Annotated in this window: 52 protein-coding genes and 1 pseudogene (1 of these 53 running past the window's edge); 27 read left to right on the forward strand and 26 right to left on the reverse strand. The window is 74.0% G+C overall.

The window, feature by feature from the left end:
• Window positions 1-30: 30 nt before the first annotated feature.
• On the reverse strand, window positions 31-648 hold the full coding sequence (locus AW16_RS0108835) for an FMN reductase (protein ID WP_029289723.1): 618 nt from the start codon (window positions 646-648) through the stop codon (window positions 31-33).
• Between the two features lie 31 nt (window positions 649-679).
• Window positions 680-1,855 carry an LLM class flavin-dependent oxidoreductase gene (locus tag AW16_RS0108840; RefSeq protein WP_029289724.1) on the reverse strand — a complete coding sequence of 392 codons (1,176 nt, stop codon included), beginning with the start codon at window positions 1,853-1,855 and terminating at the stop codon, window positions 680-682.
• A 202-nt stretch (window positions 1,856-2,057) separates the two neighbouring features.
• On the opposite strand from AW16_RS0108840, the gene AW16_RS0108845 reads away from it, so the two are divergent.
• The 7 genes from AW16_RS0108845 to AW16_RS0108875 all read left to right on the forward strand — a co-directional run bounded on the left by AW16_RS0108845 (window position 2,058) and on the right by AW16_RS0108875 (window position 9,933).
• On the forward strand, window positions 2,058-3,116 hold the full coding sequence (locus AW16_RS0108845; protein WP_029289725.1) for a response regulator: 1,059 nt from the start codon (window positions 2,058-2,060) through the stop codon (window positions 3,114-3,116).
• Window positions 3,113-4,081, forward strand: a complete 969-nt coding sequence (locus AW16_RS0108850; protein ID WP_029289726.1) for an ATP-grasp domain-containing protein — start codon at window positions 3,113-3,115, stop codon at window positions 4,079-4,081. The genes AW16_RS0108845 and AW16_RS0108850 overlap by 4 nt, the downstream gene beginning before the upstream one ends.
• Window positions 4,081-4,806 carry a PHP domain-containing protein gene (locus tag AW16_RS0108855; RefSeq protein ID WP_029289727.1) on the forward strand — a complete coding sequence of 242 codons (726 nt, stop codon included), beginning with the start codon at window positions 4,081-4,083 and terminating at the stop codon, window positions 4,804-4,806. Before AW16_RS0108850 ends, AW16_RS0108855 begins: the two co-directional genes overlap by 1 nt.
• A 19-nt stretch (window positions 4,807-4,825) precedes the next feature.
• The gene (locus AW16_RS0108860; RefSeq protein ID WP_029289728.1) at window positions 4,826-6,319 is read left to right on the forward strand and encodes a glycosyltransferase family 2 protein; all 1,494 of its coding nucleotides are present in this window, start codon (window positions 4,826-4,828) and stop codon (window positions 6,317-6,319) included.
• A 47-nt stretch (window positions 6,320-6,366) separates the two neighbouring features.
• Window positions 6,367-6,516, forward strand: coding sequence for a hypothetical protein (locus tag AW16_RS18410; protein WP_156044120.1), 150 nt, complete (start codon window positions 6,367-6,369; stop codon window positions 6,514-6,516).
• 7 nt (window positions 6,517-6,523) lie between these two features.
• Window positions 6,524-8,356, forward strand: a complete 1,833-nt coding sequence (locus tag AW16_RS0108870; RefSeq protein ID WP_231495991.1) for a cell wall metabolism sensor histidine kinase WalK — start codon at window positions 6,524-6,526, stop codon at window positions 8,354-8,356.
• Window positions 8,357-8,466: 110 nt separating this feature from the next.
• Complete coding sequence (locus tag AW16_RS0108875) at window positions 8,467-9,933, forward strand: FAD-binding oxidoreductase (protein ID WP_081861555.1); 1,467 nt, start codon at window positions 8,467-8,469, stop codon at window positions 9,931-9,933.
• Between the two features lie 28 nt (window positions 9,934-9,961).
• On the opposite strand, the gene AW16_RS0108880 is transcribed toward AW16_RS0108875, so the two are convergent.
• The 4 genes from AW16_RS0108880 to AW16_RS0108895 all read right to left on the reverse strand — a co-directional run bounded on the left by AW16_RS0108880 (window position 9,962) and on the right by AW16_RS0108895 (window position 13,954).
• Window positions 9,962-10,267, reverse strand: coding sequence for a hypothetical protein (locus AW16_RS0108880; protein ID WP_029289731.1), 306 nt, complete (start codon window positions 10,265-10,267; stop codon window positions 9,962-9,964).
• Entirely contained in the window at window positions 10,248-10,994 is a 747-nt protein-coding gene (locus tag AW16_RS0108885; RefSeq protein ID WP_034648572.1) for a signal peptidase I, read from the reverse strand. The genes AW16_RS0108880 and AW16_RS0108885 overlap by 20 nt, the downstream gene beginning before the upstream one ends.
• Before the next feature lie 3 nt (window positions 10,995-10,997).
• On the reverse strand, window positions 10,998-11,708 hold the full coding sequence (locus AW16_RS0108890) for a TasA family protein (RefSeq protein WP_029289733.1): 711 nt from the start codon (window positions 11,706-11,708) through the stop codon (window positions 10,998-11,000).
• Between the two features lie 158 nt (window positions 11,709-11,866).
• Complete coding sequence (locus AW16_RS0108895) at window positions 11,867-13,954, reverse strand: bifunctional diguanylate cyclase/phosphodiesterase (protein ID WP_231495992.1); 2,088 nt, start codon at window positions 13,952-13,954, stop codon at window positions 11,867-11,869.
• A gap of 141 nt (window positions 13,955-14,095) precedes the next feature.
• Between AW16_RS0108895 and msrB the strand changes: the two genes are divergently transcribed.
• Together msrB and AW16_RS0108910 are read left to right on the forward strand one after the other, a co-directional pair.
• Window positions 14,096-14,494, forward strand: a complete 399-nt coding sequence (gene msrB / locus AW16_RS0108905; protein WP_029289851.1) for a peptide-methionine (R)-S-oxide reductase MsrB — start codon at window positions 14,096-14,098, stop codon at window positions 14,492-14,494.
• A gap of 117 nt (window positions 14,495-14,611) precedes the next feature.
• Window positions 14,612-15,391 (forward strand): nuclease-related domain-containing protein, encoded by a 780-nt coding sequence (locus AW16_RS0108910; protein ID WP_029289735.1) that lies wholly within the window; start codon window positions 14,612-14,614, stop codon window positions 15,389-15,391.
• A 52-nt stretch (window positions 15,392-15,443) separates the two neighbouring features.
• On the opposite strand, the gene AW16_RS0108915 is transcribed toward AW16_RS0108910, so the two are convergent.
• The 4 genes from AW16_RS0108915 to AW16_RS0108930 all read right to left on the reverse strand — a co-directional run bounded on the left by AW16_RS0108915 (window position 15,444) and on the right by AW16_RS0108930 (window position 20,094).
• Complete coding sequence (locus AW16_RS0108915; protein ID WP_231495993.1) at window positions 15,444-15,989, reverse strand: MarR family winged helix-turn-helix transcriptional regulator; 546 nt, start codon at window positions 15,987-15,989, stop codon at window positions 15,444-15,446.
• Window positions 15,990-16,128: 139 nt separating this feature from the next.
• Window positions 16,129-17,745: an MDR family MFS transporter gene (locus AW16_RS0108920; protein ID WP_081861568.1), complete on the reverse strand. Its 1,617-nt coding sequence runs from the start codon at window positions 17,743-17,745 to the stop codon at window positions 16,129-16,131.
• A gap of 201 nt (window positions 17,746-17,946) precedes the next feature.
• Window positions 17,947-18,447 (reverse strand): MarR family winged helix-turn-helix transcriptional regulator, encoded by a 501-nt coding sequence (locus AW16_RS0108925; RefSeq protein WP_051681808.1) that lies wholly within the window; start codon window positions 18,445-18,447, stop codon window positions 17,947-17,949.
• 144 nt (window positions 18,448-18,591) lie between these two features.
• Window positions 18,592-20,094, reverse strand: coding sequence for a sugar porter family MFS transporter (locus AW16_RS0108930; protein ID WP_029289739.1), 1,503 nt, complete (start codon window positions 20,092-20,094; stop codon window positions 18,592-18,594).
• A 220-nt stretch (window positions 20,095-20,314) separates the two neighbouring features.
• Between AW16_RS0108930 and AW16_RS0108935 the strand changes: the two genes are divergently transcribed.
• The 3 genes from AW16_RS0108935 to AW16_RS0108945 all read left to right on the forward strand — a co-directional run bounded on the left by AW16_RS0108935 (window position 20,315) and on the right by AW16_RS0108945 (window position 22,927).
• Window positions 20,315-20,950: a hypothetical protein gene (locus AW16_RS0108935; protein ID WP_029289740.1), complete on the forward strand. Its 636-nt coding sequence runs from the start codon at window positions 20,315-20,317 to the stop codon at window positions 20,948-20,950.
• Window positions 20,951-21,293: 343 nt separating this feature from the next.
• On the forward strand, window positions 21,294-21,914 hold the full coding sequence (locus AW16_RS0108940) for a DUF47 domain-containing protein (RefSeq protein WP_029289741.1): 621 nt from the start codon (window positions 21,294-21,296) through the stop codon (window positions 21,912-21,914).
• A 5-nt stretch (window positions 21,915-21,919) separates the two neighbouring features.
• On the forward strand, window positions 21,920-22,927 hold the full coding sequence (locus AW16_RS0108945; RefSeq protein ID WP_029289743.1) for an inorganic phosphate transporter: 1,008 nt from the start codon (window positions 21,920-21,922) through the stop codon (window positions 22,925-22,927).
• Window positions 22,928-22,943: 16 nt separating this feature from the next.
• On the opposite strand, the gene AW16_RS0108950 is transcribed toward AW16_RS0108945, so the two are convergent.
• Genes AW16_RS0108950 through mshD form a run of 3 tightly spaced genes read right to left on the reverse strand, consistent with a single transcriptional unit; the run spans window position 22,944 to window position 27,288 of the window.
• Window positions 22,944-23,918 (reverse strand): NUDIX hydrolase, encoded by a 975-nt coding sequence (locus AW16_RS0108950; protein ID WP_034648575.1) that lies wholly within the window; start codon window positions 23,916-23,918, stop codon window positions 22,944-22,946.
• Window positions 23,915-26,182, reverse strand: a complete 2,268-nt coding sequence (locus AW16_RS0108955) for an RNA degradosome polyphosphate kinase (RefSeq protein ID WP_029289747.1) — start codon at window positions 26,180-26,182, stop codon at window positions 23,915-23,917. Before AW16_RS0108955 ends, AW16_RS0108950 begins: the two co-directional genes overlap by 4 nt.
• Window positions 26,179-27,288: a mycothiol synthase gene (gene mshD, locus AW16_RS0108960; RefSeq protein WP_081861558.1), complete on the reverse strand. Its 1,110-nt coding sequence runs from the start codon at window positions 27,286-27,288 to the stop codon at window positions 26,179-26,181. Before mshD ends, AW16_RS0108955 begins: the two co-directional genes overlap by 4 nt.
• Before the next feature lie 110 nt (window positions 27,289-27,398).
• On the opposite strand from mshD, the gene AW16_RS0108965 reads away from it, so the two are divergent.
• Window positions 27,399-28,814, forward strand: coding sequence for an NAD(P)-binding domain-containing protein (locus tag AW16_RS0108965; protein WP_369794773.1), 1,416 nt, complete (start codon window positions 27,399-27,401; stop codon window positions 28,812-28,814).
• Window positions 28,815-28,882: 68 nt separating this feature from the next.
• On the opposite strand, the gene AW16_RS0108970 is transcribed toward AW16_RS0108965, so the two are convergent.
• The 9 genes from AW16_RS0108970 to AW16_RS0109010 all read right to left on the reverse strand — a co-directional run bounded on the left by AW16_RS0108970 (window position 28,883) and on the right by AW16_RS0109010 (window position 41,007).
• A complete protein-coding gene (locus AW16_RS0108970; RefSeq protein ID WP_029289753.1) occupies window positions 28,883-29,677 on the reverse strand; it encodes a hypothetical protein in 795 nt (264 codons plus the stop codon).
• Window positions 29,674-30,519, reverse strand: coding sequence for a hypothetical protein (locus AW16_RS0108975; protein WP_029289755.1), 846 nt, complete (start codon window positions 30,517-30,519; stop codon window positions 29,674-29,676). The genes AW16_RS0108970 and AW16_RS0108975 overlap by 4 nt, the downstream gene beginning before the upstream one ends.
• Window positions 30,516-31,829 (reverse strand): hypothetical protein, encoded by a 1,314-nt coding sequence (locus AW16_RS17060; RefSeq protein ID WP_156044121.1) that lies wholly within the window; start codon window positions 31,827-31,829, stop codon window positions 30,516-30,518. Before AW16_RS17060 ends, AW16_RS0108975 begins: the two co-directional genes overlap by 4 nt.
• A 65-nt stretch (window positions 31,830-31,894) precedes the next feature.
• Window positions 31,895-32,173, reverse strand: coding sequence for a hypothetical protein (locus tag AW16_RS0108985; protein ID WP_029289757.1), 279 nt, complete (start codon window positions 32,171-32,173; stop codon window positions 31,895-31,897).
• A gap of 174 nt (window positions 32,174-32,347) precedes the next feature.
• Window positions 32,348-34,333 carry an acetate--CoA ligase gene (gene acs / locus AW16_RS0108990; RefSeq protein WP_029289759.1) on the reverse strand — a complete coding sequence of 662 codons (1,986 nt, stop codon included), beginning with the start codon at window positions 34,331-34,333 and terminating at the stop codon, window positions 32,348-32,350.
• Between the two features lie 196 nt (window positions 34,334-34,529).
• Entirely contained in the window at window positions 34,530-36,104 is a 1,575-nt protein-coding gene (locus AW16_RS0108995; RefSeq protein WP_029289760.1) for a hypothetical protein, read from the reverse strand.
• Window positions 36,105-36,268: 164 nt separating this feature from the next.
• Window positions 36,269-37,354, reverse strand: coding sequence for a formate/nitrite transporter family protein (locus AW16_RS0109000; RefSeq protein WP_081861570.1), 1,086 nt, complete (start codon window positions 37,352-37,354; stop codon window positions 36,269-36,271).
• Window positions 37,355-37,437: 83 nt separating this feature from the next.
• Window positions 37,438-39,312 carry an HNH endonuclease signature motif containing protein gene (locus AW16_RS0109005; RefSeq protein ID WP_156044122.1) on the reverse strand — a complete coding sequence of 625 codons (1,875 nt, stop codon included), beginning with the start codon at window positions 39,310-39,312 and terminating at the stop codon, window positions 37,438-37,440.
• Window positions 39,313-39,612: 300 nt separating this feature from the next.
• Complete coding sequence (locus AW16_RS0109010) at window positions 39,613-41,007, reverse strand: NAD-dependent malic enzyme (protein ID WP_029289766.1); 1,395 nt, start codon at window positions 41,005-41,007, stop codon at window positions 39,613-39,615.
• A 72-nt stretch (window positions 41,008-41,079) separates the two neighbouring features.
• Between AW16_RS0109010 and AW16_RS0109015 the strand changes: the two genes are divergently transcribed.
• A complete protein-coding gene (locus tag AW16_RS0109015) occupies window positions 41,080-41,931 on the forward strand; it encodes a Fic family protein (protein ID WP_029289767.1) in 852 nt (283 codons plus the stop codon).
• Between the two features lie 319 nt (window positions 41,932-42,250).
• Here AW16_RS0109015 and AW16_RS0109020 read toward each other — a convergent pair whose 3' ends face one another.
• Entirely contained in the window at window positions 42,251-43,039 is a 789-nt protein-coding gene (locus AW16_RS0109020) for an HAD family phosphatase (protein ID WP_029289769.1), read from the reverse strand.
• Window positions 43,040-43,223: 184 nt separating this feature from the next.
• On the opposite strand from AW16_RS0109020, the gene ssd reads away from it, so the two are divergent.
• The 7 genes and pseudogenes from ssd to AW16_RS18765 all read left to right on the forward strand — a co-directional run.
• Window positions 43,224-43,943, forward strand: a complete 720-nt coding sequence (gene ssd / locus AW16_RS0109025; RefSeq protein WP_156044123.1) for a septum site-determining protein Ssd — start codon at window positions 43,224-43,226, stop codon at window positions 43,941-43,943.
• Entirely contained in the window at window positions 43,937-45,100 is a 1,164-nt protein-coding gene (locus tag AW16_RS0109030; RefSeq protein WP_029289773.1) for a TadA family conjugal transfer-associated ATPase, read from the forward strand. Before ssd ends, AW16_RS0109030 begins: the two co-directional genes overlap by 7 nt.
• Window positions 45,097-45,765, forward strand: coding sequence for a type II secretion protein F (locus AW16_RS0109035; protein WP_231495994.1), 669 nt, complete (start codon window positions 45,097-45,099; stop codon window positions 45,763-45,765). The genes AW16_RS0109030 and AW16_RS0109035 overlap by 4 nt, the downstream gene beginning before the upstream one ends.
• A 10-nt stretch (window positions 45,766-45,775) precedes the next feature.
• Window positions 45,776-46,303 carry a type II secretion system F family protein gene (locus AW16_RS0109040; protein WP_029289776.1) on the forward strand — a complete coding sequence of 176 codons (528 nt, stop codon included), beginning with the start codon at window positions 45,776-45,778 and terminating at the stop codon, window positions 46,301-46,303.
• Window positions 46,304-46,474: 171 nt separating this feature from the next.
• A complete protein-coding gene (locus tag AW16_RS18760) occupies window positions 46,475-46,816 on the forward strand; it encodes a DUF4244 domain-containing protein (protein WP_231495995.1) in 342 nt (113 codons plus the stop codon).
• Window positions 46,813-47,169, forward strand: a complete 357-nt coding sequence (locus AW16_RS0109050) for a TadE family type IV pilus minor pilin (RefSeq protein ID WP_029289778.1) — start codon at window positions 46,813-46,815, stop codon at window positions 47,167-47,169. The genes AW16_RS18760 and AW16_RS0109050 overlap by 4 nt, the downstream gene beginning before the upstream one ends.
• Window positions 47,166-47,471: pseudogene (locus AW16_RS18765) on the forward strand (Rv3654c family TadE-like protein); the annotation flags it as partial. The gene AW16_RS0109050 and the pseudogene AW16_RS18765, both read left to right, overlap by 4 nt.
• A 24-nt stretch (window positions 47,472-47,495) precedes the next feature.
• Here AW16_RS18765 and AW16_RS0109060 read toward each other — a convergent pair.
• Complete coding sequence (locus AW16_RS0109060; RefSeq protein WP_081861571.1) at window positions 47,496-50,066, reverse strand: DEAD/DEAH box helicase; 2,571 nt, start codon at window positions 50,064-50,066, stop codon at window positions 47,496-47,498.
• A 152-nt stretch (window positions 50,067-50,218) separates the two neighbouring features.
• Here AW16_RS0109060 and AW16_RS0109065 point away from each other — a divergent pair, with 152 nt between their 5' ends.
• The 5 genes from AW16_RS0109065 to AW16_RS0109085 all read left to right on the forward strand — a co-directional run bounded on the left by AW16_RS0109065 (window position 50,219) and on the right by AW16_RS0109085 (window position 55,329).
• On the forward strand, window positions 50,219-50,986 hold the full coding sequence (locus AW16_RS0109065; protein WP_029289782.1) for a LamB/YcsF family protein: 768 nt from the start codon (window positions 50,219-50,221) through the stop codon (window positions 50,984-50,986).
• Window position 50,987: 1 nt separating this feature from the next.
• Window positions 50,988-51,722, forward strand: coding sequence for an allophanate hydrolase subunit 1 (locus AW16_RS0109070; RefSeq protein ID WP_231495996.1), 735 nt, complete (start codon window positions 50,988-50,990; stop codon window positions 51,720-51,722).
• Complete coding sequence (locus AW16_RS0109075) at window positions 51,719-52,600, forward strand: biotin-dependent carboxyltransferase family protein (RefSeq protein ID WP_029289786.1); 882 nt, start codon at window positions 51,719-51,721, stop codon at window positions 52,598-52,600. The genes AW16_RS0109070 and AW16_RS0109075 overlap by 4 nt, the downstream gene beginning before the upstream one ends.
• Before the next feature lie 117 nt (window positions 52,601-52,717).
• Window positions 52,718-54,544 carry a ribonucleoside triphosphate reductase gene (locus AW16_RS0109080; RefSeq protein ID WP_034648582.1) on the forward strand — a complete coding sequence of 609 codons (1,827 nt, stop codon included), beginning with the start codon at window positions 52,718-52,720 and terminating at the stop codon, window positions 54,542-54,544.
• 83 nt (window positions 54,545-54,627) lie between these two features.
• A complete protein-coding gene (locus AW16_RS0109085; protein WP_081861561.1) occupies window positions 54,628-55,329 on the forward strand; it encodes an anaerobic ribonucleoside-triphosphate reductase activating protein in 702 nt (233 codons plus the stop codon).
• Here AW16_RS0109085 and AW16_RS0109090 read toward each other — a convergent pair.
• Window positions 55,316-56,122, reverse strand: coding sequence for a hypothetical protein (locus AW16_RS0109090; protein ID WP_029289791.1), 807 nt, complete (start codon window positions 56,120-56,122; stop codon window positions 55,316-55,318). The genes AW16_RS0109085 and AW16_RS0109090 overlap by 14 nt on opposite strands.
• Window positions 56,119-56,685: an RNA polymerase sigma factor gene (locus AW16_RS0109095; RefSeq protein ID WP_051681810.1), complete on the reverse strand. Its 567-nt coding sequence runs from the start codon at window positions 56,683-56,685 to the stop codon at window positions 56,119-56,121. The genes AW16_RS0109090 and AW16_RS0109095 overlap by 4 nt, the downstream gene beginning before the upstream one ends.
• A 230-nt stretch (window positions 56,686-56,915) precedes the next feature.
• Between AW16_RS0109095 and AW16_RS0109100 the strand changes: the two genes are divergently transcribed.
• Window positions 56,916-57,098 carry the beginning of a sodium-translocating pyrophosphatase gene (locus tag AW16_RS0109100; protein WP_029289795.1) on the forward strand. 2,118 nt of this gene lie beyond the right edge of the window, so the window shows 183 of its 2,301 coding nt (coding positions 1-183); its start codon is at window positions 56,916-56,918; its stop codon lies off the right edge, out of view.

The following is a 57,098-nucleotide window of genomic DNA, read 5'->3' on the forward strand; positions in this document are numbered from 1 at the left end:
ACGTGAGGACAGCCGGACGGGTGGGTGGGGTCAGCTGCCCAGGAGGTCCGTGAAGCTGGGGACCGCGTCGAACAGGCCCGCGGGTGCCGACGGCTCGCGGTCGGCGACGGTCTCGGCGAGCTCGCGGCCCGCGCGGCGGATGCGGGCGGGCAGCGGGTTGTCGTCGTCCCCGCCGGCCGTGGCCCAGTCGTCTGTCGCGGCGAACACCGCCGTGGCCTGCACGTCCGCCCGCAGGTACGCGAGCAGCGGCCGCAGGGCGTAGTCGATCGCGAGCGAGTGGCGAGCGGTGCCGCCGGTCGCGCCGATGAGCACCGGGATCCCCGCGAGCGAGTCGGCCTCGAGGATGTCGACGAATGACTTGAACAGACCCGCGTAGGACGCCGAGTAGATCGGGGTGACGGCGACGATCCCGTCGGCCCCCTTGACCGCGTCGACCGCCGCCGCGAGGGCGCCGCCCGAGTAACCGGTGAGCATCGCGTTGACGACGTCGTGCGCGAGGTCGCGGAGCTCCACGTTCGTGACCTTCGCGGTGATGCCGCGCGCCGCGAGCTCGTCCACGGTCGCCGCGGTCAGGCGGTCCGCCAGCAGCCTCGTCGACGACGGCTGGCTCAGGCCCGCCGAGACGACGACGACAGAGCGCTCGTTCATGTCCTTACCGTCCTTCTTGCTCACGAAACCGTCAACGCATGACGGCGTCCGCTGCTTCCACGTCGTCCTCGGCGGTGCGGCCGGTCCAGTGGTCCGCGGCCGCGACCTGGTGCGTCGCGACCTCGCCGGCCGCGCGGGCCGCGGCGACGCGCTCGGCGTGCGTCGGCGGGTTCGCCGGCACGTGCGCGGGGCGGGCCTTGTCGGCCTCGGCGCGCAGCACCGGCACGACCTCGCCCGCGAGCAGGTCGATCTGCTCGAGCACGGTCTTGAGCGGCAGGCCCGCGTGGTCGACGAGGAACAGCTGACGCTGGTAGTCGCCCACCTGCTCGCGGAACCCCGCGTACCGGTCGATGACCTGCTGCGGCGATCCGACCGTCAGCGGCGTCTCGCGCGTGAAGTCCTCCATCGACGGACCGTGCCCGTACACCGGCGCGTTGTCGAAGTAGGGCCGGAACTCGTCCCACGCCCGCTGCGAGTCGTGCCGCATGAACACCTGGCCGCCGAGGCCGACGATCGCCTGGTCCGCCTGCCCGTGCCCGTGGTGCTCGTAGCGCTCGCGGTAGAAGTTCACCATCGCGGCGGTGTGCTCCATGGGCCAGAAGATCGCGTTGTGCAGGAACCCGTCGCCGTAGAAGGCGGCCTGCTCGGCGATCTCGGGCGAGCGGATCGAGCCGTGCCACACGAACGGCGGCACGCCGTCGAGCGGGCGCGGCGTCGAGGTGAAGCCCTGCAGCGGGGTGCGGAACTTGCCGGACCAGTCGACGACGTCCTCGGTCCACAGCCGGCGCAGCAGCGCGTAGCTCTCGATCGCGAGCGGGATGCCCTGGCGGATGTCCTTGCCGAACCAGGGGTAGACGGGGCCGGTGTTGCCGCGGCCCATCATGAGGTCCATCCGGCCGTCCGCGATGACCTGCAGCATCGCGTACTCCTCGGCGAGGCGGACCGGGTCGTTCGTGGTGATCAGCGTGGTCGCGGTGGACAGCGTGATGTGCTTCGTCATGCCCGCGAGGTAGCCGAGCATCGTCGTGGGGGACGAGGGCACGAACGGCGGGTTGTGGTGCTCGCCGGTCGCGAAGACGTCGAGGCCGGCCTCGTCGGCGTGCCGCGCGATCGTGAGCATGTTGCGCACGCGCTCGGTGTCGTCGGGGGTGCGACCGGTGGTGGGGTCGGTGGTGACGTCGCCGACGGTGAAGATGCCGTACTGCATGGTGCGCCTCGCTCTCAGAAGTCCATGCGTTTGCATGTATCTGATGCGCTGCAACCGTGCGCGTGCCGTGGCTATTCCAGGCCGCCGCACGTGTGCTGCGTCACGCACGCGGGCGTTCTGCCAGTCGTCCTGCCAGGCGTCGGACGTGCGCGTCGGGATAGCGTGTCCCGACGGTCGAGCAGCACGACGAGGGGCGGGACAGGTGGCCGACGAGCGCGTGCGGGTGCTGGTCGTCGAGGACGACGTCGACACCGCCCAGCTCGTCGCGACCGTGCTGCGCCGGGCGGGCATGGAGACGGTCGTCGTGCACGACGCTGCCTCTGCGCTCGGCGAGGTGGACCGCGACGAGTTCGACCTCGTCCTCACGGACATCCAGATGCCCGGCATGTCCGGCCTCGACCTGCTCGTCGAGCTGCGCTCGCGTGCGCCAGGCGTGCCGGTCGTCGTGTCCACCGCGTTCGCGAGCGTCGACTACGCGGTCGAGGCCCTGCGCCGCGACGCCGACGAGTTCCTGGTCAAGCCGGTCCCTGCGGCGACCCTGGTCGAGCGCGTCACGACCCTCGCGCAGCGCGGCCGCGCAGCCCGGGCCTCGCAGGCGCGCGGCGAGACGGTGCTCGCCGTGGGTGCGCACCCCGACGACGTCGAGATCGGCGTGGGTGCGACGCTCGCCTCGCACCACGCGGCGGGGGACACCGTCGTCGTCCTCACGCTCTCGGGCGGCTCGGTGGGCGGCGACGCGGACGTGCGCCGGCACGAGGCCCTCGCATCGGCCGCCGTGATCGGCGCGCGCCTGTTCCTGCACGACTTCCCCGACACGCGGCTCGACCCCGCGCAGGGGCTCATCACGACGATCGAGGAGACGATCGCGCTCGTCCAGCCCGCGGTCGTCTACACCCACTCGTCGCACGACCGGCACCAGGACCACCGCGCGGTGCACGACGCGGTCCAGGTCGCGGCGCGCCGCGTGCCCAGTGTCGCGTCGTTCCAGAGCCCGTCGTCGACCATCGACTTCCGGCCCACGCGGTTCGTGCCGGTCGACGGGTTCGTCGAGACGAAGCTGCGCATGCTCGCGGCCTTCGAGTCGCAGGCGCACCGCGACTACATGGACCCCGACCTGGTGCGCGCCACCGCGCGGTACTGGGGTCGGTTCGCGGGCGGCGGGTCGGTCGAGCCGCTCGAGATGGTGCGTGCGGCCGCGATGATCGCGCGACCCGGGGTGCCGGCGGCGCTGGAGCACGACGAACGAGGGAGCAGCCGATGAGGGTCCTGGTCACGGGTGCGGGCGGTCCGGCGGGGGTCGCCGTGATCCGCTCGCTGCTGCGGCGGGGCGACGTCCAGGTGCTCGCGGCGGACATGGACCGCTGGGCCAGCGGCATCTACCTCGTTCCGCCCGAAGGGCGTCGCCTGGTGCCCGCGGGCCTCGCGGACGACTTCGTGACGACCGTCGTCGAGATGTGCCGACGCGACCGGGTCGACGTGCTGTTCCCGACGGTCGACGTCGAGCTCCCGCGCCTCGCGGCGGCCCGTGACCAGCTGCGCGACGCGGGGACGCTGCTCGCCTCGCCGTCGCTGCGGACGCTCGAGACGTGCCTCGACAAGCTCACGCTCGCACGGGCCTGCGCACGCACGTGCCGCGTGCCGCGCACCGAGCTGGTGGGCACGCCGCAGGCCGTCGACGGCTGGGACTTCCCCGTGATCGTCAAACCGCGGCGTGGGGCCGGCTCGCGCGGCGTGCGGGTGGTCACGTCGCAGCACGAGCTGGACGCGGTGCACGCCGACGAGGACCTGCTGGTGCAGGAGCTGCTGCCCGGCGACGAGTACTCGGTGGACGTCCTCGCGGGCCTCGACGGGCACGTCATCGCCGCGGTGCCACGAGCCCGCCTGCGGGTCGACTCCGGCGTCGCGGTCGCGGGCGTCACGGTGCGCGACGACGAGCTCGTCGCCACCGCCAGCGCGGTCGCCAAGGCGGTGGGGCTGACGACGGTCGCGAACGTTCAGCTCAAGCGGGACCGCGACGGGCGGCCCGCGCTGCTCGAGGTGAACCCGCGGTTCCCCGGGGCGATGCCGCTGACGATCGCGTCGGGCGTCGACATGCCGTCGATCGTGCTCGACGCGGTCCTCTCGCGCCGCGTGCCCGAACGCATGGACTTCGCCGAGGTCGCGAACGTGCGCTACCTCGAGGACGTGTTCCTGCCGGTCGGCGACGTGCTGCCCGGGCGGCCCTGATGGACGCGCTCGCTCTCGACGAGGACCACCACGTCCACTCGACGTTCTCCGACGACGCGCACGGCGCGCCGATCGAGAACCTCCAGGCGGCCCACCGTGCGCGCCTGAGCGCGGTGCGCATGGTCGACCACGTGCGCACGAGCACCACGTACGTGCCCGACTTCCTGTCCGTGGTGCGAGGTCTCGCGCCCGTGCCCGGCCTCACCGTGCTCACGGGGGTCGAGGCGAAGATCCTCGACGCCGACGGGCACGTCGACGCGCCCGCGGACGTGCTCGCCGGGGTCGGCACGCCGCACGGCGTGGACCGGGTGCTGATCGCCGACCACCAGTTCCCCGGCACCGACGGGCCGTGGAGCCCGCGCGCGACCCGCGAGCGCCTCGACGCGGGCCTCGCGGCCGTCGACGCGGTCGAGATGCTCGTGCTCGCGACGACGCGCGCGATGCATCGCGTCGGGCGCGCGCAGGTCGCGCACCCGTTCTCGCTGCTGCCCAAGATCGGGATCGACGAGGACGACGTCACGGACGAGCTGCTCGACGCGTTCGCGGCAGCCGCCGTCGAGACCGGGACCCCTGTCGAGGTCAACGAGAAGTGGCGCTGCCCCGGCCCGCGCGCCCGCGAGCGGTGGGCCGCGGCGGGCGTGCGGCTCGTCGCGTCGTCCGATGCCCACGTGCCGCGCGACGTGGGCGCGTACACCTGGCTGCGCTCGGTCGTGGGGCAGGGATGAGCGCTGCCGCGGGGGTGCGATGAGCTGGCGGGACGCCGAGGTCACGGCGCTCGTCGTCCTCGTGGCGCTGGGCGTCGGGCCGGTGCTCGCGGGCCTCGTGCAGTACCTGCTGGTGCCGGTGCACGCGGTCCGCAACCACCTCTCGCGCGCCGAGCCGTACCTGCCGCGCGTCGTGGTCGTCGTCCCCGCCTGGAACGAGGGTGCGGTGCTCGCCGCGTCGCTCGAGCGGCTCATGCGTCTGTCCTACCCGCCGGGCTCGCTGCGCGTGTACGTGGTCGACGACGCGAGCACCGACGACACGCCCCAGGTCGTCGCGCGCAAGGCCGCCGAGCACCCGGGCCGCATCGTGCACCTGCGTCGCGACCAGGGCGGTCAGGGCAAGGCGCACACGCTCAACCACGGCATCGCGCACGCGCTCGCCGACGACTGGATGCAGGCGCTGCTCATCATGGACGCCGACGTCATCTACCGCCCCGACTCGCTGCGCCGCATGACACGTCACCTCGCGGACCCGCAGGTCGGCGCGGTGACCGCGTTCATCCGGGAGGGGTCGCACCGGCCGGGCACGGTGTCGCGGTTCATCGGCTACGAGTACGTCACCGCACAGGCCGCGGCACGGCGAGCGCAGAACGTCCTCGGTGCCGTCGCGTGCCTCGCGGGCGGCGCACAGCTCCACTCGCGCGCCAACCTCGAGGCCGTGGGGGGCCGCATCGACACCAGCACGCTCGCCGAGGACACGTTCACCACGTTCCTCACGCAGCTCGACGGGCGGCGCGTGGTGTTCGAGCCGGCGGCCGTCGTGCTGGCGGAGGAGCCCGACTCGGTGCGGGCGCTGTGGAAGCAGCGGCTGCGCTGGGCGCGCGGGAACGTGCAGATCACGAGCCGGTTCCGCGACGTGTGGTTCCGCCGGCCCTTCTCGGCGCGCGGGGCCGGGCACCGGCTCTCGTCCCTCACGTTCGGCGGGATCTGGTTCTCGGTGTACCTGCTGCCCGTCGCGATGACGCTCGCGGCGCTCGGGCTCGTCGGGCTCTACTTCGTCGACAGCGTCTCCGCGCGGCACACGTTCCAGGCGCTGTGGTGGCTCGCCGCGGTCGCGTACGTGTACATCACGGTCACGACGCTCCTGCTCGACCGCGAGACCGCTCGCAGGTCCTGGTTCCAGGGGCTGATGTTCCCGGGGCTGGGGGCGCTCGTCGTGATGCTCGCGGCGTGGTTCCCGACGCTGTGGCAGGAGGACCTGCCGTCCGCGCTCGGGCTGCACCTCACACCCGTCGGCCTCGAGGTGTGGACGCTCGCGCTGTACGCCTGGCCCGTCCTCTCGATGGCGGCCGCCTGGCTGGTGCGCGGCCTCGAGGGGACACGTGCGCTCGCGTGGCTGTCGCGGCCCCTGCTGTACGTGGTCGGGTACGGCCCCGTGCTGTGCGCGATCACGCTCGACGCGTACGTCAAGCAGGCGAGGGGTGCGAGCACGGCGTGGGCGAAGACGGAGAAGACCGGGCGGGTGGTGGGATGAGTCAGCCGGGTGGTGGGATGAACCAGCCGGGTGGTGGGATGAGGCGCGTGCCCGACGACGAGCTCACCGACGACGCGCTGCGCGCCGAGATCCGCGCGAACGCGCGTGCCGAGCGTGGGCTCGTCGTGATCGCCGTGGTGGCGGCCGCGACCACGGGGCTGGTGGTCGCCGTGCTCGACGTCCTGGGTCACCGGTGAGCCGCACGTGAGCGACGAGGCAGACCTGTCGGCCCGGCCTGCGGACCTCGGCTCGCGGGACTCGCGCTGGGTCCGGGTGCTGCGCCGCTTCGCGGGGACCGACACCGGTGTGCGGGAGCGTCAGCTCCCGTTCGCCGTGGGCTTCGGGCTCGCGCTGCTGACGCTGCTCGTGGTGCCCGAGGTCGCGACGCACCCCCGGGCCGTGGCCGGCGCGTCCGCGCTGGTCGTCGCGCTGGTCGCCGCGGCGTGGCTGCTCCCGTGGCACAGGTGGCCCGCGGGCGCCCAGGAGGTGCTGCCGATGGCGCAGCTCGCCGCGGTGGCGCTGCTGCGCGCCGGCACCGGTGGGCCGTCGTCGATGTTCGGTGCGCTCGTGTTCCTGCCCGTGGTGACGCTCGCGAGCCGGCCCGGCCGTCGTGGCATGGTGCTCGCCACGGCCGGCGTCATGGCGTCGGTGCTGGTCCCGCTGCTGGTCGACCCGGTCGCCCGGCCGGGGCAGGCCGTCGTGCGTGCGGTCTTCGTGGCGCTGGTGGCCGGGGTGATCGCGCTGACGGTGCACGAGGCGACGTCGCGCCTGCGTGCGCGCAACGCCGCCCTCGACGAGCTGAGGGGCGAGCAGGTCCGCCTCAACCGTGAGCTGCAGCGTGACGCGGTGGTGCTCGAGGAGGTCGCGGCGGGGCGCGAGCACGCGTACCGGCATCTCGTCTCGGTCATCGACGCGGTGACCGAGCAGGCGATCGTCGCGACGTCCGCCGAGGGCGTCGTCGAGGTCTTCAACCTGGGTGCAGAGCGCCTGCTGGGTGTGGACGCCGACGACGCGGTGGGGCGACCCGTCGTCGCGTTCCTCGACCGCGAGGGGCTGCGCCGCAACTACCGAGCCGTCTTCGGCTCCGACCCGGTCCCCGCGGAGGACGACGCCGACGACGACACGGACGACGAGGACACGCTGCTGTTCTCGGCGGTCGCGTCGCCGACGATCGTCGCGCAGACCTCGGAGGCCGACTGGGTCTTCCACCGTCCCGAGGACGGGGTGGGCACCGTGCACCTGTCGGTCACGCGCAGGGCGGACGCGCACGGCTCGACGCTCGGGTACGTGTTCGTCGCGAAGGACGTCACGGCCGAACGCGAGGCGACCCGGCTCAAGGACGAGTTCGTGAGCCTCATCAGCCACGAGCTGCGCACGCCGCTGACCTCGGTGCTGGGCTTCCTCGAGCTGGTGCTCGACGGGCCCGACCCGCTGACCGACGAGCAGCGCCACTTCCTGCTCGTCGTCCAACGGAACGCGCGCCGCCAGCTGCGCCTCGTGAGCGACCTGCTGCTGACCGCGCAGGTGGACGCCGGGACGTTCGCGATCTCGCCGCGCCGGGCCGACGTGACCGCGGTAGCGCGTGCGGCGGTGCAGGACGCCGAGCCCGCGGCGGCGGCCGCGGGGCTCACGGTTCAGGCGCACGGCGGTCCGGTGGAGATCGAGGTGGATCCCGAACGGCTCGCGCAGGTGCTCGCCAACCTGGTGTCGAACGCCGTGAAGTTCACGCCGCAGGGCGGCCGCGTCGACGTGCGGGTCGCACCGACCGACGACGGCGGCGCGCGGCTCGAGGTCGAGGACACCGGGATCGGGATCCCGCGCGAGGACCTCGACCGGCTCGCGTCGCGGTTCTTCCGCGCGAGCACGGCGACGCGTCGCGCGATCCCCGGCGTGGGGCTGGGGCTGTCGATCGCGAAGGCGGTCGCCGAGGCGCACGGCGGCACGCTCGACGTGCGCAGCAAGGTCGGGGAGGGGACGACGTTCGTCGTCACGCTGCCGCCCACGGTGGCACCGCCCGCGCTCGAGGCCGAACGCTAGACATACGGGACGTATCAGGCGCGGGGCGGCGGTCTCCTGGACCCCGTGCGCCGACGACGGCGCGACACCTCGCCGCGCACCACCCTGCGCAGGACCTCGAAGGACCTCCCATGAGCATCGACACCGCCCCCGAGCCCGGCCGCACCCACGACGTGCGCTCCGCCGACACCGACCCCGACGCCGGCGCCGTCGCCTTCCGCCCCGCCTTCCGCGCGGCGCTCGACGCGACCGCGGCGGCCGGTGTGCGCGTGCACGAGCCCGGAACCGAGGCCTACCGCCGGCTGAGCGGCACGTTCAACATCACCAAGGCCGTCCGCCCGCTCGCGGTCGTCGAGCCGACGACGCCCGACGAGGTCGCCACCGTGCTGCGGCTCGCGGCCGTGCACGGCGTGCAGGTCGCGGTCGCGGGGACCGGTCACGGCGCGACCGAGCAGATGGACGACGCGGTGCTCGTGCACACGTGCGCGTTCGACGAGCTCGTCGTGCACCCGCACGAGCGCTGGGCCCGCATCGGGGCCGGAGTCCGGTGGGACGCCGTTCTCGAGGCGTGCGCACCCCACGGTCTCGCCGGCCTGTGCGGCTCGTCGACCGATGTCGGGGTCGTGGGCTTCCTCACCGGTGGGGGCGTCGGCCCTGTCGTGCGGTCCGCGGGGCTCTCGTCGGACAGCGTGCGCGCGTTCGACGTGGTGACCGGCGACGGCGTGGTGCGCCGAGCCAGCGCGACCGAGAACCCGGAGCTGTTCTGGGGTCTGCGCGGCGGAAAGGGCTCGCTCGGCATCGTGACGGCCGTCGAGATCGACCTGCTGCCGATCGCGCAGGTGCTCGGCGGCGCGATCTGGTTCGACGGGGCCGACCTGCCCGCGGTGCTGCGCACGTGGAGCCAGTGGTCGTCGCTCCTGCCGGACGAGGGCACGACATCGGTCGCGATCATGCGTCTGCCCGACATGTCCGGCGTGCCGCCCGTGCTCGCGGGACGGACCACGCTCTGCGTGCGGTTCGCGTGGACCGGGGACCCGGAGGTCGGTGAGGAGATGATCCGTGCGATCCGCTGCGTCGCCGCCCCGCTCGTCGACCTCGTCGGCCCGCTGCCCTACCGGCAGCTCGGCGCCGTGCACGCCGACCCGAGCGACCCGATGCCCGTGCACGAGGCGTCCACGCTGCTCGCCGCGTTCGACCTCGACGCGGCCGACGAGCTGGTCGCGCTCGCGGGCGACGCGAGCGGCACCCCGCTCGTCATGGTCGAGGTGCGACAGCTCGGCGGTGCCCTGCGCACCGGCCCGGACTGCGCGTTCGCGCACCGAGACGCCGCGTACCAGCTGTTCTCGATCGGCATCATGGTGCCCGAGGTGGCGCAGGGGGTCGTCGCGGCGACGAGCCGCGTGCACGACGGGCTGCGCCCGTGGTCCCGTGCGGGTGGTCTGCCGAACTTCTGCGACCAGGCCGGGGCCGAGCGGGTCCGGCGGGCGTACCCGCGGGGCGTCGAGGACCGACTCGCGCGCGCGGCCCGGCGCTACGACCCGGCGGGTGTGCTGCTCGCCGGGCGAGGACTGCGCACGGCGGCTGACGCAGTGGGCTGACCCGACGCGCGGCGGGGCGCGGGCGGTGTCAGGGCTGCGTGGCGGGCGCGGCCGGCGGGTCGATCACCGGGTCGACCGCCGGCTGGTCCGTGCTGCCGGAGCCGTCGGAGCCGTCGGAGTCGTCTGTGCCCTCGGACCCGTCCGACCCCGGGAACGTCGTCGCGGTGCGCAGCTGCCCGCTCGTCGTCGGTGCGTCCGTGAACTCCGCGGCCGTGAACCCCACGTGGGGGACGGCCGCGGCGACCGCCGCGAGCACGAGCGCGACGCCGAGCCGCACCCAGGTGCCGCGCTCGGCGCTCAGCGCGCCGCGTCGCTCACCCGTGCAGGACCGCATCGACGTGCCTCTCCTCGCGACTCGGTCGCGACGTGGCGCGTCGCCTGCGCGCGTCCGACAGCGACATCAGCTCGAGCGTACCCAGCGCGAGCAACGGCGGGACCAGCATGACCGCACGACCCGCCGGGGACTGCGTCCACTGCAGCACCCAGCCCCATCCAGGCTTCACGGACAGCACGATGCCGCGCACGCGCGTGATCGGAGTGGCGTCGGGGTCCCGCACGTCGTTCGCGTCGCCCTTCGTGATGATGTACGGCGCGGTGGCCTGCGAACCGTCCGGCCGCAGCACGGGTTCGGCGCGGCCGGTCTTCGGGTTGGTCTTGCTCGAGCCGATCGTGATGAGCTCGACGACGCGGTGCGTGACGAGCCGGCGCGAGTTCTGCGGCCAGAACGAGACGACCTGACCCGGCTTGAGCTGCGAAGGGTTCGTGACGTTGCGCATCACCACGGCGTCACCCGCGGCGAAGTACGGGCGCATCGAGCCGGAGGTCACGATGAGCAGGCGTTGGTCGTGCGCCTGGTACCACAGCGGCACCGCGAGCGAGGTCGCGTACGCGAGCGCGCCGACGACGACCACGACCCACAGGGTCACCGACAGGAGACGCCGCCACCACGGACGGCGAGGCTTCTCGGCAGCCGGCGCCGGGGTGCTCTCGGGCACGTCGGTCTGCCGCGGGCGTCGACGCTCGAGCTCCGCGGCGACCGGGTGCGCGTCCGGCCGGGGCATCGATCAGGCGTGGCTCGGGTCCGGGTCCGCCGGGTCGAACGTCAGCTGCATCGCGTCGAACGTCAGCGTCACGGTCGACGCCGTGTTCTGGAACTCGTTGCCCGCGGCCTCGTCGAACGACACGCGTGCGCACAGGTGCGTGGTGTCACCAGCGTCGACGCGCGGGTTCGCGGCGTCGGCGGCGTGCGTCGTGCCGAGCACCAGCGTGGCCGTGCCGGGGATGCCCCAGGTGCCCGCGGAGCCGCCGACCGGCGTGCGTCCCGCGACGCCCGCGAGCGTGCAGTCGGCGGTGCCCACCTTGAACAGGTCGAGGTGCAGCTTGGTGCGCAGGACGCCCGTGCCGGGGTCGTCGCCGTTGCCGAGGTCGGGGTTGCCGGTCGTCGGGTCGTCGCTCGCGGCGGCCGAGACCGAGTACGCGAACGCGAGGCTGCCGTCGTTCTTGATCGTGATCGGCGCGACGACCTGCGCACCCGGGAGCATGTTGTCGAACGGCACCGTGAAGTCGAGGGACTGGTCGGTCTTGAGGTCGAGCGATCCGGTGTTGATCTGCGCGCCGGACTTCTCCTGGTCGGAGAAGAGGGCCGACGTCGTCAGCGACGTGACGCCGAGCGCAGCCAGGCCCACGATCACGACGGTCGTCCACAGGCGACGGCGGCGCGGACGGTCGCGCGGTGCAGGGGCGGGGTCGATCATCTCCTGCAGCAGGTCGTCCATCACGGCGGTGGCTCCTTCTCGTCCTCGTGCGCCCGACTCCGAGAGTCGTGCTCCACGTTCATCGGCCTCCATGGTGCACGAGTTGAGCCCTCGCGCCCGTGAGACGTGCCGCAGTTCACCCCGTCGGGAGCCCGATCGGTCCGGTTCGCCGGATCAGATCACCCGCGGGACGCGCGCGCCTGACCGCGTCGGGACGCGCGCGGCCGCGCGGCCGGCACGCCGGCCACGGGTGCGTCGGGGTGCGGGACCTCGTCGGCCGGCACCGCGCGCGACCACACGAACCCCTGCCCCTGGTCCACGCCGAGGTCCCGCAGCGTGCGTGCGGTCGCCTCGTCCTCGACGCCCTCCGCGACGACCGTCAGGCCGAACGAGTGCGCGAGGTCGACCATCGCCTGCACGACGACGTCCGCGCCCGCACGCCCGCCGTCGCCGAGGTCCGCCACGAACACCCGGTCGATCTTGAGCTGGGCCACGGGCAGGTCGCGCAGCTGGGCGATCGACGTGTTGCCCGTGCCGAAGTCGTCGATCGCGACGCGCACGCCGAGGTCGGCGAGCCGCTGCAGGACCGGCACGATGCGCTGCGGGTCGGCCACGAGCGCGGTCTCGGTGATCTCGACCTCGAGCAGCCGTGCCGGCACGTCGTGCTGGTCGAGCAGTCGCTCGATGACGTCGAGCACGGTCGTGTCGGTCAGGTCGTGCGCCGAGAGGTTGACCGCGACGGGCAGGTCGCGGCCCTGCGCCCGCCAGCGGGCGAGCTGCTCGACCGCGGCTCCGAGCGCGAACCGGGTCACCTCGTGGATGAGCCCGGACTGCTCGGCCAGCAGGATGAACTCGCCGGGCAGCAGCAGGCCCTCGGGCCGCCGCCAGCGGATCAGCGCCTCGTGCCCGACGACCCCGCCGGTCGTGAGGTCGATCTTCGGCTGGTAGTGCAGCTCGAGCTCGCTCGGCGTCTCGTCGGCGGGGTCGGACGGCTCGAGCGCGCGGTGCAGGTCGCCGAGGAGCACGAGCCGCTCGGGCGACGAGTGGTCCTCCTGCGGTGAGTAGACCGCGACCCCGGTGCGCCGGTGCTTCGCGGCGTACATCGCGACGTCGGCGGTGCGCATGAGCGACGACGCGTCCTGCGCGTGGTCGGGCAGGCACGCGACGCCCACCGACGTCTCGACGTGCAGCTCCATCTCGCCGAGGCGGAAGGGCGGGACGAACAGCTCCCGCACGCGCCGGGCGAGCCGCTCGGCGTCGTCGACCGAGCGGACGTCGGTGAGCAGGATCGCGAACTCGTCGCCGCCCAGGCGTGCGACGACGTCCTCGTCGCGCAGCGCACCACGCAGGCGGTGCGCCACCTGCTCGAGCAGCTCGTCGCCGTGGTCGTGCCCGAGCGAGTCGTTGATGTCCTTGAACCGGTCGATGTCGAGCAGCACCATCCCGAGCCGACCGCCGTCGCGGTGCGCGTCCTCGACGGTCCGGCGCATGCGCTCGGTCAGCAGGCGGCGGTTGGGCAGGCCGGTGAGCGAGTCGAGCAGCGCGAGGCGCGCGTTGTCGAGCGCCGTGGTCTGCAGCCGGCGGGACGTCGTCACGACGGTGCGGAACAGCAGGAGCCACAGCGCGACGAGCCCGCCGGCCACGACGAGGGTCACCCGCCCCACCGCGTGCCGCAGGGCCTCGGCGGACGCGGTGTGGTCCAGCATCACCTCGGCGGTGCCGATGACGTCGCTCGGCGCGGGTGCGGACGCTCCGCCGTCGACGACGGCGGAGCGCCCGTGGGTGTCGCTCGCGCGCACGGGGACGTAGACGTCGAGCACCTGACGCTCGACCGCGGGCTGCGAGCTGTCGTCTCCCTGGCGCACGTCCACGATGACGCGCGCGTCGGGCGTGCCCGAGCTGAGGACGGCGTTGTTGCGGGCCGGGTCGGGGAAGCCCGTCTCGGCACCCGACTTGCTGTACACCAGCACGCCGCTCGAGCTCCACAGCCGCAGGTCGACGACGCGGTCGCCGAACGGTGCCGTCGCATCGCGGACCGCCTCCGTCTGCGCGTCGGTGAGCTGCCCCTCGGTGAAGGCCTCGGCCGGGAGCACGGCGGTCGCGTACGCCATGACCGACGACGCGGACGCCGTGCCGTCGCGCACCGCCTGCTGCTTCATCACACCCGAGGCGACCCACACCAGCGCGACACCGAGCGCGGCCATGGCGAGGACGCTGACGAACGCGAAGTAGCGCGTCAGCGACCATCGACGTCGAGCAGCGGGCACGGGACCTCGTCTCGGCGCGCACGGGAGCGCGCTCGAGGCGAGGCTACTGCGGAGGGGTCGGGAACGCGGCCGTCCGCCCGGGTGTTGGTGACATCGGGCCCGCGAGGACGGCGCCCGCCCGACGAGCCCGGGAGGGGAACGATGACGTACGAGGTGGACAAGACCGACGAGCAGTGGCAGCTCGAGCTCGCGCCGCAGGAGTTCGCCGTGCTGCGTCGCGCCGGGACCGAGCGGCCCTGGACCGGCGAGCTGCTCGGCGAGCACCGCCAGGGCGTGTACCGGTGCCGCGCGTGCTCCGCGGAGCTGTTCCGGTCCGACGCGAAGTTCGACTCGCACTGCGGCTGGCCCAGCTTCTACACGCCGCTCGCGGGCGACGCGGTCGAGCTGATCGAGGACCGTTCGCTCGGGATGGTCCGCACCGAGGTCCGGTGCGCGCGCTGCGGCTCGCACCTGGGGCACGTCTTCGACGACGCGCCGCAGACGCCGACCGGTGACCGCTACTGCATGAACTCGGTCAGCCTGACCTTCGAGCCGGCCTGACCTTCGAGCCGTCGCCGTCACCCCTGCGGGTGGCGGCGACCGCGCTCCCGACCGCCAGATGGTCGACACGTGGACGCTCCGCTGAAGTAGGTCGGGGGTGCTGCCGATAATGGGGTCATGGATCAGCTCCTGACGGTACGGCGATGGCGGCGCTACGGCGCCGACCGTCTGTTCGTCACGCAGGAGACCGGTGCGCGCGTCGGCTCGGTCGACCTCCAGTCCGGCGAGGTCGTCGCAGACACCCCGGCGCTCGAGGAGCGGCTGCGGCAGGCCGCGCAGGAGTACCTGCGTGCCGACGTCACCGAGCTCGTGCTGCCGGTCCCGGCGCGCGGCGGGGACACCGAGCTCGCACCCGCGGACCAGGCCGCGCTCGAGGCGTGGCTCGGCAGCGACGACCCGGACAGCCCAGGGCACCGCGCCGAGCGCGGCTCGCCCCTGCGTGCCCGGCTCGAGCGGCTGGGTGCCGAGGGCTGGCAGGTCGTGCACGACGTGCCGCTGGGTCGCCAGGGATCCGTCGTGGAGCACCTGCTCATCGGCCCGGGCGGGATCTTCTCGGTCGGAGAGAAGCGCGTGCCCGGGAGCCGCATCCGCCTCGAGGGGACCGCGATCGAGGTCGACGGCCAGGCCGTGCCCTACCTGCGCGACGCGCGGCTCGAGGCGGGGCGTGTGCGGGACCTGCTCGTCGCGGGCGGCTGCGCGTCGATCACGGTGCGCAGCATCGTCGTCGTGCAGGGGGACCTCGAGGTCGTCGGGCGCCAGGACCCCCTCGCGCCGACGCTCGTCGTGCCGCGCCATGTGGTGCCCGCCGTGTTCCGGGCGATGCCGACCGTGCTGGACCCGAGCCGGGTGGGCGCGCTCGGGCACGTCGCACGCCTGCGCGCGACCTGGTCGCGCTGACCCTCTCGTCGGTGCGCGCCGAGCGCGCGGACCGCTCCGGCCGTGCCGGACGTCAGACCCGGGCCGCGGCCACCGCCGTCGCACCCTCGCGCGCGCTCGCGAGCGCCGCGTTGAGGCGGCCGAGGTCGTGCGCGACGCGCAGCACGTCGTCGGACGTCCAGCCGGCGAGCGCGCCCACGAGGTAGGTGCGCCGCGACGCGCGCGCGGCATCGAGACGTGCGCGGCCCTCGTCGGTGAGGCTCAGCAGCTGCCCGCGGAAGTCGCCCGGGTCCGGCCGGCGCTGGATCAGGCCGAGCGAGAGCAGGCGGCTGAGCTGGCGTGACATGGTGCCGCGACCGACACCGATGTGCGCCGCCAGGTCGCTGGCCCGCACGGTCGAGGGGCTGCCCGCGATGATCGCGAGCAGCTCGTACGCCGCGGGCTCGAGGTCGGGGTGCACGCCGCGGGCCATGCCCGCCGAGGCGGAGTGGGCTCGGCGCAGGAACAGCCCGAGCTCGCGCTCCAGCTCGACGACGCTCACGTCGGGGCGCTCGTCGTTCCGGTCGGGACGCTCGTCGGGAGCCTGTGCGGTCGACGTGGCGGTCAGCTGGTCGGTCACGGTCACATCCTGCGGCACGGCGACACCGCCGTTCATCGCCCATTCGGACATCCATGGGTGACAGCACCCAGGGCGCCGTCCGGACTTCCGCCGGACGGCGCCCTGGTGCGTGCTGGGAGAGCGGGGACGTGCTCGCGCGTCAGCGACGCGCGTCGGGCACCGGCTCGCCGTCGCTCGTCACGAGCACGGGCTCGCCGACGAGCGGCTGGCCCGGGACGGCGGGCGCGTCGAGCGGCTCGCCGTCCACCTCGAGGCGCTGCTGGATGCCCGAGCGGTTGCCGAGCGGCACCTCCTTGAGGAACAGGACGGTGATCAGCGAGATCAGCGCGATGGGCGTCGCGATGAGGAACAGGTCGGCGATCGAGTCGCCGAACGCCTGCTCGACCACCGTGCGCACGGGAGCCGGCAGCGTGCTCAGGTCGGGCAGCGTGCCGTCCCCGCCCATCGCCGACGGGTCGATGCCGATGCCCGCGAGGCCCTTGGCGATGAGGTCGGTGACGTGCGTCGAGAGGACCGCGCCGAGGGCCGAGACGCCGATCGCGCCGCCGAGCGTGCGGAAGAACGCGACCGACGCGGTGCCCGAGCCGATCTCGCGCACGTCGAGCGTGTTCTGCACCGCGAGGACGAGGTTCTGCATGAGCATGCCGACGCCCGCGCCGAGCACCGCCATGTAGACCGCGACGAGCGCGAGCGGCGTGTCGTAGTGGATGGTGCCCATGAGGGCGAGACCGCCCGAGAGCAGCACGGCGCCCGCGATCATGAACTTCTTGTAGCGGCCGGTGCGGGCGATGATGCGCCCGACGACCATCGACGACCCCATGAGGCCGACGACCATCGGGATGGTCAGCAGACCGGACTGCGTCGGGGTCTTGCCGCGCGCGAGCTGCATGTACTGGCCGATGAACACCGACGTGCCGAACATCGCGATGCCCACCGCGACGCTGCCGACCACCGCGAGCACGAGCGTGCGGTTGCGGAACAGGTGCAGCGGGATGATCGGGTCGGCCGCGCGGCTCTCGGCGAGCACCGCGAGCGCGAGCACGACGAGCGAGCCGCCGACCATCGCCGCGGTCTGCCACGAGGCCCAGTCGAACTTGTCGCCCGCGAACGTGACCCACAGCAGCAGGCCGGCGATGCCGACCGAGATGAGCGCGGCGCCCAGGTAGTCGATGCGCACCTGGCGCTTGACGACCGTGGGCAGGTGCAGCGTGCGCTGCAGCACGACGATCGCCGCGACCGCGAACGGCAGGCCGACGAAGAAGTTCCAGCGCCACCCCAGCGCGGAGTCGGTGAGCACGCCGCCGAGCAGCGGGCCGCCGACCATCGCGACGCCCATCACGGCACCCATGTAGCCCATGTACCGGCCACGCTCGCGCGGGCTGATGATGTCCGCGATGAGCACCGTGCCGAGCGCGGTGAGACCGCCCGCGCCGATGCCCTGCAGCGCGCGCATCCCGATGAGAATCTCGGTGTTGTGCGAGAACCCGGCGAGAGCCGCGGACACCACGGAGATGACGAGCGCGAGCTGGATGAGCAGCTTGCGGTTGACGAGGTCGGCGAGCTTGCCCCAGATCGGGGTCGAGATCGTCGTGGTCAGCAGGGTCGCGGTGACGACCCACGTGAACGCGGACTGCTTGCCGTGCAGGTCGGTGATGATGCGCGGCAGGGACGACGAGACGACGCTCGTCGCGAGGATCGAGACGAACATCCCGAGCAGGATGCCGGACAGCGACTCGAGCACCTCGCGATGGGTCATCGCGGCGCCGGGCTGCTTGGTCTGCGGCTCGTCGGTAGCGGCCGAGGGGGTCTCGGCCGAGGAGGTCTGGCTGGTCACGGGGGCGATCTCTTCCTTGCTGGGCTCGTGCACGGGTGGTGCGCGGGACGGTGCGGGCGGTGGTGGCGGCCCGGCGTCGTCGGCAGGCTGGGTGGGGTGGCTGGGTGAGGTGGCTGGGGGCTGTCAGGCGGCGGGCGGCGGGTGCTCGTCGGCCGCGGCGATGCAGGACGCGAGCCGGTCGAGGACGGCGACCGCCTGGTCGATCTCGTCGTCGGTCCACTGCGAGAACACCGTGGCGGTGCGACGTTCGAGCACCTGCTCGATCGCGCGGGCGCGGGCGTGGCCGTGCTCCGTCAGGGCGATGGTCCGCACGCGGCGGTCGTCGGTGTCGACCGAGCGCTCGAGCAGGCCGTCGTCGACGAGCAGGCTGACCTGGCGGCTCGCGACGGACAGGTCGACGCGAAGGTTGTGGGCGACGTCACCGACCGTGAGCGGACCCTGCTCGGCGACCGCCCGGACGATCCCGAGCCCGGGCCGCGAGCACTCGACGCGGCGCGCGAGGTCGACGCCCGTGTTGCGCACGGTGCGCGCGAACTGCTCGGTGGCACGCAGGAGCTCGAGGTGGGGCGAGCGGTGCGCGGGCTGGAGCGACTGCGGCGCAGGCGGTTCGGTCAGGGTGGTCACAGAGGCCTTCTACGACGAGTTCGATTGCTTGCTGCAACCATATGCCTAGATGCTTGATGCATGCAACTGACGGCGCGCGTAGACGACGACGCCCCGGCAGGGGCCGGGGCGTCGGGTCGAGGGTGCGTTCTGCTGGCGCGCGGGTCAGGCCCCCGCCGTAGCCGCCCGCGGCCGGCGCTCCACGTGGATCCCCTCCATGTCCTCGAGCTCCATGCCCTTCGTCTCGGGCACCTTGAGGAGCACGAACCAGAAGGAGAGGAACGCGAAGATCGTGTAGATGAGGTACGGGATCGAGGCGCCGAACGAGTCGAGCAGCCACGGGAACGACTGCGAGATCGCGAAGTTGGCGATCCACTGCGCGGCCGCCGCCACGCCGAGGGCGGCCGCGCGGATCCGGTTCGGGAACATCTCGCCGAGCAGCACCCACACCAGGGGACCCCACGTCGCGCCGAAGAACACGACGAAGGCGTTCGCCGCGATGAGCGCGGTCGTGCCCCAGCCGCCCGGCAGCGTCGTCTGGTCCATCATCTTGCCGATGTGGTCCGGGTCCGGGACCTGCGTGATGTACGCCTGCGTGAAGGCGAGCGCCATGAGCCCGAGCGACACCGTCATGCCGACCGACCCGATGAGCAGCAGGATGCGGCGCCCCACCTTGTCGACCAGCGCGATCGCGATGAACGTCACCGCGACGTTGGTGACCGAGGTGATGGTCGACACCGTGAAGGAGTCGTCCTGGCTGAAGCCGACCGCCTGCCACAGCGTCGTCGAGTAGTAGAAGATCACGTTGATGCCGACGAACTGCTGGAAGATCGACAGCAGGATGCCGATCCACACGATCGGCAGGAGCCCGAACCGCGGACCCTTGAGGCTCGACTGCGCGGCGTTGCGCTTGTCCTCCTCGATGTTGTCCTCGATCTGCGCGATCGCCCGCCGGGGGTCGTCGACGACCTGTGCGAGCACCTTCTCCGCGTCGTCGTGCCGGCCCTTCTGCACCAGGAACCGCGGCGACTCCGGGATCGTCAGCGCGATCACGCCGTAGACGAGCGCGGGGACGGCACCGACGAAGAACATCCATCGCCACGCCTCGACCCCCCACCACAGCTCGTTCGACGGGTCGCCCGCGGCGTTGCGCAGCAGCTGGTCGGACAGCAGCGCGGCGAAGATGCCGAGCGTGATCGCGAGCTGCTGCAGCGAGCCGAGGCGCCCGCGCAGCGCGGCCGGCGAGATCTCGGCGATGTAGGCGGGTGCCATGACCGAGGCGATGCCGATGCCGATGCCCGACATGATGCGCCACAGGATCAGGTCCGGGACGGTCCACGCGAGGCCGGTGAGGATCGACGACACCAGGAACATCACCGCACCGAGCAGCATGGTGTTGGTGCGACCCCAGCGGTCGGCCAGGCGGCCCGCGGCCCAGGCGCCGAGCGCGGATCCCAGCAGGGCGACGGCGACGACGAACCCGGACAGCCCGCTGTTGAGCGTGAACTCCTTGTCGATCGCCTTGACGGCCCCGTTGATGACCGAGCTGTCGAAGCCGAACAGGAAACCACCGACGGCTGCTGCGACGGCGAGCGCGATGGCCCGACGCCGGTGCGGGTGGCTCAGGGCCGCGTCGGCGGCCTTCGACGGGTCTGGCGCCTCGGACATCTGCCGCACTCCCTCGGTCGGCCGGGCGCTGCTCCCCCGGGCAGTCCCACTCTGGCCCGGTCCGGGGCCGCGCGCACGTCGGACACGCGTCGGGCGCCGCAGACACTCCGACGACGAGTGCGCACGTCAGGGCGCACGACCGTGCCCCGCGGGGAGGGGTGCCGGCCGCGCTGGGGCAGGATGGTCGTCGCAGCATCCGACGCGCGGGAGGTGGTGGGCCATGGCCGACGACGCACGACGCCCCCGACGCCCTGCACGCCTCGACCCGGCGCAGGCCGACGAGCTGCCCGGCGCGATGGACCCCGCCGTCCGCTCGGAGGTCGCGCACACCACCGCCGCGGCGATCGTGCACCAGGGTCGTGCGAGCGCCGAGCCCGAGGTCGTCGCGCGCCTCGTCGCGCTCGTCGAGACCGAGGGGCTGGACGTCGTCGCCGCGCTCTGGGCCGACTCGCCGCCCGCGACGCTGCCCGGCGCGCTGTGGCGCCTGTACGTGCTGCGCGAGTGGGTGCGCCGCGACCCCACGACCGTCGCCGACCGGTTCCGCATGGGCGCCGCCGCGGCGCCCGTGCACGAGGTGATCGCAGGCGTCGCGGACGCACCCGGGCCCGCCGAGGTGCGCCAGGTCGCCGACGCCGTGCTCTCGGGGGTCTACACCGGCGAGCTCGACGTCGCCCTCGAGCGCGCGGCCTCGTTCGCACGCGTGCTCGCCGCCGGGGCGGCCTTCGACGCCGACCACCTCGACGTCGTCGACCCCGAGGGCGCCGCGCGAGTCACCCGCGGCGCCGCGTCCCTCGTGCGGACGGCCGAGGAGCTCGAGCACGCCGCCGTCCTGTGGCGCGCGGGGAAGCTCGACTGACCGCACGCCCGCCGAGGGGGACCCGGCACCGGTCGGCGGTCGTAGCATGGTGGGCGACGCCGGGTCGCGGTAGCCCCGGGCTCCAACTCGAGCCGCTCCGAGCGGCCACGCGCCGAGAGGCGCTCCCGGCCCGGCGTCGCTCCTTCGTCGCGACGCCTGGTGCGCCGACTTCGTCGTCGCCGGGCCAGGACCCACCGGCCCGGCGTCGCTCCTTCTCGATGTATGTCGGGGCGCGTCTCGTGGCCGTCACGGCGTGTCCATCGGCGCGTCATGCGCCGTTAGGAGATCGGGGGCCGGTGACCTAGCCTGATCCCGTCCGTCTCCCCCCTCCCCGGAGCCCGCCGTGCGCCTGCGCCTGACACCGCGCGACACCACCTTCTTCGACCTCTTCGCCGACTCGGCGCAGCACCTGGTCACCGGAGCCAACCTCCTGGGTCAGATGCTCGGTGCCGACCGCACGGCCCGCAAGGAGATCGGCAAGCAGATCGCCGACGCCGAGCACGCCGCGGACGAGGCGACGCACACGATCATGCGTCGGCTGAACCAGACGTTCGTCACGCCGTTCGACCGCGACGACATCTACGACCTCGCGTCGGCGCTCGACGACTGCATGGACTACATGGACGAGGCCGCCGACCTCATCGTGCTGTACAAGGTCGACGACCTGCCGGCGCGCGTGGCCGACCAGGTCCAGGTCCTGCAGCGCGCCGCGGAGCTGACGGCGGAGGCCATGCCCCGCCTGCGCTCGATGGACTCGCTGTCGGAGTACTGGGTCGAGGTCAACCGCCTCGAGAACCAGGCCGACAAGTCGCACCGCAAGCTGCTCGCGCAGATGTTCGACGAGATCGCCGACCCGATCCTCCTGATGAAGCTCAAGGAGATCGTCGAGAAGCTCGAGGACGCGGCCGACGCGTTCGAGAAGGTCGCGAACACGGTCGAGACCATCGCCCTCAAGGAGTCCTGAGCGCGGTGGAGGCCTTCCTCGTCGTCGTCGTCGTGCTGCTCGCGCTCGGCTTCGACTACACCAACGGGTTCCACGACGCCGCGAACGCCATCGCGACCTCGGTGTCGACCCGGGCCCTGACGCCGCGCGTCGCGCTGACGATGGCGGCGATCATGAACTTCGTCGGCGCCATGCTGGGCACCGCCGTCGCGGAGACCATCGCGAAGTCGATCGTCGACTTCAAGGACGCCAGCAACCACATGTCGCTCACGGTGATCGTGTGCGCGCTCATCGGCGCGATCGTCTGGAACCTCATCACGTGGTGGTTCGGTCTGCCGTCGTCGTCGACGCACGCGCTCATCGGCGGGCTCGTCGGCGCGGGCCTGGCCGCGAGCCTGGGGATCTACTGGTCGGCGGTCTACAACAAGGTCGTCCTGCCGATGGTGATCTCGCCGCTCGTCGGGTTCGGGCTCGCGTTCGCGATCATGCTCGGGGTGCTGTGGCTGCTGCGCAACGCCCAGCCGGCCCGCACGATGCGACGGTTCCGGCTCGCGCAGACCGTGTCCGCGTCGGCGATGGCGCTCGGGCACGGCCTGCAGGACGCGCAGAAGACGATGGGCGTCATCTACCTCGCGCTGCTCACGGTCGGCTGGGCCGACAAGGACGCGGGCATCCCGCTGTGGGTCAAGATCTGCGCGGCCGCGGCGATCTCCGCGGGCACCTACTCGGGCGGCTGGCGCATCATGCGCACGCTCGGTCGCAAGATCATCGAGGTCGACCCGGCGCGCGGCTTCGTCGCCGAGTCCGTGTCCGCGACGGTGCTGTACTTCAACGCGTACGTCCTGCACGCGCCGGTCTCGACGACGCACACGGTGACGTCGGCGATCATGGGTGTCGGCGCGACCAAGCGGGCATCCGCGGTGCGCTGGGGCGTCGCGAAGAACATCGCGACCGCGTGGGTGCTGACCATCCCCGCCGCCGCGCTGGTCGCCGCGATCTTCTTCTTCATCCTGCACCCGATCCTCGGCGGCTGACCCTCGCCGAGAGGGCTCAGACGTAGGGCAGGTGGCGCTCCGCCGCGATCACCCGGGGCCCCTTGGCGGTCTGCGCGACGTGCGTGACCAGCGACTCCGACGGCCGCAGGAACGGGTCCGAGGTGGGCAGGGCATCCGCGACCGAGCGGCGCGCGTGCTGCGCGAGCACGTCCACCACGGTCGGCAGCACGGGCCGGTGCGTGCACAGCACCGAGTCGCCAGGCCACGTGAGCAGCTCGACCACCTGACGTGCGACCCGCCCGGGGGAGGCCGAGTGCTCGTCCTCGGTGAGCAGGGTCGAGATCTCGACGGGGACCTGGGCGGCGGCGCCGTACGGCTCGACCGTGCGCGAGCACCGGGCCCACGCGCTCGTCACGACGCGCGAGACCCCGAACGCCGAGAGCACCGGCACGATCCCCTGCGACTGCCGCTTGCCCAGCGGGGTCAGGGGTCGCGTCGTCTCGCCGCGCTTCCACGTGGTGCGCTTGACCGCGGCGCCGTGGCGGGTGATCGCGACCGCCCGGGTGTCGAGCCGACCCTTGCCGTAGGCCTCGACGAGCGCAACGAGGGGTGCGCGGTCGTCGTGCCGCGTGAGGCGCGCGGCGGCGGCGTCGACGTCGAACCAGCGCACCTGGTCGATCTCGTCGCGCGACGCCCTCGGGACGGGCGGGCGGGCGCGGAGCGCGGCGGCGTCGACTCGTCCCGCGACCTGCGCGGCCCAGTAGTGCACGCGCTTCGTGCGGTTGTCGGAGATCGCGTACTCGAGGCCCGGCAGCGGGATGCCGAGCACCACGTCGTGGCCCGTCTCCTCGGCGACCTCGCGCCACGCGCACTGCACGATCGTCTCGCCGGGGTCGAGCTTGCCCTTGGGCCACGACCAGTCCTGGTAGCGGGGACGGTGCACGAGCGCGACCTGCAGCCGACCGGTGCGCACACGCCACACGAGGGCCCCGGCGGCCTCGACGACCACCCGCTGTGCAGCTGGGCTCACCGGCTGGCACCCGGGCGTCGACGCTGGCGCTGGATCAGCACGGCCTGCAGGTCCGACAGCGGGCCGTCGGGGCCGCGCGAGTGCCGTACCCACGTGCCGTCGGGCTCGAGGTGCCACGACGACGTGGCGTCGTCCATCGACTCGTCGACGAGGTCCACGAGCTCGGTGACCTGGTCGGGATCGGCGATGCGCACGAGCGCCTCGACGCGGCGGTCCAGGTTGCGGTGCATGAGGTCGGCGCTCCCGATGAACACCTCGGGCCCCTCGAACGACTCGTCGGCACCCGTCGGGTCGGTCTGCGCCGTCGCGTGCGCGAACGCGAAGATGCGCGAGTGCTCGAGGAACCGGCCCAGGATCGAGCGCACGCGGATGTTCTCGCTCAGGCCCGGCACGCCCGGGCGCAGCGCGCAGATCCCGCGCACGACGATGTCGATCGGCACGCCCGCCTGCGACGCGCGGTAGAGCGCGTCGATCGTCGCCTCGTCGACCATCGAGTTGACCTTGATCTTGATCCACGCGGGCTTGCCCTCGCGCGCTGCCGCGGCCTCGCGCTCGATGCGCTCGACGAGGCCCGCCCGCACGGAGCGGGGGGCGACGAGGAGGCGGTGGAACCTGCTCTTGGGCGCGTAGCCGGAGAGCTGGTTGAACAGGCGCGTGAGGTCCTGGCCCACCTCGGGGTCGGACGTCAGCAGGCCCAGGTCCGTGTACAGGCGGGCCGTCTTGGGGTGGTAGTTGCCGGTGCCGACGTGGCTGTAGCGGCGCAGGCCGTCCTGCTCCTGCCGCACGACGAGCGAGAGCTTGCAGTGCGTCTTGAGCCCGACGATGCCGTACACGACGTGCACGCCCGCCTGCTCGAGCTTGCGCGCCCACGAGATGTTGTTCTGCTCGTCGAACCGGGCCTTGATCTCGACGAGGGCGAGCACCTGCTTGCCCGCCTCGGCGGCGTCGATCAGGGCGTCGACGATCGGTGAGTCGCCCGACGTGCGGTACAGCGTCTGCTTGATCGCGAGGACCTGCGGGTCGGCCGCGGCCTGCTCGAGGAACGTCTGCACGCTCGTCGAGAACGAGTCGTACGGGTGGTGCAGCAGGATGTCGCGCTCGCGGATCTTCGCGAACACATCGGTCGGCGTCGCCGACTCCACCTCGGCGAGCTGGCGGTGCGTCGTCGGCACGAAGCGCGGGAACTGCAGCTCGGGCCGGTCGAGGTCCGCGATCAGGCCGAGGCCGGTCTGGTCCAGCGGCGCGGGCAGCTCGTACACCTCCTCCTCCGCCATGCCGAGCTCGCGGATGAGCAGCTTGCGGATGCGGGGGCTGATCCCCACCGCGATCTCGAGCCGCACGGGCGGCCCGAACTTTCGGCGCAGCAGCTCCTTCTCCATGGCCTTGAGGAGGTTCTCGGCATCGTCCTCCTCGACCTCGACGTCCTCGTTGCGCGTGACGCGGAACGTGTGGTGCTCCATGACGTCCATGCCGGGGAACAGCTGGTCGAGGTGCTCGGAGATCACGTCCTCGAGCGGGACGAAGCTCGTCGGGCCCTTCTCGAGGCTCGCCGTCTGCTCGTCCGGCGCGCTGGGCCTGCCGCTCGCGTCGACCGCGATGAACCGCGGCAGCAGCGGCGGCACCTTCACGCGTGCGAAGTGCTCCTTGCCCGTGGTGGGGTTCACGACGACGACCGCGAGGTTGAGCGACAGCCCCGAGATGTACGGGAACGGGTGCGCGGGGTCCACCGCGAGCGGGGTGAGCACCGGGAAGATCTGCCGACGGAAGAACTTGCGCAGGCGGTCCTGCTCGCTCTCCCCGAGGTCCTGCCAGCGGACCAGCGTGATGCCCTCCGCGGCGAGCGCGGGCTGCACGTGGTCGGCGAACACCGCCGCATGCCGTGCCATCAGCTCGTGCGCCTTCTCGCTGATCGCCTCGAGCACCTGGCGCGGGCCCAGCCCGGACGCGGCGGTCACGGCGATGCCGGTCGCGATGCGACGCTTGAGGCCCGCGACGCGCACCATGAAGAACTCGTCGAGGTTGGACGCGAAGATCGCGAGGAACCGGACCCGCTCGAGCAGCGGGAGGTCCGGGTCCTCGGCCAGCTCGAGCACGCGCTGGTTGAACGCGAGCCAGGACAGCTCGCGGTCGCCGAAGCGGTCGTCGGGCAGCGGCTCCGGCTCGACCCCGGTGTCCTGCCCGTGGGTCTGGCCGTGCTCGGTCTCTGCCACGTGCTCGGCGATGTGTGCGGCGAGCTCGGCGTCGAGCGCAGGTGCGTCCGTCATGACGCCATCGTGGCACCGGACGGTGAACGGCGGGTATCCGTACCGAACATCACGTCCGTCTCGGCCTGCTCGAAGCCAGCGCGCCGGTAGGTACGGACCGCGACCTCGTTCTCCGCGCCGGTGTACAGGATCACCTCGTGCAGCCCCCTGCCCGCGAGGTGGCGGATGCCCGCGGCCGTGAGCGCGCCGCCGAGGCCGAGGCCCTGCGCATCGGGGTCGACGCCGACGACGTAGATCTCGCCGACGGGCGTGTCGCCGTGCTCGCCCGCGGGGTGCACCTTGGTCCACACCGACCCGAGCAGCATCCCGTCGCGCTCGGCGAGCAGGAAGCCCTCGGGGTCGAACCAGCTCTCGCGCTCGCGTGCCCGCAGGTCGGCCGACGTCATACGGCCCTGCTCCGGGTGGTGCGCGAAGGCGCGGGAGTTGACGCGCCGCCACGCCTCCTCGTCCTGCCCGGGCACGAACGTCCGCAGCGTCACGCCGAGCGGCACCGCGACCTCGCGCGTCGCGTCGGCGGTCGTGAGCGGCCGGCGCATGACCCACAGCTCGCGCACGACGACCATGCGGGCGTCGGTCGCGAACGCTCGGGCACCCGGCAGGTCGCCGTGCGCCCACACGTGCAGCGCGCGGTCGGGGAGCTGCTCCGCGGCCTCGTCCGCGACCCGCCGGGCCGCGTCGAGCAGCGCGCGCCCCACCCCGCGACGGCGGTGCTCCGGGTCGACCACGAGCTCGCCGCGTGCGGTCGCCTGCACGGCGACGTCGAGCTGTGCGTAGCCGACGAGTGCCCCGTCGCCGTCGGACGTCCCGCCGTCGAGGGCCAGCACGTGACGGACCGGCGCCTGGTCGTCCTGCAGCCACAGCAGCGGCTGCTCGGACAGGGGCATGACGCCGTCGGAGCGGGCGGCGCGTGCCGCGAGCTCGCGCACAGCATGCGCCGCGCCGTCATCCAGCGGCCCGATCCGCACCTCGGTGCGCACGGGGGGTTCCGCCTCGGTCCGCAGGTTGGTCGGCTCGCCGGAGCGCGCGTCGTCCTGCAGGTTGGTCTGCAGGTTGGTCGGCAGGTTGGTCGGCACCGCGGTCTGCGCGTCGCTCCGCACGTCGGACATCTGTCCATCACACCACGACGCGGCATCGCGCGGGTCTCGTCGTGCACAGCCGCACGATCACGCGGACGGCCGCGGACGGGCGTCCGCGCGGGACGGTACGTTGATGGGCCATGGGACGGGAGCCGCGGGACGACAGCGACCGCGCCGCCATGCCGTCGTCGGAGCCGGACGACACGCTCGAGCTCGTGCTCGCGTTCGACGACGAGGGTCGCGTGCGGGACCAGGCGGGCGACCTGGTTCCGGACGCGACGGACGACTCGCCTGCGGAGGTCGACGACACCCCGTCCGACGACATCCCGCCGGGCGTCGACCCCGGTCCCTTGCCTCCCGCGGCGGGCGACCCGGCCCCCGTCGGCTCGCGGCGCAGCCGCCGCGACCGTGCAGCACGGGACCGTGCCTCGTCGGTCGAGGTCGACGTCGTCGTCGTCGGTGCCGGCCAGGCCGGGCTGTCCGCCGCGTACCACCTGCGGGTCGCGGGGTTCACGGCGGTGGGGGAGCGCGGGTGGCAGGACGCAGAGCGCACGTTCGTCGTCCTCGACGAGGAACGAGCGCCGGGAGGGGCGTGGCAGCACCGCTGGCCCGCGCTGACCATGGCCGACGCGCACGCGGTGCACGAGCTGCCGGGCATGCCGTTGCTCGTCCCGGATGCCACGGAGCCCGCGGCGCAGGCCGTGCCGTACTACTTCGCGCAGTACGAGGACGCGTTCGACCTGCAGGTCCAGCGTCCCGTGCGCGTCACGCGCGTCAGCGACGACGACGGACGTCTGCTGGTCGCGTCGCACGTCGTCGACCACCCCGACGAGCGCGTCGACTGGCGCGCACGGGCGATCGTCAACGCGTCGGGCACGTGGACCAAGCCGTTCTGGCCTGCGTACCCGGGCCAGGGGCTGTTCCGCGGCAGGCAGCTGCACACGCACGACTACCGCACGCCCGAGGAGCTCGCCGACGGGCACGTCGTCGTCATCGGCGGCGGGACGTCGGCCGTGCAGCTCTTGCTGGCCCTCGCGAAGGTCACGACGACGACCTGGGTCACCCGCCGCCCGCCGCGCTGGCGCGACGAGGAGTTCACGCCCGAGGTCGGCCGCGCGGCGGTGGCCCTCGTCGAGGAGCGCACGCGCGCCGGGCTGCCCCCGCAGAGCGTCGTCAGCGTCACGGGCCTGCCGCTCACGGACGCCTACCGCGCCGGGATCGCCGACGGCGTGCTCGTGCCGCGGCCGATGTTCAGCCGGATCACACCGGCCGGCGTCGAGTGGGACCACCCCGCACCGGCCGACGTCGGGTGGGCCGACGGGCCGTCGACCGTGGTGGCGGCCACGCTGCTGTGGTGCACCGGCTTCCGCGCCGCGCTCGACCACCTCGCCCCGCTGCGCCTGCGCGGTCCCGGCGGTGGGATCGTCATGGACGGGACCGGCGTGGTCGCCGACCCGCGCGTGCAGCTCGTCGGCTACGGCCCGAGCGCTTCGACGATCGGTGCCAACCGCGCGGGCCGCGAGGCGGTCTCGCGCGTGCGCGCGCTGCTCGGCTGAGCACCCGGCGTCGGTCAGCCCTCGGTCGGTCACCCGGCGGCGGGTGCCGTGACGTCAGGAGAGCACAGTCACGGCAGGTCGGGACCATCGACGCCGAGCACCGGGTCGGTCGCCGCACGCGGGGGCAGCGGGTCGTGCGTGCCGGGGTTCAGCCGCATCGTGTGCGCCTGTGCCTGCGCCCGAGCGGCCAGTCCGCGCGCCGGGTAGCCGTCCGCCACCATCGCGTCCTCGATGGCCCGTGCCAGGTCTGCCGGGCGCCGGGTGCCCAGCAGCCACCAGACGAACGGGGTGCGGCGCACGCGAGAGCCGGGCGCGACGGCGTCCGTCACCTCGAGCATGCCGGGCACGCGGGCCCACCCGCCGAGCGCCGTGTCCAGCCCGTCCACTGCGAGCGCGCGAGTGCTGAGCAGTCCGAGCCGGTAGTGCGGCGACGAGGGGGTCGCGTAGGGCAGCCGCCCGACGAGCCCGACGTGGTGGACGACGCGCACGCGACCGGGGTCGAGCGTGGACCACGGCACGACGTAGCGCGAGCGGGTCCGGGTGCCGAGCACCAGCCCGTGCTCGCAGACCCGTGTGCGGTCGGCCGCGCCCGCGGCGACGAAGGCCGCGAGGAACACCGCGACGGTCGCGACGACCGCGAGCGCGACGACGCGCGTCGCGGGGTCACCGGCCGCGAGGGCGGCAACCCCACCCCCGCCGACCAGCGCGGCGATCACGACCCACGCCACGGTGCCGGGCCACGCGCGGAACGTCGCGCGCACCTCGCCCATGTCCTGCCACGTCAGGTCGGCGAGCCCGGCGAGGGCCGTCATCGTCTCGTCGCTGTCCACGTCGGTCAGCTCGAACCACCGGCGCTCGCTCACACCGCCCCCAGCGTCGTGCGCCAGTGCGCGAGCACGTCGGCCCTGCCGGCGCCCCGGTAGGACACGCGGTCGTCGTCCACCGCGACCGAGAGGTAGCTCCCTTCGGGGCCGGTGAAGACGCCGCTCCAGGTCTCGTCGACCTCGTCGGACCCGTCGTCGGGCGCTTCGCCGGTCGTTTCACCGGACCCGCCCCGCACGTCCAGGCGGGTGACGGTCACGGCCGCGGTGCTCCGTCCCACCGGCTCGAGCGACGGGTCCTGCGCCGCGACCTGCTCGCGCGTGAGCACGAGGTCGAGCTCCGGCCGTGGCGCGTCCGGGTCCGCACCGCACCACGTCGTGAGCAGGGCTGCGGCGTCGTCGTCCGTCGAGAGCACGAACTCGTGCTGGCCGACGTGCGTCACGTACTCGGCGAGCCACATCGCGGCACGTTGCTGGTAGAGCACCACCCAGTCCGTCCGGTCGGCGACGCGCCGCTCGCCGACCACGACCGTCCCCGTCCAGCGGCGCATCGTGACCAGCGCCAGGATCTCGGGCGCCGCGCGGAAAGTGAACTCACCGGTCGACTCGTCGACGGGGGTCGCCTCGTACACGCCCCGGGCGCTGAGCCCGCGCAGCGCGGCGGTCAGCGCGGTCTGCTGCTCGTCGGCTGACAGCGACGACCACCACGGGCTCGGCGCGAGCCCGGCCGCGCCGGGGTCGTCCAGCCCGACGAGCTCCTCGTCCGTGCACCGCCCGAGCACCTGGGGCGCGTCGACCGCGTCGGCGAGCAGCGCCAGGCGCGCGCCCGCCACGACGGCGGAGCCCGGCGCCTCGAGCACGTCCTGCAGCGTCGGCACGCTCATCCGAACAACCCCTTCCACACCTTCTTGGCGCCGTCGGCGACCGCGCCGCCCACGGCCTTCGCACCGCTCGCGATCGCGCCGCCGACCTTCTTGGCGCCGTCGGCGATCGCCTCGCGGTTCTGGTACACCCACGCCCCGACGGCCACGACGCCCGCGACGGCGACGACCGTGAGACCCACGGGCCCGGTCGCGACGAGACCGAACGCCATGAGGGCCGTCGCACCCCCGCCGATCGCCGTGGCCGCACCGCCGACGCCGAGCGCGACACGGTCGTCCGTCGCCATCGAGTGGTCGGTGATCGCGGTGTAGACGTCGATGCCGCCCGTCACCACGCCGAGCGGGCCGAGCACCTTGCCGGCCAGCGGCGAGAGCGCCCGCAGCGGGCGCGTGAGCTTGTCGAACCGGCCCGCGGTGCCGACGATCTCCGCCGTGCTCAGCGAGGGGTTGAGCGTGCGGAGGCGTTCGAGCGCCTTGACGTCGCCGAGCAGGCCGCGGGACTGCTTGTACAGCCACTGCGCGCGGCGCACCTCGGCGGGGGCGTCGCTCATGTACCCCTTCAGCGCGGCGCGCTCCGCCTTGAGGTACGCCTTGTAGACCGCGGGGTCGCTCAGGTCCGGCGCGGCGCCCTTGAGCGCCTGGTACACGTTGCGCGCCTCGAGGTACTTCTGCTCGGCCTTGCGCGCGAGCGCCGGGGCCCGCAGGTAGTTCAGCACCGAGTAGAGCTGGTAGCCCTTGGTCCCGCCCTTGATCGCGTGCGTGAGCGTCGCCTGGGCGAGCTCGACGTCCGGGTCCCGGTACGCCTCGAGGAGCTTGCCGGCGTCGAGCGTCAGGCTCGCGGGTGCGGCCCCCACCGCTGCGCGCTGCCAGGCCTTGACCGGGCTGAGCGACGACTGGTCGGGCACCCACAGGTCGACCTCGCCGCGCAGGGCCGCGACCGCGCGTCGTCGCGCGTCGTCGAGGGTGCGGTGCGCACGGTCCGCGGTGTCGGACTCGTCGACCATGTCCTGGTGGTACTGCTGCTGCAGGTCCGGCTCGCCGAGGGAGCGTGCCCGGCGCCACGACGTCTCGGCCTTCTCGTGGCGCTGCGACGCGCCGCGGACCGCCTGCTGGGCCGTCTCGAGGGCCTCGGCCCAGTCGGCCAGCGCACCGCTGACCGTGACGAGGGAGAGGCCGATCGCGCCCGTCGCCTTCGAGGCGTCGGCCTGCGCGCCCGCGAACGCCGCCACACGTGCGGTGGGGAGCGCGCCTTGCGCCCGTGCGCCGACCGTGCGGAGCCGGGCGGAACGGGTGTCGCCGACGGTCGTGCTCATGGCCGACACCTTCGTCGAGACGCGCCGCAGGCCGTCCGCGTCGCCCGGAGGGACCGTGAAGGTGCTCATTGCGGCACGCCCGTGGCGCGGCGCAGCTGCGTGCCGGCGGTCGTCGACCCCTGCGCCAGCCCCTCGACGATCGTCGAGGTGCCGACGAGCACGCCGCCGATCGCCGCGAGCGCCGTCTCCGCGAGCTCCGCGACCTGCGCGTCACCCGCGTCCGCCGCCGCCGACCGTCCGTACCGCGCCACCTCCACCGCGTCCCGCGCGAGGTCCGACGACAGGTGCTCGAGATCCTGCGCCGCGCTGCTGAGCGCGCCCGGGTCACCCCCTGCGAATCCCAAGCCCTGGCCCTCCGACGCGCGTCGACCGGCGACGCCGGCGGCGGTGCCTGCTCACCGCGGGGTCAGACTACCCACGGCCGGACGATTCGCGCGGTTCGTCCGGGCAGGTGCAGCGGTCGGCGGGTGCACCGGCGCGTACCCGCCGACCGCTGCGCTCTGACCCGGTCCTCCTGCTCAGTCCTCGGACCCGGCGGCCGGCGCCGACAACCCCTGCGCGATCAGGTCCATCACCGACGAGTCCGCGAGGGTCGTCGCGTCGCCGACCTGGCGGTTCTCCGCCACGTCCCGCAGCAGGCGGCGCATGATCTTGCCCGAGCGCGTCTTGGGCAGCTCCGGCACGACGAGCACCTGACGCGGCTTCGCGATCGGCCCGATCTCCTTGGCCACGTGCCCGCGCAGCTCCGCTGACACCTCGTCGGCCGGCTTGTCCGTCGCACCCGCGTCGCCGCGCAGGATGACGAACGCGACGACCGCCTGCCCCGTGGTCTCGTCGGACGCGCCGACGACCGCCGCCTCCGCGACCCACGGGTGCGAGACCAGCGCCGACTCGATCTCGGTGGTCGACAGCCGGTGCCCGGACACGTTCATGACGTCGTCGACGCGGCCGAGCAGCCAGATGTCGCCGTCGTCGTCCTTCTTGGCGCCATCGCCCGCGAAGTACAGGCCCTTGAACCGCGACCAGTACGTGTCCGCGTAGCGCTCCGGGTCGCCCCAGATGCCGCGCAGCATCGAGGGCCACGGCTCGCTCAGCACGAGGTAGCCGCCGGCCCCGTCGGGGACCGGATGCGCCTCGTCGTCCACGACGTCCGCCGCGATGCCCGGGAGCGCGACCTGCGCCGAGCCCGGCTTGGTCTCCGTGACACCGGGCAGCGGGCTGATCATGATCGCGCCCGTCTCGGTCTGCCACCACGTGTCGACGATCGGCGCCTTGTCGGCACCGATCACGCGGCGGTACCACATCCACGCCTCGGGGTTGATGGGCTCACCCACGGACCCGAGCACGCGCAGCGACGACAGGTCGAACTTCGCCGGGATCTCCTCGCCCCACTTCATGCACGTGCGGATGGCCGTCGGCGCGGTGTAGAGGATCGTCACGCCGTACTTCTGGACGATCTCCCACCAGCGGCCGCGGTGCGGCGTGTCCGGCGTGCCCTCGTAGATGACCTGCGTCGCGCCGTTGATGAGTGGCCCGTACACGACGTAGGTGTGGCCGGTGATCCAGCCGATGTCGGCCGTGCACCAGTAGACGTCCGTCTCCGGCTTCAGGTCGAAGACGTTGAGGTGCGTGAACGCGGCCTGCGTCAGGTACCCGCCGGTGGTGTGGAAGATGCCCTTCGGCTTCCCCGTGGTGCCCGACGTGTAGAGGATGAACAGCGGGTGCTCGGCCTCGACGTCGACGGGCGTGTGCTGGTCGCTCTGGCGGTCGACGACGTCCGACCACCAGACGTCGCGCTCGTCGGACCACTCGACGTCCTGGCCGGTGCGCTTCACGACGAGGACGTGCTCGACCGTCGTCTCGCCCTTGGCGAGCGCCTCGTCGACCGCCGGCTTGAGCGCCGACGGGGCACCGCGCCGGAACCCGCCGTCCGCGGTGACGACGAGCTTCGCCTCCGCGTCGACGATGCGCGAGTACAGCGCCTCCGCGGAGAACCCGCCGAAGACGACCGAGTGCGGCGCGCCGATGCGGGCGCACGCGAGCATCGTGAACACCGCCTCCGGGATCAGCGGCAGGTAGATCGCGACGCGGTCTCCGGTCGCGACGCCGAGCTCGGTCAGCGCGTTCGCGGCCTTCGAGACCTCGCGCTGCAGGTCGGCGTAGGTGATGGTGCGGGTGTCGCCGCCCTCACCCTCGAAGTGCAGCGCGACGCGGTCGCCGCGGCCGGTTTCCACGTGCCGGTCGACCGCGTTGTACGCGGCGTTGAGACGGCCGTCGGCGAACCAACGGGCCACGGGGGCGCCCGACCAGTCGAGCACCTCCTCGAACGGCGTGCTCCAGTCGAGCAGGGAGCGAGCCTGCTCTGCCCAGAACGCCGGACGGTCGGAGCTCGCCCACGAGTACAGGTCGGGGTGAGCGTTCGCCTGCGCGGCGAACTCGGGGGACGGGGGAAAGCGTCTGTCCTCGGAGAGCAGGTTCTCCAGGCTGGGGGACGACTCGGTCACGACGGGCCTCCTTGCAGCGACATCGGTGCAGTACGGGACCTTGGTCCCGCCCGGCACTCTAGTTGCCTGCGGGGGCGCGTGCGGGCCGTCCGCCGGGTGCGCGGACGTCCGGGATGTCCGGTCCGCTCCCGGGGGTCGGGACCCGGTCTGCGCCCGGGGCCGTAGCGACGTCGCGGTCCGCGTCCGGTGGGCAGCGTCAGCGGTGGCGCTCGCGGAACTCGCCCAGCCGCACTCCACGCCTCCTCGCTCCGGCGGCGACGAACCCCGCGAGCAGCACGAGGAAGCCGGCGACCAACAACGTGCCCGCCGAGCCCGAGACCAGGACCTGCGTGATCGTCAGGTGCCACCCCGACGAGTCGACGTAGCGCAGGGTCACGTCCCGCGCGACCCCGGGCGCGATGAGCGACACCCCACCCACCGCGCTGAGCACCATGCCGGCGGTGATCGGAACCGCGGGGGTCCACAGCCCCAGCACCACGACCCAGCCCAGGAGCAGCAGACCGACGCCCACGAGCGCGATCCCCAGCACGTCGACCGAAGCCGTCCAGCCGGGGGTCTGCGCGTCGAGGATCCGGGCCTGGCCGACGAGCACCGCGCCGGCGCCGATCGGGCCGAGCAGCAGACCGACGACGACGCCGAAGATGTGGGCCCCGACCGACGTGGACCGGGGTGCGTTCGGGTCGGGGAACAGCTCGCCGTCCGCTGCGGGTGCCGACGCGAACGCCGGGTCGACGGGCGGGTCGACGACCGGCTGCGGGCGGGTCGTGGGACCGGTCGTGGGGGCTGTCGTCGGGCCGGTCGTGGGGCCGGTCGTGGGGCCCGGTATCGGGCCCGCCGTCGGGCCTGTCGTCGTCGGCTCCGTGACGGCCGGGATCGCGCCCGTGTACGCCTGCGTCGCGGCTGTGACCGGACCCGTCGAGGTGACCGGCTCCGGGTCGCGCGGCGTGCGCGAGCTCACGCGCGCGGGTGGTCCGGACGGGTGGTCGGTGGCGGCTCCCGTTGCGCTCGCGCTCGCGCCCTCGTCCGCAGGGCGACGAGACGGCACCGGTTCCGTCCCCGCAGTCGTCGGGACGCCGGCGAGCGGCTCGTGGATGGGCTCAGGGGCGGGCTCCGGGGGCACGGGAGCTGCGCGGACGACCGCGTGCCGACCGGTGACCGCCTCCGGCTCGGCCGGCCCGCCCGCGTCGGGCGTCTCGCGGGTCGTGGACGCATCCGCCCCGTCGGCAGCGGCAGCCGGAGCAGCGGCGACGAGAGCATCGTCCGTGGCGTGGTCGTCGGTCGGGGCGGCTGCCGGATCGACGACTGCCGGAGCGACGGCTGCCGGAGCGTCCTCACGTCGGCCGGCGGCCGCACGCGCGGCCCCGCTGGTCGAGGCCTCGTCACCCGCGATGCGCTCGGGCAGGTGCTCCGGGGTGTCGGAACGCTCGGTGGTCCCTGTCCCGGTGCCGGTCCCCTCCGCGGCCGCGGATTTGGTCTCGGTCGCGGGCGCGGGCGCGGGCGCGGTCTCGGTCGGGGACGCGGACACGGTCTCGGGTTCGGTCGCGGTCGCGGTCGCGGACGCGGTCTCGGGTTCGGTCACGGGTTCGGCGCGTGCCCCCGTGCCGACCTCGGTGCCGGCCTCGGCTGCGGCGCCGCTCGTCGCGTCGGCCTCGCCTTCCGTCCCGGTGCGCGCGCCGTCGGGGGCGTCGGGCGTGGTGCCTGCGTCGACCTCGGGCACCACGGCCGTCGTCTCGACGTCGCTCGGTTCGTCGGGACGGTTCTTCGGGGTCATGGCTGCTCCCTGCGGGTGGCGCGGTGCGGCGCCCGCGCGGGGCATCCGCCGTTGCCGTCACCGTAGTGCGGCGGCCTGCGCCCCGCCCGGCTCGTCGAGCGTGTCGGGCGAACCGGAAGCGCGCGAAGCCGCCGTCCCGTCTGGCGGCAGGGCGACGTTCACGGCTACCGAGGCGCCGCCGCGGCCGCGCGGTCTGTGCCCGCCGCGACAGGGATGGTGGCCGCCGCCGTCGGGATGGTGCCCAGTGCGACAGGGGTGCCCACTGCGACAGGGGTGCCCACTGCGACAGGGGTGGCGACCGCGGTCGGGATGGTGCCCACCGCGGTCGGGATGGTGCCCACTGCGGTCGGGATGGCGCCCGCTGCGGCCTGGTCCGTGCCGACGGTGGGAGTGGTGGTGCCTGCGGGGATCGGAGCGGCCTCCGAGGCGGCCGTACGGCTGGCGTCCGGGCCGGCGGCGGGCGAGCCGTCGCGCGCCGGGACGGGCTTGCTGCCGTACACGTACGCGAGGCCGACGAGTACCGCGCCCCCGATCGTGTTGCCGAGGCCGACCGCGGCCACGTTGCGCGCGAACTCCGTCCACGTCGCACCCGGGAGCCCGCCGATGATGCCGAGGGAGAACGTCGTCATGTTGGCGACGACGTGCTCGAAGCCCGACGTGATGAACACCATGACGCAGGCGAACACGACCGCGATCTTCGCGCCCTCGCTGGTCAGGCGGGCCGCGCACCAGATCGCGAGGCACACCAGCAGGTTGCACAGGATGCCGCGCACGAAGAGCTGTCCGGTCGACTCGGCCGCCTTGTGCTCCAACATCGACGCGATCGTCGCGCCGCCCGCCGTACCCGGGGCCAGCACGCCGGACGCGTGCACCAGGAGGGCGAAGACGAAGGCGCCGAGGAGGTTGCCGGCCAGCGTCGCCAGCAGGGTCACGGCGGCACGCCCCCAGCGCACCGCGCCACGCACGGCTCCCTGCGTGAGGATCATCATCGCGGAGGTCGCCAGCTCTGCCCCGGCAACGACGACGATCGTGAGCGCCACCCCGAAGACCAAGCCCTTCACGAGGGGCGCGAACCCCGATCCGGACGCGTCGAGCGGGCCGCCGGCGGTCGCGAGGATGAGCACGCCGATGCCGATGTAGGCACCCGCGAGCATCGTCCTGACCAGGAACACCCCGGGCGTCCGCAGCAGGTCGACCTTGTGGTGCGCGGCGTCGACCTGGGCGTCGACTGCTTCGGAGATGGTCAGCACGTGTCCCAGGGTCCCGCCCGCAAGACACCGATTCATGGGACGAAGGGCCGCTCGCCGCCCGGTCGGGCGGCGGCGCCGGGTCGTCAGGCGGCGGCGCGGCGTCGCGGTTCGTTGACGACCGTGCCGTCGCTGGTGCGCCGGAACGTGTAGGTCGCGCGTGGCCGCGCGATGGGCGGCAACTCCTCGGGTGGATCCGGGCTGCCGACCACCGTCGCGCCGGGCACGCCGGGCACGCCGGGCACGCCGGGCGTGTCGGGGTTCCGGGCCGGGCGGTCGGGCGGTGTGTCGCTGTTCTCGATGCGTGGTCGTCGCCGCCCGGGCTTCCGTGGGGGCGGTGGTTGGTGTCGTTCGATGGTGAGGTTGTGTTCGTGGACGCGGTGGTGGTGGTAGTCGCAGAGCATCACGGCGTTCTCGAGTGAGGTTTCGCCGTTGTCGCGGTCCCACCAGCGGATGTGGTGGATCTCGGTGAACCGGGCGGGTGTTTCGCACCCGTTCCAGGCGCATCCTTGGTCCCGCACGGTCACGGCCCGCCGGTGCGCCCCGGTGTACACCCGGGCGGTCCTGCCGAGGTCGACGGGCACGTTGTCCGCGGTGATCGCGATGCGGGTGATGTCGCAGTCGCACAACGCCCGCGCCAGTTCCGAGAGCGCCACCGGTGTCCCGTCCTCCAGCGTCGGTGCGGGCACCCCCGCGAGCCCGGCCGCCAGATGCCCCGCAGCGGAGCGGGTGGTGATCAGTTCACCGTCGGCGGTGCGCGGACCGGGCAGGTCGGACAACAGCGTGTCGGTGTCGCTGGCCCCATCGCGGCTACCGCTGTCGACGTTCTCGCTGCGGCGGGCGTGGTGGATGCGGCCGGCCTCGCCGGCCAGGCCGGCACGGTGCAGCTCAACCATGGTCTCGGCCGGCACGATCAACGAGATGTGCGGCCGGTTACGCACCCCGGACAACCCGCCACCGGGCTTGCCGGTGCGCGCGCCAGCGCCAACGCCGGTCGAACCGACCAGGCCCGCACCGGTCGTCCCACCGGCACCGCTGCCGACGGCGCCCTTGCCACCGGCGCCGGTACCGGCACCCGCGCCCGTGCCGCCGCCACTCGCACCGCTCTCACCCATGCCGCACCCGAGCGCGTGCGTAGCGATCGCACCCAGAGCGTCGGCGCGGCGTTGCTGCCCGGTGCGTTCATCCCCCTCGACCCGCGGCGAGGCGGCCTCCAACGCCAGGCGTAGCGCGTGCCCGGTGGTGGCGTCCAGGAACCCGGTGACCTTGACCCCCGCGCCGTGACCGGACAGGTTGAAGAACCGGTCCCGCCGTGCCTGGTCGTGCTCGTCCTGCACCCGGCCCGGGTCGAAGACAGCCGCGTACTCCAGGATCGTCCTGCGGGTCTGCACCGGTGTCATACCCGTGACCGCCTCAGTGAACCTCGCCTGCGCGGCCGGGTCCGCCAACGCCTCCCGCAACCCCTGCGGCCCCTCAGCGGTGACCTGTGCGATCACGTCCAGCTGCGCCAACCCCACCCGCGACTCGGCGACCGCCCCCGCCAGCACCGGCATCGCCTCGAGCACCTCCCCGGCACGCACCTGACGACGCGCCTCCGCAGCACCCGCACCCGACACCCGGGCCCGTGCGTCCACGAACGAGCGGTCCCCCGGACCGACCGACGTCCCCGCCACCTGCTCCGCCCGCAGCACCCGAGCATGCGCGACGCGGACCAGGCTCATCACCCGGTCCAACCCCGCGAGCACCGTCGCCCGCCGCGACCCCGACCACGCAGGAGCACCCTCCGCGGTCGCGTGCACCGCACGCGCCCACGACTCGAGCGCCGCCACCTCGTCCCCGCCCTGGACCTCGACGGCGCAGATAGCAGTGGTGGGCGCGGGCGTGGACGAGGGGATGCCAGCGGGAGCGGGGCTGCACGCCGGCGCGGAAGAGGAGGTGGAGGTGGAGGTGGAGGCGCGCATCGCCGGACCGTCAGCAGGACCAGCGGGACCGCTCGCGCAGCTCCCCTCACCGCGCCCCGCCCGCGCGTCGGCCAACGCCACCCGCACCCGGTCCGCACCCCGAGGCGCGTCGCCGTCGACCAGCACCAGCCGGTCATCAGCGACACCCTCACGAGGCGAACCAGGAACTTCGAACATGCGTATGAATCTACCCGAACCCGACACCCCGGGTCAACCCAGAAACGGCACCTGATCTGCGAAAACACCCTGTGGACAAGACAGCGCGACCACGTGCCTGTGGACGGCTCGACAACCTCCCGGTCACACGCTCGCCGACGCCCGCGCAGCCTCCACGACCGCCTGCGCGACACGCGTCGTCACCTCGGGGTTGAACACGCTCGGCACGATGTACGTCGGGTTGAGCTCGTCCGGCCCGACCACCTCCGCGAGCGCCCGCGCGGCCGCGAGCAGCATCGTGTCGGTGATGCGGTGGGATTGCGCGTCGAGCAGCCCCCGGAACACCCCGGGGAACGCGAGCACGTTGTTGATCTGGTTCGCGAAGTCGGAGCGACCGGTGCCGACGACGGCGGCGTACTGCGCGGCCTCGTCGGGGTCCACCTCGGGCCGCGGGTTCGCGAGCGCGAACACGATCGCGTCCGCGGCCATCGTCGAGACGTCCCGCCCGCTGATGACGTCCGGCGCGGACACCCCGATGAACACGTCCGCACCTGCGAGCGCGGAGGGGATGGTCCCACGCACGCCCCGCGGGTTCGTCACGGCGGCGGTCCACGCGAGCTGCGGCGTGAGCCCGGGCCGGTCGGGGTGCACGACGCCCTCGATGTCGGCGACGACCACGTCGTGCGCACCCGCGGCGAGGAGCAGCCGCAGCACGGCGGTGCCGGCTGCGCCCGCACCGGACAGCACGATGCGGACCGTGCGGATGTCCTTGCCGACGACCTGCAGCGCGTTGGTCAGCGCCGCGACCACGACGATCGCCGTGCCGTGCTGGTCGTCGTGGAACACGGGGATGTCGAGCCGTTCGCGCAGTCGCTGCTCGACCTCGAAGCAGCGCGGCGCGGAGATGTCCTCGAGGTTGATGCCTGCGAAGACGGGCGCGATCGCGCACACGGTGTCGACGATCTCGTCGACGTCGGTGGTGTCGAGCGCGATGGGGAACGCGTCGATGTCCGCGAACCGCTTGAACAGCACCGCCTTGCCCTCCATCACGGGCAGCGCGGCGAGCGGTCCGATGTCACCCAGTCCCAGCACCGCGGTGCCGTCCGTGACGACGGCGATCGTGTTGCGCTTGATCGTGAGCCGACGAGCGTCCTCGGGACGTGCCGCGATCGCCTCGCAGACCCGCGCGACGCCCGGCGTGTAGGCCATCGACAGGTCGTCGCGGTTGCGCAGCGGGACCTTGGAGGTGATCTCGAGCTTGCCGCCGAGGTGCATGAGGAACGTGCGGTCGCTGACCCGGTCGACGACCACACCCGCAAGGGCCTTGAGCGTCTCGACGATGTCCGCCGCGTGCTGCTCGCCGCGCGTCGCGCACGTGACGTCGACCGTCATCTGCTCGTGCCCGGACGCCGTGACGTCCAGCGCCGTGACGATCCCGCCCGCGGACTCGATCGCCGTCGTCAGCTCGCTCACGGCCGTGGGCCTGGCGCTGACCTGCAACCGCGCGGTGATGGACGACGAGACGCTCGGTGCCGGCATGCCGCCAGTGTGCACCCCGCCACCGACACCCGCCTGGTCCGCGGCGCGGGCGGTCGCGCCTAGGGTGACCGGGTGCCCGCCGACCCGCTGCAGCCCCTCGTCGACCTGCCCGGCGTCGCCGCGGCGGTCGAGCGCGCGCGCGTCGCGTGCGAGGAGCTGCGCTGGCACGAGGCGTTCCGGCGGCGTTGGCGCGAGGTCCGCGCCGAGTCCGGGGTGCGCGCAGCGCGCGCGAGCGCCGAGCTCGAGGGGGCGCGCGTGACGCTCGACGTCGTGCGGGCCGTCGCGCTCGGGGACGCGGGGGCCGACGCACGGCTCGACGCACCCGGTGCGGTCGTGGCGGGCGCGGTCCCCGCGACCGCGCTCGTCGAGCAGCTCATGGCCGACCTCGGGGGCCGCGACCGGCCACTGCCGCCGTGGCCGCAGCTGCTCGCGCGCGTGCACGCGGCGGCCGGTGCGGGGTGGCTGCCAGCCGACGACCTGGGGCGGGTCCGACGAGGCCCGCAGAGCGCGGCGGGCGATCTCGCCGGCCTCGGCCCCGCGCTCGCCCCCGACGAGGCCTCCGCGCGGCTCGCGCTCCTGGTGCGCACGCTCGACGCCACGTCGGCACCCGCGCTCGTCGTCGCCGCGGTGCTGCACGCGGAGCTCCTCGTCGTGCGGCCGTTCGTCGCCGCGAACGGGCTGGTCGCGCGCGCCGCTGCGCGTCTCGTCGTGACATCGCGCGGGCTCGACCCGACCGGGTCCGTGCAGCCCGAGACGGCGTGGGCGGCGCGGCCGCAGCAGTACCTCGCGGCCGCGGCGGGCTTCGCGGCGGGGACCGACGCGGGGGTCGCCGGGGGGGTGTCGTCGTACGCGGACGCCGTGGTCGCGGGGGCGCGATGCGCCCGCGACGTGGCCGACGAGGTGCTCGCCGGCCGCCGCGCCTGAACGACCCGACCTCCTGCCGGGACGAACGACGGCGACGCCCCGTGAGGGACGCCGCCGTCAGCTGCGATCGGAGGGCGATCATGCGTGCACCATCGTGGTTCGCTCCGGGACCAGCCCGGTCGACCTGCCCATAGGTGGGCTCTCCTGCGCGTGGGTACCCTCGCGGCTCTGCAGTTGTGGCACTGTCCTACGCCTGCGAGCGCGATCCGGGAAGTGCTCCGGGGTGTCGTCGCAGGTCGCGCACCGCCCGCGGGTCGGATCGTGGGACGCCGGTCCCGCGATGTGGTCGATGTGGCGTCGTCGGACACGTCGTGCCCGGTCAGGCCTCCGGCCGTCGTCGGCCCAGGTACCAGCCGACCGCGACACCGGCGACGACGAGCGCCGCGACCCCGAGCGCCGCCCAGCCCGCGGGCCGCCGCGCGAATGCGAGCAGCGGCACGGGACGGTCGAACGTGAGCACGCCCCACCCCTGGTCCTGCGCGCGCCGCCGGAGCACGCGGTCCGGGTTGACCGCGTACGCGTGCCCGACGAGGCCCAGCATGGGCGCGTCGGTGATCGAGTCCGAGTACGCGTAGCTGTGCGCGAGGTCGTACCCGCGGTGCTCGGCGAGCTCTCGGATCGCCGTCGCCTTGTTCTCGCCGTACGCGTAGAAGTCGATCTCGCCGGTGTACCGGCCGTCGACGACCGACATCCGCGTCGAGATCACGTGGTCGGCCCCGAGAACGGCCGCGATCGGCTCGACGATCTCGCTGCTCGACGCCGACACGATCACGACGTCGCGCCCCTCCTCGTGATGCCGCTCGATGAGCGCGACCGCCTCCGCGTACACCGTGGGGTCGATCGCCTCGTGCAGCGTCTCCTCGACGACGTGCGAGACCTGCGCGACCTCCCAGCCCGCGACCATGCGCGAGAGCTGCACGCGCAGGCGCTCGGTCTGGTCCTCGTCGGCCGCGCCCAGCAGGTACGCGATCTGCGCGTACGCGGCCCTCAGCACGCTGCGACGCGTGAGCATGCCCTCGGCCAGGAACCCGCGCGAGAAGGCGGTCGCCGACGACGTGGCGATGATCGTCTTGTCGAGGTCGAAGAACGCGGCCTGCTGCAGGTCCATGGGTTTCCCGGGTCGGTGGATCAGCGGTCGGCGCGAGCGTAGCGGCGGCCGCCGACATCGCGTCGCGCTTGAGCGGACGTGCACACGGCGACGAGCCGTCCACAGGCCCGTCCCGCGGCGGACCCGTCCACAGCGAGCCGTCGCAGCCGCCGGAAGGGGTGTGCGTGCACGGCACGGTGCACGGATGGAACCACGACGTGACCAGCACCGCGCCCACGTCGTCGGCGTGCTCGGCGCCCGCGGCGGTGCGGGCGCGACGACGCTCGCGGCCGCTCTCGCCTCGCGCCTGTCGGGCAGCACGGCGACCGCGCTCGTCGACCTCGACGCCGCATCCGGCGGCCTGGACGTGCTGCTGGGCCTCGAGCAGGTCGACGGCGCGCGGTGGCCAGACCTTGCGGAAGCGCGGGGTGACGTCGACGGGGCTGGGGTCGTCGCACTGCTGCCCCGCTGGGGCAGGTGCGCCGTGCTCAGCGCGGACCGGCTGCGCCCGGGGGCGGTCGCCGCCGACGTCGCGCGCGACGTGCTGCGAGCACTGGCGGCCACGCTCGGGGTCGTCGTGGTGGACCTCGACCGCGCCGGCGCCGTCGCGCGGGCGCCCGCGGTCGAGGAGTGCGACGAGGTGCTGCTCGTCGTCCCGCGCGACGTGCGCTCGGTCGCGGGCGCGACGGCGCTGCTGCCGTCGCTCGAGCGCGCACGCGTGGGTCTGGTCACGCGTGGGCCGGCTCCCGGGGGGCTCGGGACAGCGGACGTCGCTGCCGCTCTGGGCGTCGAACCCGTCGCCGTGCTCCCGGTGGATCGCGGCCTCGACGCGGGTGTCGAGCGAGGCGGTCTCCGGACGAGCGCGGCGACCTCGCGCGCGGTCGCACGCATCGCCCGCGACCTCGGGTCGGGCCGCGCGTGGTGAGCCCCGAGGAGTCGATCCTCGAGGACGTGCGGGCCGTGGTCGCGCTCAGCCCGGACGTCGACGACGCCGCGCTCGCGCGCGAGGTCGACCGCGCCGGGCGGGCGCGCGGCCTCGTGCTCGGGTCCGACGCGCGGGCCAGGCTCACGCGCGTGGTGCGTGACGCGGTGCTCGGGGCCGGCCCGCTGCAGCGGCTGCTCGACGACCCCGACATCACGGACGTGCTGGTCAACGGCCCACGGGACGTGTGGGTCGAACGGCACGGCGAGCTGCGGCCGACGAGCGTGGACCTCGGCGACGAGGCAGGTGTGCGGTCGCTCGCGGTCCGGCTCGCGGCCGTCGCGGGCGCCCGGCTCGACGACGCGCAGCCGGCCGTGGACGCGCGACTCCCGGACGGCACGCGCCTGCACGCGGTCCTGCCGCCCGTCGCGGACGCGGGCACGCTCGTGAGCCTGCGGACCGTACGGTCCGAGGCGTTCACGCTCGACGACCTCGTCGCCTCGCGGTCGCTCGCGCCCGCACTCGTGCCGGTCCTCGCCGACCTCGTGCGGGTGCGGGCCAACCTGCTGCTGTCCGGCCCGACGGGTGCTGGCAAGACGACGCTGCTCGCCTCGCTGCTCTCGCTCGTGCCTCCCGACGAGCGGATCGTGGTGATCGAGGAGGCAGGCGAGCTGCGCCCTCGTCACGGCCACGTCGTGCGGCTCGTCGCGCGCCGCGCCAACATCGACGGCGCGGGCACGGTCACGCTGTCCGACCTGGTGCGGCACGCGATGCGGATGCGGCCCGACCGGATCGTGCTCGGCGAGTGCCGCGGTGCGGAGGTCGCCGACGTCCTCACTGCCCTCAACACAGGCCATGACGGCGGCTGCGCGACGGTGCACGCCAACGCGGCCGCCGAGGTGCCGGCCCGGCTGCAGGCTCTCGGCGCTCTCGCGGGACTGCCGCGCGAGGCGGTCGTCGCACAGGCCGCGGCCGCGTTCGACGCGGTCGTGCACCTGCGCCGCGGTACGGGCGGACGACGACACGTCGCGGAGATCGGCCTCGTGCGTGCGGTCGGTGACCGGCTCACGGTCCAGCTCGCGCTCGCGGCGGACCCCGGCGGGGCGGTGCTGCGCGGTCCCGGGTGGGACGAGCTCGCGGCGCGTCTGGGGGCGATGTGACCTGGGCTGCCGGTGCGTGCGTCGGGCTCGCGCTGCTGGTGCTGGGGCGCCGCAGCCGGGCGACCCGCTGGCGCGTCACGCGGGTGCGGCACGGCGGACCCGACGCCGCCCGGTCCGTCGACCTGTCCGCCCTGCTGCTCACGGTCGCGGCCCGGCTGCGCGCGGGCACCTCCCCGTCGCACGCGTGGGCGGGTGCGCTCGGGGTCCCCGTGGGCGACGTCCCGACCGCACAGGCCCTGGCACGCGCGACGGGTCACGCCTCCACGCGTCGTGCGGACGTCGCGCTCGGGCGCCGTCGGCCGGCGGCGGGGCCGCGCGAAAGGGCCGTCGTCGTGGCGGCGTCGTCCGCAGCCGTGCTCGGGGCCCCGCTCGCGGGCGCGCTCGAACGCGTCGCGCGGGCCGTCGCGGACGACGAGGAGGCCTCCGCAGAGCTGGCGGCCGCGCTCGCCGGCCCGCGTGCGACGGCGCGCGTCCTGGCGTGGCTCCCGCTGCTCGGCATCGGGATCGGGACGCTGCTGGGCGCCGACCCCGTCGGCGTGGTCCTGGGCGGCGGGTGGGGGAGCGGCGCCGGTGCCGCGGGCGTCGGCCTGCTCCTCGCAGGGCGGTGCTGGGTACGTGCGCTGCTCGTGCGTGCGCGCACCGGGCCGACGAGTGCCGACCGATGAGCGCCGACCGATGAGTGCGGTCGTCGCGGCGGTGCTCGTGGCGGCGGTGCTGCCGTGGACGTCGGGCCGCCGCCCGCGCGGGACGCCACGTGCGCGCGACGAGGTGCACGGCCCGGTCGACGAGGTCCTGCTGCTCGACGTGCTCGACGCCGCGCTGTCGTCGGGTGCGCCCGTGCCGCGTGCGCTTCAGGTGGTGGGCGCGTGCGTGGGTGGCGACGACGGCGCCGCGCTCGCGCGGGCCGCCGGGGCGCTCGTGCTCGGCGCGTCCTGGGATCGTGCGTGGGCCGGCAGCACGTCTGCGTGCGCTGCGCTGGCGGATGCGCTCGAGCCCGCGTGGACGTCGGGAGTGTCACCCGGTCCACTGCTGCGCGCGGAGGCCGACCGTCTGCGACGCGAGCGCAGGACCGCGGCGCGTGCGGCTGCGGCCACGCTCGGCGTGCGCCTCGTGCTGCCGCTCGGGCTGTGCTTCCTGCCGGCGTTCGTGCTGCTCGGGCTCGTGCCGATGGTCGTCAGCCTCGCGTCAGGCCTCGTGCGGTGACCTCGCGCAGTGACGACGGACGAGGTTCTCGTCGTGATGCCGAGCCGTCCACAGCCCCCGGTCCCGTCGGCCCCGTCCACCGATCGGCTCGTGGAGCCGCCGGAGCAGGCGCGGGGCGCCGAACGTGGGACCCCGCGCCGAAGGTCGGCGCACGGCGAAGGAGGAACGACCATGAGCTCCACCCAGATCGCGGCGCACGACGACAACGACGACGAGCTCCGGCACCGGCGCGGGCCGCGACGACCGCTCGTCGCGCTCCCGAGCGCTGACGCTCGCGACGAGGCGGCACCGCGGCGCCTGCGCGTCGTGCGCCCCATGTTCGTCCGTGCGGCGGCAGCCCGGACCGCACGGTCCCTGCGTGGGGACCTCGCGCAGGCCGGGATGGCGACCGCCGAGTACGCGATCGCCACGCTCGCCGCGGCGGGCTTCGCGGGCGTGCTCGTCGTCGTGCTGAAGAGCGGTGCGGTGCGCTCGCTGCTCACGGGCATCGTGAAGCAGGCGCTCTCGCTGTGAGGACCCGGGCCGGTGGGCGTGGCGGCGACGAGCGTGGGTCGGTCACGGCGGAGCTCGCGATCGGGTTCCCGGTCGTGGTCCTCGCGCTCGTGGCGGCGCTCGGCGTGGTCGCAGCCGGCAGCGCGCAGCTGCGGTGCGCCGACGCCGCACGGGCCGGCGCGAGGCTCGCGGCTCTCGGCCAGGCGGGCGACGTCGTGTCGAGTGCACAGCGGCTCGCGGGAGAGGGCGCGTCGGTGACGGTGGCCGACGACGGGTCCTGGACCACCGTCACCGTGCGGCGAGCGGTGCCGGGCGTCGGGTGGTTGGGCGGGCTGGACGCCTCGGCGTCCGCGAGCGCGCGGGTCGAGCCGTGAGCGAGCGCGGGTCGGGCACCGTCCTGCTGCTCGGCGTGGTGGGGGTCCTCGTGACGCTCGCGGGCGCGCTCGGGCTGCTGGCGGCGGCGCAGCACGCGCGGGCCACGGCGCAGCAGGCGGCCGACCTGGCCGCGCTCGCCGCCGCGCAGGGGTGGAGGACGGGCGGCGAGCCGTGCGCGCTGGCGGCCGAGGCCGTCGTCCGCAACGGGGCGGTGCTGGGTCGGTGCGTCGCGGTCGACGGCGGCATCGTCGGTGTCGTCGCGACGCACCGCTCCCCGGGTGGCACCGCGACGGCACGCGCGGTCGCGGGGCCGGGGCCGGCACGCTCAGGACGGGGCGTGCTCCAGCACCGCGTCGAGCAGCCGGATCGCGGCGGCCTTGTCGAGGGGGTTGTTGGCGTTGCCGCACTTGGGCGACTGCACGCACGCCGGGCAGCCCGTCGCGCACGAGCACGCGGCGATCGCATCCCGCGTCGCGCGCAGCCACACCGGCCCGAGCGCGAACGCGCGCTCCGCGAACCCGGCCCCACCGGGGAACGCGTCGTGGACGAACACCGTCGGCAGCCCGGTGTCCTCGTGCAGCGCGGTCGACAGCCCGCCGAGGTCCCAGCGGTCGCACGTCGCGAGGAGGGGGAGCAGACCGATCGACGCGTGCTCGGCGGCATGCAGGGCGCCCGGCAGCGCCTCGGCGGAGACACCGGCTCGCTCGACGACGTCGGGCGTGGCGGTCCACCAGACCGCGGCGGTGCGCAGCGTCCGCGCCGGCAGGTCGAGGCTCTCGTTGCCGATCACCTGCAGATCGGGCAGGCGCTTGCGCTGGTAGCCGAGCACCTGCGTGGTGACGTCGACGGCGCCGAACCCCCAGGTGAGCGGACCCCAGGAGACGGAGCGGTCGACCGACACGATCTCGGTCGACGTGACCCAGCGCGCCCAGGTGCCGTAGTCGACGTCGCGGCGCGTCGCGAACGCCACGCCGTCCTCGAGGCGCAGCTCGTCGATGACGAACACGAGCCCCTGGTGCACGTAGACCGCGCCGGTGTGCACCGTCGAGTCGGCCGACGCGGCGTCGACCGTGCCGAGCACCCGGCCGGTGGCCTGCTCGACGACGCGCACCGGGTCGCCACCCGTCCCGCGCAGGTCGGTGAGCCGGGTCGCGGGCTCGGCGTGCGTCCAGTACCAGCCCGACGGTCGTCGGCGCAGCGCACCGCGGGCGACGAGCTGGTCGAGGAGCGCCGCCGCGTCGGGACCGAACAGTCCGAGCTCGTCGAACCGCAGCGGCTGCTCGGCGGCGGCAGCGCACAGGTGCGGCGCGAGCACGTACGGGTTCCCGGGGTCGAACGTCGTCGCCTCGACGGGCACGTCGAAGATCGCCTCGGGGTGGTGCACCAGGAACGTGTCCAGCGGGTCCTCGCGGGCGACGAGCGCCACGAGCCCGTCGGCACCCGCGCGTCCCGCGCGTCCCGCCTGCTGCCAGAGCGAGACACGCGTCCCCGGCCAGCCCGCGATGAGCACGGCGTCGAGCCCCGAGATGTCGACGCCGAGCTCGAGCGCGTTGGTCGTCGCGAGCGCGCGCAGCCGGCCCGAGCGGATGTCGCGCTCGAGCTCTCGCCGTTCCTCGGGCAGGTAGCCGCCGCGGTACGCCGAGACCGCTCGCACCAGGGACGGGTCGACCGCGCCGACGTGCCCGCGCGTCGCGGTCGCGACCGTCTCGGCGCCACGGCGCGAGCGCGTGAACGCGAGCGTGCGCGCACCGTGCACGACGAGGTCCGCGAGCAGGTCGGCGACCTCGGCGGTCGCGGTGCGTCGCGGTCGGTCCTCGGAGCCGGCTTCCGCCACGAGGCGCCCGCCCGTGCCCACCGGCCCCGAGCCCTCGCTCGGGAGGGCGGCCGTCCACACGTCGTCGGGTCCGGGCAGCGTGCTGTCATGCGGGTTGCGCTCGGCGTGCGCGGGGACGACGAGGGGTGTCGCCCACGGGTCGTCCTCGGGCGCCGGCGCGGCCAGGCCTGTCGTCGTGGTCGCCGTCGTCGTCGCTGCTGTCGTCGCGTCGTCGAACCCGGGGAGCTCGGGCGGCTGCCACAGCACGAACGTCTTGCGGCCCGCGGGCGACGCGTCGTCGGTGACCGCGACGACGTCGCGCGGATCCACGCCCACGAGTCGCGCCGCGCTCGCGGCGGGGTCGGCCGTCGTCGCGGACGCGAGCACGAACGTGGGGGACGCGCCGTACGCCTCGGCGACCCGTCGCAACCGGCGCAGCACGAGCGCCACGTGCGCGCCGAACACCCCGCGGAACGCGTGGCACTCGTCGAGCACCACGTACCGGAGCGAACCGAGCAGGCGCGCCCACCGGCGGTGCTGAGGCAGGAGGGCGAAGTGCAGGAAGTCGGGGTTGGTGAGGGCGACGTGCGCGTGGTCCTGCACCCAGCGGCGCTCGTCGAGCGAGGTGTCGCCGTCGCACGTCGCGACGCGGACGTCCCGGGCGCGGGCCGCGACCAGCAGCCGTTCGAGCGATGCCAGCTGGTCCGCGGCGAGCGCCTTCGTCGGGCACAGGTAGAGCGCCGTCGCGGCGCGCTGCACGGACTCGATCCGGCCGGGGTCGAGCACGGACGCGGCCGACGACGCACGCACGGCGCTCAGCGCCGGGAGCCAGAACGCGAGCGACTTGCCCGACCCGGTGGAGGTCGCCAGCACCGTGTGCCGGCCCGACCAGGCGGCGTCCGCCGCTGTGACCTGGTGCTCCCACGGACGGTCGACGCCCAGCGAGCGGTAGCCCTGGACCAGGTCGACGTCGGCCCACGAGGGCCACGGCGCCGCGCGACCGTCGCGGGCGGGCAGCTCCCGCACGTGCGTGACCCGGTCGGTGCGCCGCCCGCCGGCGGTCAGCACGTCGAGCAGGTCCACCCGCCCATCCTCCCACCGGCCGCCGCGGCCGATCGCCCGCGGCGACGCCGCCGCGACGCCCACGCGGCGCGACCGCGACGCCGACCCGGCGCGACGCGTCGTCCCGGGCGGCGGCGCGTGACGGGCCGCCGCCGCGATGGCACGCTGACCGCATGGCCGCGATCGACCTCAACTGCGACCTGGGCGAGGAGATCGACCCGTGGGCCCCCGGTGAGCCCGGGCTCGACTCCCACCTGCTGACGATCGTGACCAGCGCGAACGTCGCGTGCGGAGCCCACGCGGGTGACGAGCGCATCATGTCCGAGGTCTGCCGTGAGGCCTCGGCGCGCGGCGTGGCCGTGGGTGCGCACGTCTCGTACGTCGACCGCGCGGGCTTCGGGCGGACGTTCGTCGACGTGCCCGCGGACACGCTGCGGGAGCAGGTCGCGGTGCAGATCGCGACGCTGCGGCGCGCGGCCGCGACCGTCGGTGCCGAGGTCCGGTACGTGAAGCCGCACGGCGCGCTGTACAACGCGATCGTGCGGCACGAGGAGCACGCGCTGGCGGTCGTCGAGGCGGTCGAGCCGACCGGCCTGCCCGTCGTCGGCCTGCCGGCTTCGGCGGTGCTGCGGATCGCGCGCGAGCACGGGTTGCGGGCGGTCACCGAGGCGTTCGCCGACCGCGGCTACCGCGCCGACGGCACGCTCGTGCCGCGGTCGCAGTCGGGCGCGCTCGTCACGGACGGCGACGAGGTCGCCGACCGCGTCCTGCGGATCGCGCTCGACGGTCGCGTGCGGGCCGTCGACGGCACCGACGTGGCGATCGATGCCGAGTCCGTGTGCGTCCACTCCGACACCCCCGGCGCCGCCGCGCTCGCCGCAGCCGTGCGCGCGCGGCTCGAGTCGGCCGGCGTGGACGTCCGGCCGTTCGCGGCGGTCTGACGTGCCCGACGACGCCCGGGTGCGCGCGGTCCGGTTCGGGCTCGACGCGGTGCTGGTCGAGGTCGACGCCGCCGACCGCTCCGACGACGACGCGCTGCGCACAGTCCGCACGCTCGACGACGCGGTGCGGCGCGCTCGCGCTCAGGGCGACGAGGCCTTCACGGGAGTCGTCGACCAGGTCCCCGCGGCCCAGAGCCTGCTGCTGCGGTCGGTCGGCCCGATCGACGCCGACGCCGTCGTGCGCCGGGTCCTCGAGCTCGCGCACGTCGGCACCTCGTCGCGTGCCGGGAGCGCCGAGCACACCGGTCCTGGGGCCGAGGACGCGAACCCCGGAGCCGAGCACGCCGCTCCCGAGATCGAGCTCCCGGTCCGTTACGACGGCCCGGACCTCGACGAGGTCGCCCGGCTCACGGGGCTCGACACCGCCGACGTCGTGCGCCGTCACGCGGCGGCGACGTACGTGGTCGCGTTCGGCGGCTTCGTGCCGGGCTTCGCCTACCTCGTCGGCCTCGACGACGCGCTCCGCGTGCCCCGCCGCTCGAGCCCGCGCGAGCGCGTCCCCGCGGGGTCGGTCGCGATCGCCGACAGGTTCAGCGCGGTGTACCCGTCCGCGACCCCGGGCGGCTGGCACCTGCTCGGCACGTGCGCGACGACGCTCTGGGACCCGGGCCGCGAGCCGCCCGCGCTCCTGGCCCCCGGCACCCGCGTGCGGTTCGAACCGGTGGCCGGGCCGTGACCGCGTCGACCGCGCTCGAGGTCGTCGATCCCGGCGTGCTCGCGCTCGTGCAGGACCTCGGCCGACCGGGTTGGGCGCACGTCGGCGTCGGCCGCTCGGGTGCGGCGGACCCCGCCGCGTTGCGACGTGCCAACCGGCTCGTCGGGAACCCCGAGGGCGCCGCGGGGATCGAGGCGCTGCTGGGCGGGCTGACCGTGCGGGCGCTCGGCCCCGTGACGCTCGCGCTGTGCGGGGCGCCGGGCGAGGCGACGGTGGACGGCAGGCCGGTGGGGCGGGACACGGTGCTCGAGGTGCCCGACGGCGCGGTCGTGCACGTCGCGCTGCCGGGGGCCGGCCTGCGCACCTACCTCGCGGTGCGCGGCGGCGTCGACGTGCCCGCGGTGCTCGGCTCCCGGTCGAGCGACGCGCTCGCGGGTGTGGGGCCGGTTCCCCTGAGCGCGGGCGACGTGCTGCCCGTCGGCGCACCGCCGGCGCCGACGTCATCGTGGCCCGTGGTCGACGCGGCGCCGCAGCGTCCGTGGGGCGTCGAGGTCGTGGTGCCGCTCGAGCCCGGCCCGCACGCGCGCTGGTTCGTGGACGGACCCAAGGCGCTGACGCATGCCGACGGCTACCACGTCACACCGGCGACGGACCGCGTCGCGGTGCGCCTCGCGGGCCTGCCGCTGCGGCGAGTGCCGGACCATCAAGGGCGCGAGCTCGCGCCCGCCGGACTGGTCGCCGGGGCGGTCCAGGTGCCCGCGGACGGCATGCCGATCGTGTTCGGCCCGGACCACCCGGTCACGGGCGGCTACCCGGTGGTCGCGGTCGCCGGTCCGGTCGCGCTCGGACGTCTGATGCAGGTGCGGCCGGGCGAGGTCGTGCGCTTCGTCGTCCGCTGACCTGGGCAGCAGGTGCCACCGGGACGAAGGTCCCGCGCGGCGCAGAACTACACGCATGAAACTTCCCACATCTTGTGTCGCGCCCTCGCGTAGCCCACAACATGTAGGAGCCGGAACATGGATCACCCCGTCACCGTCGACGTCGTCCCCACCATCGACGAGTACCTCGACCGCAGCGACTGGCGCGTGAACGCCAACGCCAACCAGGGCTACTCGCTCGGCGGGCTGATCCTCAACACGGCGGGCAAGGTCGTCGCCAACTACTGGCTCAGCGAGGTGTACCCGGCGGAGGTCGGGCGCGCGCACCGCGAGGGCGACGTGCACATCCACGACCTCGACATGCTCAGCGGCTACTGCGCGGGCTGGTCGCTGCGCACGCTGCTGCAGGAGGGCCTGGGCGGCATCCCCGGCAAGGTCGACGCGCGCCCCGCCAAGCACTTCTCCGCGGCCATCGGCCAGATCGTCAACTTCCTCGGCACGATGCAGAACGAATGGGCCGGCGCGCAGGCGTTCAGCAGCTTCGACACGTACATGGCCCCTTACGTCCGCACCGACGCGCTGAGCTACGAGCAGGTGCGCCAGGGCATCCAGGAGCTCGTCTACAACCTCAACGTCCCGAGCCGCTGGGGCACGCAGACCCCGTTCACCAACCTCACGTTCGACTGGACCTGCCCGGCGGACCTCGCCGACCAGGTGCCGTTCGTCGGCGGCGAGCCGTGCGACTTCACCTACGGCGACCTGCAGCCCGAGATGGACGTGATCAACCGCGCGTACATGGAGGTCATGACGGAGGGCGACGCGAGCGGCCGCGTGTTCACGTTCCCCATCCCGACGTACAACATCACGAAGGACTTCGACTGGGACGGCGAGAACGCCGAGCGCCTGTTCGCCATGACGGCCCGCTACGGCCTGCCGTACTTCCAGAACTTCATCAACTCCGAGATGAACCCGGGCGACGTGCGCTCGATGTGCTGCCGCCTGCAGCTGGACCTGCGCGAGCTGCTCAAGCGCGGCAACGGGCTGTTCGGCTCGGCCGAGCAGACCGGCTCGATCGGCGTCGTCACCGTGAACTGCGCGCGGCTCGGCTACCTGTTCAGCGGCGACGAGGAGGGGCTGCTCGCGCGGCTCGACGAGCTCCTCGACCTCGCGCGGACCAGCCTCGAGCTCAAGCGCCAGGTGGTGCAGCGGCTGCTCGACGACGGCCTGTTCCCCTACACGCAGCGGTATCTCGCCACGCTCGACAACCACTTCTCGACGATCGGCGTCAACGGCGTCAACGAGATGGTCCGCAACTTCACGGGCGACGCGGTCGACATCACCGACGAGCACGGCCACGCGATGGCGCTCCGGCTGCTCGACCACGTGCGCGCGCGGATGGTCGAGTTCCAGGAGGAGACCGGCCACCTCTACAACCTGGAGGCCACGCCCGCGGAGGGCACCACGTACCGGTTCGCCAAGGAGGACCGCGCGCGCTGGCCCGAGATCCTGCAGGCCGGCACCGACGACCACCCGTACTACACGAACTCCTCGCAGCTGCCGGTCGGGTTCACCGACGACCCGTTCGAGGCGCTCGAGCGGCAGGACGACCTGCAGACCCGGTACACGGGCGGCACGGTGCTGCACCTGTACATGTCGGAGCGGATGTCCTCGCCCGACGCGTGCCGCACGCTCGTGCGACGTGCCCTGGAGACGTTCCGGCTGCCGTACCTGACCGTGACCCCGACGTTCTCGATCTGCCCGCGGCACGGGTACCTGGCCGGCGAGCACTCGACGTGCGAGCGCTGCGGGTCCGCGTGCGAGGTGTGGACCCGCGTCATGGGTTACCACCGGCCGGTGAGCTCGTTCAACATCGGCAAGCAGGGGGAGCACGCGGAGCGGGTCCCGTTCCGCGAGGACCGGCTCGGCGCTCGCGGGTCTGGGTCTCGCGCGCGGGTGCCGGCGTGAGCCTCGTGACCGATCCAGCGGCACTTGTGACGGGAGAGGCTGGTGAGACCGCGGCGACGGCTCACCAGCCCCACAGGTCACAAGTGCCGCTGATCCCGCCGCGATCGCTCGCGGGGCGAGTCGGGGTCGCGAGCGCCGACGACCTGCAGATCGCCGGCCTCACGCCGCTGTCCACGTGCGACTGGCCGGGCCGGCTCGTTGCGACCGTCTTCCTGCAGGGTTGCCCGTGGCGGTGCACGTACTGCCACAACTCCGCGATCCTCGACCCGCGCACGCCCGGGGTCGTCCCGTGGCGCGACGTCACCGACCTGCTGGCGCGGCGACGCGGTCTGCTCGACGGCGTGGTGCTCTCCGGCGGTGAGCCCACGCGCCAGCTCGCGGTCGTCGAAGCGGCCCGCGAGGTGCGGGCAGCCGGCTTCGGCGTCGGTCTGCACACCGGCGGCGCCTACCCGCGTCGGCTCGCAGAGCTGCTCCCGCTGGTCGACTGGGTGGGGTTCGACGTCAAGGCTCCCGCGAGGCTGTACGACGCCATCACGCGCCGCGGCGGCGCCGGTCCGGCGTTCGAGTCGCTGCGGCTGGTGCTCGACGCGGGCGTGGACGTGCAGGTCCGCACGACGGTGGACCCCACGGTGCTGCACGACGACGACGTCGCCGAGCTCACCGCTGCGCTCCGCGCGCTGGGCGTGCGCGACCACGTGCTCCAGCGCGTGCGCCGCGACGGCACGACGAGCGAGTACCGGGCTGCGCTGGACGCGCTCGGCCCCCGACCGATCAGTGCAGTGTGATCTCCCGGGGGTTCGCCACGACGACCACCGGGTCCTGCGACGTCGCGTCCGACCCGTCGTCGTCCATCGGGGTCACGACCACGTAGGGCCACGCGGTGTACGTGCCGGCCGCAACCGGCCCGTCGCAGCCCGTGAACAGGTTGGGCCCCGACAGCTCGGTGGTCTCGCCCCGCGCGAGGTGGACCGCGCGCAGCGGTCCGTGCCCGGGCACGACGAACGCGGCGACGACGCCGTCGGCGTCGACGAGCGCGATGCTCCCCGCCTGCGACGTCGCCCCCGTGAACGTGGTGGTGCCCGCCGTCCCGAGCGTCTCGGTGAACGTCGGGGGCACCTCGGTGCCCCCGGACTCCGGGAGGTCGGCCGCGAGGGTCAGGCCTCGCGCGTCGGGCAGCGTGTGGATCGTGACCGTGACCTTCTCGTCGCACGCGAACAGGTCGCTCTCGGGGCCGCCCCCGGCGGTGGGTGAGGTGGCCGCGTCGTCGTCGGAGGTCACGTCCGGGTCGGATGTCGGGGAAGACGGGGGCGACGACGGCGCCGGGGTCGGCGTCGTCGAGCTCGTCGCGGGCCCGACGGGTGCCGGCTGCCCGGTCCGCACGTGCGACACCCCGAACGCGATCGCCCCCGCCGCGGCCACCGCCGCGACGCCGGTCCCGGTGCGCCGCGCGGCCCGCCGGTGCCGCACGCGCGCGACGACGCGCGTGGCGAGCCCTGCGTCGAACGGGCCGGGAGCGGCGCGCCCGGCCGCGTCCGCGAGGTCGTCCAGACGATCACCGAGCAGCTCGTCGAGGTTCATCGCACGTCTCCGTCCACCCGTCGGTCCCCGGCGGGCTCGCCGGGTCGTCCTTCCGCCTCGTCGTCCGCCAGCAGCGCGCGCAGCGTCGCGCGACCGTCGGACAGGTACCGCTTGACCGCGCCCGTGCTGAGCGAGAGCTCGTCGGCGATGTCCGCCACCGACAGGTCCTCCGCGTGGTGCAGCACGACGCACGTGCGCTCGCGCGGCGAGAGCCTGGCCAGCGCGTCGGCAAGCAGCACGCGGTTGCCGCCGAGCGCGTCGGGCGGGCCGTCCGGTCCGTCGCCCGGGGTCTGCTCGGGCGACGCGAGCAGGTGCCGCAGCCGGGCCCATGTGCGGCGACGGCGGAACCCGTCGAGGTAGAGCGTGTGCACCGCGCGCCGCACCCACGCCTCGGCGGAGCGCACCTCGCGCGGCGAGCGTGCCCCGGCGAACACCTTGACGAGCGCGTCCTGCACCAGGTCCTCGGCCTCGCGCAGGTCCCCCGTGAGGAGGTAGGCGTGGCCGACGAGCGCCCTGCCACGCTCGCGCACCAGCGCGTCGAGCACGCCTCGCCAGTCGTCCACGTCCGTCCTCCCTTCGGTCCTACCCACCTTGACGCACGAGCGGCCCGGCGGGTTGGGGTCGGCGTCGCGACCAGCGCGGACGGGCGGCTCGACGACCGGCCGACGAGACGTCACCGGTAGGTCACCGGCGGAGCGCCGCCCGTGGCTAGACTGCCCGGGTCCGGCGGCAACGAGGCCGCAGGGACGCCAGGTGCGATCGGGGGGATCGTGCCGTTCTCCGAGGAGGATGCATGGTCGAGCTCGGCTCCACGAGCATCACGATCGTCGCCGTCATCGCCGCCATCGCGCTCGCATCCCTGGTCGTCGCCGCCGTGCTGCGCCGCCAGGTGCTGGCTGCCGGTGAGGGCACGGCGTCGATGCAGGACATCGCGAAGGCCGTCCAGGAAGGTGCGTCGGCGTACCTGAACCGCCAG

Origin of the sequence: Cellulomonas sp. HZM (assembly GCF_000708885.1) — a bacterium.
GTDB lineage: Bacteria > Actinomycetota > Actinomycetes > Actinomycetales > Cellulomonadaceae > Cellulomonas.

Bases quoted from the DNA above. Each gene is read 5' to 3' on its own strand.
- AW16_RS0108835 (WP_029289723.1), bottom strand. From the start codon at position 648: ATGAACGAGCGCTCTGTCGTCGTCGTCTCGGCGGGCCTGAGCCAGCCG.
- AW16_RS0108840 (WP_029289724.1), bottom strand. From the start codon at position 1,855: ATGCAGTACGGCATCTTCACCGTCGGCGACGTCACCACCGACCCCACC.
- AW16_RS0108850 (WP_029289726.1), top strand. From the start codon at position 3,113: ATGAGGGTCCTGGTCACGGGTGCGGGCGGTCCGGCGGGGGTCGCCGTG.
- AW16_RS0108855 (WP_029289727.1), top strand. From the start codon at position 4,081: ATGGACGCGCTCGCTCTCGACGAGGACCACCACGTCCACTCGACGTTC.
- AW16_RS0108860 (WP_029289728.1), top strand. From the start codon at position 4,826: ATGAGCTGGCGGGACGCCGAGGTCACGGCGCTCGTCGTCCTCGTGGCG.
- AW16_RS0108875 (WP_081861555.1), top strand. From the start codon at position 8,467: ATGAGCATCGACACCGCCCCCGAGCCCGGCCGCACCCACGACGTGCGC.
- AW16_RS0108880 (WP_029289731.1), bottom strand. From the start codon at position 10,267: ATGCGGTCCTGCACGGGTGAGCGACGCGGCGCGCTGAGCGCCGAGCGC.
- AW16_RS0108885 (WP_034648572.1), bottom strand. From the start codon at position 10,994: ATGCCCCGGCCGGACGCGCACCCGGTCGCCGCGGAGCTCGAGCGTCGA.
- AW16_RS0108890 (WP_029289733.1), bottom strand. From the start codon at position 11,708: ATGGACGACCTGCTGCAGGAGATGATCGACCCCGCCCCTGCACCGCGC.
- msrB (WP_029289851.1), top strand. From the start codon at position 14,096: ATGACGTACGAGGTGGACAAGACCGACGAGCAGTGGCAGCTCGAGCTC.
- AW16_RS0108910 (WP_029289735.1), top strand. From the start codon at position 14,612: ATGGATCAGCTCCTGACGGTACGGCGATGGCGGCGCTACGGCGCCGAC.
- AW16_RS0108920 (WP_081861568.1), bottom strand. From the start codon at position 17,745: ATGACCCATCGCGAGGTGCTCGAGTCGCTGTCCGGCATCCTGCTCGGG.
- AW16_RS0108930 (WP_029289739.1), bottom strand. From the start codon at position 20,094: ATGTCCGAGGCGCCAGACCCGTCGAAGGCCGCCGACGCGGCCCTGAGC.
- AW16_RS0108935 (WP_029289740.1), top strand. From the start codon at position 20,315: ATGGCCGACGACGCACGACGCCCCCGACGCCCTGCACGCCTCGACCCG.
- AW16_RS0108955 (WP_029289747.1), bottom strand. From the start codon at position 26,182: ATGACGGACGCACCTGCGCTCGACGCCGAGCTCGCCGCACACATCGCC.
- mshD (WP_081861558.1), bottom strand. From the start codon at position 27,288: ATGTCCGACGTGCGGAGCGACGCGCAGACCGCGGTGCCGACCAACCTG.
- AW16_RS0108965 (WP_369794773.1), top strand. From the start codon at position 27,399: ATGGGACGGGAGCCGCGGGACGACAGCGACCGCGCCGCCATGCCGTCG.
- AW16_RS0108975 (WP_029289755.1), bottom strand. From the start codon at position 30,519: ATGAGCGTGCCGACGCTGCAGGACGTGCTCGAGGCGCCGGGCTCCGCC.
- AW16_RS17060 (WP_156044121.1), bottom strand. From the start codon at position 31,829: ATGAGCACGACCGTCGGCGACACCCGTTCCGCCCGGCTCCGCACGGTC.
- AW16_RS0108995 (WP_029289760.1), bottom strand. From the start codon at position 36,104: ATGACCCCGAAGAACCGTCCCGACGAACCGAGCGACGTCGAGACGACG.
- AW16_RS0109005 (WP_156044122.1), bottom strand. From the start codon at position 39,312: ATGCGCGCCTCCACCTCCACCTCCACCTCCTCTTCCGCGCCGGCGTGC.
- AW16_RS0109010 (WP_029289766.1), bottom strand. From the start codon at position 41,007: ATGCCGGCACCGAGCGTCTCGTCGTCCATCACCGCGCGGTTGCAGGTC.
- AW16_RS0109020 (WP_029289769.1), bottom strand. From the start codon at position 43,039: ATGGACCTGCAGCAGGCCGCGTTCTTCGACCTCGACAAGACGATCATC.
- ssd (WP_156044123.1), top strand. From the start codon at position 43,224: ATGGAACCACGACGTGACCAGCACCGCGCCCACGTCGTCGGCGTGCTC.
- AW16_RS0109040 (WP_029289776.1), top strand. From the start codon at position 45,776: ATGAGTGCGGTCGTCGCGGCGGTGCTCGTGGCGGCGGTGCTGCCGTGG.
- AW16_RS18760 (WP_231495995.1), top strand. From the start codon at position 46,475: ATGAGCTCCACCCAGATCGCGGCGCACGACGACAACGACGACGAGCTC.
- AW16_RS0109065 (WP_029289782.1), top strand. From the start codon at position 50,219: ATGGCCGCGATCGACCTCAACTGCGACCTGGGCGAGGAGATCGACCCG.
- AW16_RS0109080 (WP_034648582.1), top strand. From the start codon at position 52,718: ATGGATCACCCCGTCACCGTCGACGTCGTCCCCACCATCGACGAGTAC.
- AW16_RS0109090 (WP_029289791.1), bottom strand. From the start codon at position 56,122: ATGAACCTCGACGAGCTGCTCGGTGATCGTCTGGACGACCTCGCGGAC.